Origin of the sequence: Ramlibacter agri, assembly GCF_012927085.1 — a bacterium.
Taxonomy (GTDB): domain Bacteria; phylum Pseudomonadota; class Gammaproteobacteria; order Burkholderiales; family Burkholderiaceae_C; genus Ramlibacter; species Ramlibacter agri.
Window position 1 is genome coordinate 383,493 of record NZ_JABBFX010000003.1, and the last position, 53,331, is coordinate 436,823.

The 53,331-nt window shown below is 68.3% G+C and carries 58 protein-coding genes and 1 riboswitch (2 of these 59 running past the window's edge); of the genes, 36 read left to right on the forward strand and 22 right to left on the reverse strand.

What is annotated here, in order from left to right; translation table 11 throughout:
* Positions 1 to 95: the end of an ABC transporter permease gene (locus tag HHL11_RS26445; protein ID WP_169421603.1), read on the forward strand. The gene continues 724 nt to the left of window position 1, outside the view; the window shows 95 of its 819 coding nt (coding positions 725-819); its start codon lies beyond the left edge, outside the window; it ends in the stop codon at positions 93 to 95.
* The gene (locus HHL11_RS26450; RefSeq protein ID WP_169421604.1) at positions 92 to 1,828 is read left to right on the forward strand and encodes a dipeptide ABC transporter ATP-binding protein; all 1,737 of its coding nucleotides are present in this window, start codon (positions 92 to 94) and stop codon (positions 1,826 to 1,828) included. Before HHL11_RS26445 ends, HHL11_RS26450 begins: the two co-directional genes overlap by 4 nt.
* On the opposite strand, the gene HHL11_RS26455 is transcribed toward HHL11_RS26450, so the two are convergent.
* Entirely contained in the window at positions 1,730 to 3,370 is a 1,641-nt protein-coding gene (locus tag HHL11_RS26455) for a peptide chain release factor 3 (RefSeq protein ID WP_169421605.1), read from the reverse strand. The two genes, HHL11_RS26450 and HHL11_RS26455, sit on opposite strands and share 99 nt — an antisense overlap.
* Before the next feature lie 169 nt (positions 3,371 to 3,539).
* Here HHL11_RS26455 and HHL11_RS26460 point away from each other — a divergent pair, with 169 nt between their 5' ends.
* Entirely contained in the window at positions 3,540 to 4,103 is a 564-nt protein-coding gene (locus HHL11_RS26460) for a DNA-3-methyladenine glycosylase I (RefSeq protein ID WP_169421606.1), read from the forward strand.
* On the opposite strand, the gene HHL11_RS26465 is transcribed toward HHL11_RS26460, so the two are convergent.
* A complete protein-coding gene (locus HHL11_RS26465; RefSeq protein WP_169421607.1) occupies positions 4,087 to 5,172 on the reverse strand; it encodes an ATP-dependent DNA ligase in 1,086 nt (361 codons plus the stop codon). The genes HHL11_RS26460 and HHL11_RS26465 overlap by 17 nt on opposite strands.
* A 273-nt stretch (positions 5,173 to 5,445) precedes the next feature.
* Between HHL11_RS26465 and HHL11_RS26470 the strand changes: the two genes are divergently transcribed.
* The 5 genes from HHL11_RS26470 to HHL11_RS26490 all read left to right on the forward strand — a co-directional run bounded on the left by HHL11_RS26470 (position 5,446) and on the right by HHL11_RS26490 (position 10,824).
* On the forward strand, positions 5,446 to 6,417 hold the full coding sequence (locus tag HHL11_RS26470; protein ID WP_169421608.1) for a bile acid:sodium symporter family protein: 972 nt from the start codon (positions 5,446 to 5,448) through the stop codon (positions 6,415 to 6,417).
* A gap of 53 nt (positions 6,418 to 6,470) precedes the next feature.
* A riboswitch (S-adenosyl-L-homocysteine riboswitch) is annotated at positions 6,471 to 6,542 on the forward strand.
* A 60-nt stretch (positions 6,543 to 6,602) separates the two neighbouring features.
* Positions 6,603 to 8,042: an adenosylhomocysteinase gene (gene ahcY, locus HHL11_RS26475; protein ID WP_169421609.1), complete on the forward strand. Its 1,440-nt coding sequence runs from the start codon at positions 6,603 to 6,605 to the stop codon at positions 8,040 to 8,042.
* 11 nt (positions 8,043 to 8,053) lie between these two features.
* The gene (locus HHL11_RS26480) at positions 8,054 to 8,794 is read left to right on the forward strand and encodes a TlyA family RNA methyltransferase (protein ID WP_169421610.1); all 741 of its coding nucleotides are present in this window, start codon (positions 8,054 to 8,056) and stop codon (positions 8,792 to 8,794) included.
* A complete protein-coding gene (gene metF, locus HHL11_RS26485; protein ID WP_169422291.1) occupies positions 8,791 to 9,615 on the forward strand; it encodes a methylenetetrahydrofolate reductase [NAD(P)H] in 825 nt (274 codons plus the stop codon). Before HHL11_RS26480 ends, metF begins: the two co-directional genes overlap by 4 nt.
* 177 nt (positions 9,616 to 9,792) lie before the next feature.
* Positions 9,793 to 10,824 carry a porin gene (locus tag HHL11_RS26490; RefSeq protein ID WP_169421611.1) on the forward strand — a complete coding sequence of 344 codons (1,032 nt, stop codon included), beginning with the start codon at positions 9,793 to 9,795 and terminating at the stop codon, positions 10,822 to 10,824.
* Between the two features lie 50 nt (positions 10,825 to 10,874).
* Here HHL11_RS26490 and HHL11_RS26495 read toward each other — a convergent pair whose 3' ends face one another.
* Positions 10,875 to 11,780, reverse strand: a complete 906-nt coding sequence (locus tag HHL11_RS26495) for a 23S rRNA (adenine(2030)-N(6))-methyltransferase RlmJ (protein WP_169421612.1) — start codon at positions 11,778 to 11,780, stop codon at positions 10,875 to 10,877.
* Between the two features lie 211 nt (positions 11,781 to 11,991).
* Between HHL11_RS26495 and rplM the strand changes: the two genes are divergently transcribed.
* The 5 genes from rplM (at position 11,992) to erpA (ending at position 14,537) form a co-directional block, all read left to right on the forward strand.
* On the forward strand, positions 11,992 to 12,423 hold the full coding sequence (gene rplM, locus HHL11_RS26500) for a 50S ribosomal protein L13 (RefSeq protein WP_169421613.1): 432 nt from the start codon (positions 11,992 to 11,994) through the stop codon (positions 12,421 to 12,423).
* A 2-nt stretch (positions 12,424 to 12,425) separates the two neighbouring features.
* Entirely contained in the window at positions 12,426 to 12,818 is a 393-nt protein-coding gene (gene rpsI / locus HHL11_RS26505; protein ID WP_169421614.1) for a 30S ribosomal protein S9, read from the forward strand.
* Positions 12,819 to 12,968: 150 nt separating this feature from the next.
* Complete coding sequence (locus HHL11_RS26510; protein WP_169421615.1) at positions 12,969 to 13,673, forward strand: DUF6776 family protein; 705 nt, start codon at positions 12,969 to 12,971, stop codon at positions 13,671 to 13,673.
* A gap of 28 nt (positions 13,674 to 13,701) precedes the next feature.
* Positions 13,702 to 14,109, forward strand: a complete 408-nt coding sequence (locus HHL11_RS26515) for a bactofilin family protein (protein ID WP_169421616.1) — start codon at positions 13,702 to 13,704, stop codon at positions 14,107 to 14,109.
* 62 nt (positions 14,110 to 14,171) lie between these two features.
* Entirely contained in the window at positions 14,172 to 14,537 is a 366-nt protein-coding gene (gene erpA, locus HHL11_RS26520) for an iron-sulfur cluster insertion protein ErpA (protein ID WP_169421617.1), read from the forward strand.
* Between the two features lie 46 nt (positions 14,538 to 14,583).
* On the opposite strand, the gene HHL11_RS26525 is transcribed toward erpA, so the two are convergent.
* A complete protein-coding gene (locus HHL11_RS26525) occupies positions 14,584 to 15,693 on the reverse strand; it encodes an anhydro-N-acetylmuramic acid kinase (protein WP_169421618.1) in 1,110 nt (369 codons plus the stop codon).
* A 48-nt stretch (positions 15,694 to 15,741) separates the two neighbouring features.
* Positions 15,742 to 17,100, reverse strand: coding sequence for a M23 family metallopeptidase (locus HHL11_RS26530; protein ID WP_240980436.1), 1,359 nt, complete (start codon positions 17,098 to 17,100; stop codon positions 15,742 to 15,744).
* Between the two features lie 187 nt (positions 17,101 to 17,287).
* On the opposite strand from HHL11_RS26530, the gene tyrS reads away from it, so the two are divergent.
* Positions 17,288 to 18,523, forward strand: coding sequence for a tyrosine--tRNA ligase (gene tyrS / locus HHL11_RS26535; RefSeq protein ID WP_169421619.1), 1,236 nt, complete (start codon positions 17,288 to 17,290; stop codon positions 18,521 to 18,523).
* 4 nt (positions 18,524 to 18,527) lie between these two features.
* On the opposite strand, the gene HHL11_RS26540 is transcribed toward tyrS, so the two are convergent.
* A complete protein-coding gene (locus HHL11_RS26540; protein ID WP_169421620.1) occupies positions 18,528 to 18,929 on the reverse strand; it encodes a cupin domain-containing protein in 402 nt (133 codons plus the stop codon).
* 88 nt (positions 18,930 to 19,017) lie between these two features.
* Here HHL11_RS26540 and HHL11_RS26545 point away from each other — a divergent pair, with 88 nt between their 5' ends.
* The 4 genes from HHL11_RS26545 to dtd are packed head-to-tail and all read left to right on the forward strand — an operon-like array spanning position 19,018 to position 21,081.
* A complete protein-coding gene (locus tag HHL11_RS26545; RefSeq protein WP_169421621.1) occupies positions 19,018 to 19,296 on the forward strand; it encodes a type II toxin-antitoxin system VapB family antitoxin in 279 nt (92 codons plus the stop codon).
* Positions 19,296 to 19,703, forward strand: a complete 408-nt coding sequence (gene vapC / locus HHL11_RS26550; RefSeq protein ID WP_169421622.1) for a type II toxin-antitoxin system VapC family toxin — start codon at positions 19,296 to 19,298, stop codon at positions 19,701 to 19,703. Before HHL11_RS26545 ends, vapC begins: the two co-directional genes overlap by 1 nt.
* A gap of 17 nt (positions 19,704 to 19,720) precedes the next feature.
* On the forward strand, positions 19,721 to 20,641 hold the full coding sequence (locus HHL11_RS26555; protein ID WP_169421623.1) for a cation diffusion facilitator family transporter: 921 nt from the start codon (positions 19,721 to 19,723) through the stop codon (positions 20,639 to 20,641).
* The gene (gene dtd, locus HHL11_RS26560) at positions 20,641 to 21,081 is read left to right on the forward strand and encodes a D-aminoacyl-tRNA deacylase (RefSeq protein WP_169421624.1); all 441 of its coding nucleotides are present in this window, start codon (positions 20,641 to 20,643) and stop codon (positions 21,079 to 21,081) included. Before HHL11_RS26555 ends, dtd begins: the two co-directional genes overlap by 1 nt.
* Positions 21,082 to 21,091: 10 nt before the next feature.
* On the opposite strand, the gene ybeY is transcribed toward dtd, so the two are convergent.
* Positions 21,092 to 21,538 (reverse strand): rRNA maturation RNase YbeY, encoded by a 447-nt coding sequence (ybeY, locus tag HHL11_RS26565; protein WP_169421625.1) that lies wholly within the window; start codon positions 21,536 to 21,538, stop codon positions 21,092 to 21,094.
* Positions 21,535 to 22,479: a PhoH family protein gene (locus HHL11_RS26570; RefSeq protein ID WP_169421626.1), complete on the reverse strand. Its 945-nt coding sequence runs from the start codon at positions 22,477 to 22,479 to the stop codon at positions 21,535 to 21,537. Before HHL11_RS26570 ends, ybeY begins: the two co-directional genes overlap by 4 nt.
* Positions 22,480 to 22,506: 27 nt before the next feature.
* Here HHL11_RS26570 and ruvA point away from each other — a divergent pair, with 27 nt between their 5' ends.
* The 3 genes from ruvA to HHL11_RS26585 all read left to right on the forward strand — a co-directional run bounded on the left by ruvA (position 22,507) and on the right by HHL11_RS26585 (position 25,000).
* The gene (gene ruvA / locus HHL11_RS26575) at positions 22,507 to 23,082 is read left to right on the forward strand and encodes a Holliday junction branch migration protein RuvA (protein ID WP_169421627.1); all 576 of its coding nucleotides are present in this window, start codon (positions 22,507 to 22,509) and stop codon (positions 23,080 to 23,082) included.
* Positions 23,079 to 24,137 (forward strand): Holliday junction branch migration DNA helicase RuvB, encoded by a 1,059-nt coding sequence (gene ruvB / locus HHL11_RS26580; RefSeq protein WP_169421628.1) that lies wholly within the window; start codon positions 23,079 to 23,081, stop codon positions 24,135 to 24,137. The genes ruvA and ruvB overlap by 4 nt, the downstream gene beginning before the upstream one ends.
* A 140-nt stretch (positions 24,138 to 24,277) precedes the next feature.
* Complete coding sequence (locus HHL11_RS26585) at positions 24,278 to 25,000, forward strand: hypothetical protein (protein ID WP_169421629.1); 723 nt, start codon at positions 24,278 to 24,280, stop codon at positions 24,998 to 25,000.
* Here HHL11_RS26585 and HHL11_RS26590 read toward each other — a convergent pair.
* Genes HHL11_RS26590 through HHL11_RS34750 form a run of 6 tightly spaced genes read right to left on the reverse strand, consistent with a single transcriptional unit; the run spans position 24,997 to position 30,392 of the window.
* A complete protein-coding gene (locus HHL11_RS26590) occupies positions 24,997 to 26,754 on the reverse strand; it encodes a lysoplasmalogenase family protein (protein ID WP_169421630.1) in 1,758 nt (585 codons plus the stop codon). The genes HHL11_RS26585 and HHL11_RS26590 overlap by 4 nt on opposite strands.
* Before the next feature lie 19 nt (positions 26,755 to 26,773).
* Complete coding sequence (locus HHL11_RS26595; protein ID WP_169421631.1) at positions 26,774 to 27,967, reverse strand: DSD1 family PLP-dependent enzyme; 1,194 nt, start codon at positions 27,965 to 27,967, stop codon at positions 26,774 to 26,776.
* Complete coding sequence (locus HHL11_RS26600) at positions 27,936 to 28,580, reverse strand: histidine phosphatase family protein (RefSeq protein WP_169421632.1); 645 nt, start codon at positions 28,578 to 28,580, stop codon at positions 27,936 to 27,938. The genes HHL11_RS26595 and HHL11_RS26600 overlap by 32 nt, the downstream gene beginning before the upstream one ends.
* Positions 28,581 to 28,638: 58 nt before the next feature.
* The gene (locus tag HHL11_RS26605) at positions 28,639 to 29,238 is read right to left on the reverse strand and encodes a DUF4136 domain-containing protein (RefSeq protein WP_169421633.1); all 600 of its coding nucleotides are present in this window, start codon (positions 29,236 to 29,238) and stop codon (positions 28,639 to 28,641) included.
* A 38-nt stretch (positions 29,239 to 29,276) separates the two neighbouring features.
* Complete coding sequence (ttcA, locus tag HHL11_RS26610) at positions 29,277 to 30,197, reverse strand: tRNA 2-thiocytidine(32) synthetase TtcA (protein WP_169421634.1); 921 nt, start codon at positions 30,195 to 30,197, stop codon at positions 29,277 to 29,279.
* A gap of 60 nt (positions 30,198 to 30,257) precedes the next feature.
* Positions 30,258 to 30,392, reverse strand: a complete 135-nt coding sequence (locus tag HHL11_RS34750) for a hypothetical protein (protein ID WP_281068740.1) — start codon at positions 30,390 to 30,392, stop codon at positions 30,258 to 30,260.
* A gap of 184 nt (positions 30,393 to 30,576) precedes the next feature.
* Here HHL11_RS34750 and katG point away from each other — a divergent pair, with 184 nt between their 5' ends.
* A complete protein-coding gene (katG, locus tag HHL11_RS26615; RefSeq protein ID WP_169421635.1) occupies positions 30,577 to 32,778 on the forward strand; it encodes a catalase/peroxidase HPI in 2,202 nt (733 codons plus the stop codon).
* 119 nt (positions 32,779 to 32,897) lie between these two features.
* On the opposite strand, the gene HHL11_RS26620 is transcribed toward katG, so the two are convergent.
* Complete coding sequence (locus HHL11_RS26620; protein ID WP_169421636.1) at positions 32,898 to 33,266, reverse strand: dihydroneopterin aldolase; 369 nt, start codon at positions 33,264 to 33,266, stop codon at positions 32,898 to 32,900.
* An 11-nt stretch (positions 33,267 to 33,277) separates the two neighbouring features.
* Positions 33,278 to 34,027 (reverse strand): SDR family oxidoreductase, encoded by a 750-nt coding sequence (locus HHL11_RS26625; protein WP_169421637.1) that lies wholly within the window; start codon positions 34,025 to 34,027, stop codon positions 33,278 to 33,280.
* A 92-nt stretch (positions 34,028 to 34,119) separates the two neighbouring features.
* On the opposite strand from HHL11_RS26625, the gene HHL11_RS26630 reads away from it, so the two are divergent.
* The 10 genes from HHL11_RS26630 (at position 34,120) to HHL11_RS26675 (ending at position 44,375) form a co-directional block, all read left to right on the forward strand.
* Complete coding sequence (locus HHL11_RS26630) at positions 34,120 to 35,097, forward strand: D-alanyl-D-alanine carboxypeptidase family protein (protein WP_169421638.1); 978 nt, start codon at positions 34,120 to 34,122, stop codon at positions 35,095 to 35,097.
* 24 nt (positions 35,098 to 35,121) lie between these two features.
* Positions 35,122 to 36,210, forward strand: a complete 1,089-nt coding sequence (locus HHL11_RS26635) for a class I SAM-dependent methyltransferase (RefSeq protein ID WP_342593285.1) — start codon at positions 35,122 to 35,124, stop codon at positions 36,208 to 36,210.
* Between the two features lie 183 nt (positions 36,211 to 36,393).
* Complete coding sequence (locus tag HHL11_RS26640) at positions 36,394 to 37,563, forward strand: ROK family protein (protein ID WP_169422294.1); 1,170 nt, start codon at positions 36,394 to 36,396, stop codon at positions 37,561 to 37,563.
* The gene (locus HHL11_RS26645) at positions 37,560 to 39,041 is read left to right on the forward strand and encodes a sugar ABC transporter ATP-binding protein (RefSeq protein WP_169421639.1); all 1,482 of its coding nucleotides are present in this window, start codon (positions 37,560 to 37,562) and stop codon (positions 39,039 to 39,041) included. The genes HHL11_RS26640 and HHL11_RS26645 overlap by 4 nt, the downstream gene beginning before the upstream one ends.
* Positions 39,022 to 40,026, forward strand: a complete 1,005-nt coding sequence (locus HHL11_RS26650) for an ABC transporter permease (RefSeq protein WP_169421640.1) — start codon at positions 39,022 to 39,024, stop codon at positions 40,024 to 40,026. Before HHL11_RS26645 ends, HHL11_RS26650 begins: the two co-directional genes overlap by 20 nt.
* Before the next feature lie 53 nt (positions 40,027 to 40,079).
* Positions 40,080 to 41,048, forward strand: coding sequence for a substrate-binding domain-containing protein (locus HHL11_RS26655; RefSeq protein WP_169421641.1), 969 nt, complete (start codon positions 40,080 to 40,082; stop codon positions 41,046 to 41,048).
* Positions 41,049 to 41,050: 2 nt separating this feature from the next.
* Positions 41,051 to 42,058 carry a sugar phosphate isomerase/epimerase family protein gene (locus tag HHL11_RS26660; RefSeq protein ID WP_169421642.1) on the forward strand — a complete coding sequence of 336 codons (1,008 nt, stop codon included), beginning with the start codon at positions 41,051 to 41,053 and terminating at the stop codon, positions 42,056 to 42,058.
* Positions 42,059 to 42,075: 17 nt separating this feature from the next.
* On the forward strand, positions 42,076 to 43,209 hold the full coding sequence (locus tag HHL11_RS26665; protein ID WP_169422295.1) for a Gfo/Idh/MocA family protein: 1,134 nt from the start codon (positions 42,076 to 42,078) through the stop codon (positions 43,207 to 43,209).
* Between the two features lie 36 nt (positions 43,210 to 43,245).
* On the forward strand, positions 43,246 to 43,440 hold the full coding sequence (locus tag HHL11_RS26670; RefSeq protein WP_169421643.1) for a DUF2905 family protein: 195 nt from the start codon (positions 43,246 to 43,248) through the stop codon (positions 43,438 to 43,440).
* A gap of 5 nt (positions 43,441 to 43,445) precedes the next feature.
* Positions 43,446 to 44,375 carry an ROK family protein gene (locus HHL11_RS26675; protein ID WP_169421644.1) on the forward strand — a complete coding sequence of 310 codons (930 nt, stop codon included), beginning with the start codon at positions 43,446 to 43,448 and terminating at the stop codon, positions 44,373 to 44,375.
* A 33-nt stretch (positions 44,376 to 44,408) separates the two neighbouring features.
* On the opposite strand, the gene HHL11_RS26680 is transcribed toward HHL11_RS26675, so the two are convergent.
* The 4 genes from HHL11_RS26680 to HHL11_RS26695 all read right to left on the reverse strand — a co-directional run bounded on the left by HHL11_RS26680 (position 44,409) and on the right by HHL11_RS26695 (position 48,995).
* Positions 44,409 to 45,650, reverse strand: a complete 1,242-nt coding sequence (locus tag HHL11_RS26680) for a multifunctional CCA addition/repair protein (protein WP_169421645.1) — start codon at positions 45,648 to 45,650, stop codon at positions 44,409 to 44,411.
* A 26-nt stretch (positions 45,651 to 45,676) separates the two neighbouring features.
* Positions 45,677 to 46,360 (reverse strand): glutathione S-transferase family protein, encoded by a 684-nt coding sequence (locus HHL11_RS26685; protein ID WP_169421646.1) that lies wholly within the window; start codon positions 46,358 to 46,360, stop codon positions 45,677 to 45,679.
* Between the two features lie 85 nt (positions 46,361 to 46,445).
* Positions 46,446 to 47,003 (reverse strand): MgtC/SapB family protein, encoded by a 558-nt coding sequence (locus HHL11_RS26690; protein WP_169421647.1) that lies wholly within the window; start codon positions 47,001 to 47,003, stop codon positions 46,446 to 46,448.
* A 3-nt stretch (positions 47,004 to 47,006) separates the two neighbouring features.
* On the reverse strand, positions 47,007 to 48,995 hold the full coding sequence (locus tag HHL11_RS26695) for a lytic transglycosylase domain-containing protein (RefSeq protein ID WP_169421648.1): 1,989 nt from the start codon (positions 48,993 to 48,995) through the stop codon (positions 47,007 to 47,009).
* Positions 48,996 to 49,004: 9 nt separating this feature from the next.
* Between HHL11_RS26695 and HHL11_RS26700 the strand changes: the two genes are divergently transcribed.
* On the forward strand, positions 49,005 to 49,604 hold the full coding sequence (locus HHL11_RS26700) for a 5-formyltetrahydrofolate cyclo-ligase (RefSeq protein ID WP_169421649.1): 600 nt from the start codon (positions 49,005 to 49,007) through the stop codon (positions 49,602 to 49,604).
* Positions 49,605 to 49,727: 123 nt separating this feature from the next.
* Here the strand turns inward: HHL11_RS26700 and HHL11_RS26705 are convergent, their stop codons facing one another.
* The gene (locus HHL11_RS26705; protein ID WP_169421650.1) at positions 49,728 to 50,711 is read right to left on the reverse strand and encodes a LysR substrate-binding domain-containing protein; all 984 of its coding nucleotides are present in this window, start codon (positions 50,709 to 50,711) and stop codon (positions 49,728 to 49,730) included.
* Positions 50,712 to 50,820: 109 nt separating this feature from the next.
* Between HHL11_RS26705 and HHL11_RS26710 the strand changes: the two genes are divergently transcribed.
* Complete coding sequence (locus HHL11_RS26710; protein ID WP_169421651.1) at positions 50,821 to 51,309, forward strand: DUF2917 domain-containing protein; 489 nt, start codon at positions 50,821 to 50,823, stop codon at positions 51,307 to 51,309.
* Positions 51,284 to 51,805: a gluconokinase gene (locus tag HHL11_RS26715; RefSeq protein ID WP_169421652.1), complete on the forward strand. Its 522-nt coding sequence runs from the start codon at positions 51,284 to 51,286 to the stop codon at positions 51,803 to 51,805. Before HHL11_RS26710 ends, HHL11_RS26715 begins: the two co-directional genes overlap by 26 nt.
* Here the strand turns inward: HHL11_RS26715 and HHL11_RS26720 are convergent.
* A complete protein-coding gene (locus HHL11_RS26720; protein WP_169421653.1) occupies positions 51,795 to 53,108 on the reverse strand; it encodes a UDP-N-acetylglucosamine 1-carboxyvinyltransferase in 1,314 nt (437 codons plus the stop codon). The two genes, HHL11_RS26715 and HHL11_RS26720, sit on opposite strands and share 11 nt — an antisense overlap.
* 136 nt (positions 53,109 to 53,244) lie before the next feature.
* On the opposite strand from HHL11_RS26720, the gene HHL11_RS26725 reads away from it, so the two are divergent.
* Positions 53,245 to 53,331 carry the 5' portion of an MBL fold metallo-hydrolase gene (locus HHL11_RS26725; RefSeq protein ID WP_169421654.1) on the forward strand. 903 nt of this gene lie beyond the right edge of the window, so only the first 87 of its 990 coding nucleotides appear in the window; the start codon lies at positions 53,245 to 53,247; its stop codon lies off the right edge, out of view.

Sequence of the window (53,331 nt, forward strand, 5' to 3'; positions counted from 1 at the left end):
CCGGCTTGTGCATCTCGCTCACCTTGCTGGGCATCAACCTGCTGGGCGACGCGCTGCGCGACCGCCTGGACCCGCGCATGCGAGGCGCCCGATGAATCCGCAAGCCCTGGTCCGCGTGGACGGCCTGTCGCTGGAAGTGGCCGCCAGCGGCAAGCGCGTGGTGGAGAGCGTGTCCTTCGAGGTGCAGCCCGGTGAACTGGTCGGCATCGTCGGCGAATCCGGCAGCGGCAAGACCATGGTGGCCCGCGCACTGATGCGGCTGGAGCCCGTGGCGATCCGCCGCGCTGGCGGCAGCATCGCTTTCGAGGGCCGCGACGTGCACGCGCTGTCGCCGAAGGAATTGCGGGCCGTGCGCGGCGGCCGCGTCGGCATGGTGTTCCAGGAGCCCATGACCTCGCTGAATCCGGCCATGCGGATCCGGGCGCAGCTGGAGGAAGGGCTGGTCAAGCATTGCCGCGTGGGCGCCGACGAGCGCCACCGGCTGATGACGGACATGCTGCGGCGCGTGGGCATCGGCGACGTGGAGCAAGCGCTGCGCGCCTATCCGCACGAGTTCTCGGGCGGCATGCGGCAGCGGATCATGCTGGCCTCGGTGATGCTGCTGAAGCCGGCGCTGCTGATCGCCGACGAACCCACCACCGCGCTCGACGCCGTGGTGCAGAAGGAAGTGGTGGAACTGATGGTGGGCCTGGCGCGCACCGAGCAGACCGCGGTGCTGATGATCAGCCACGACCTGTCGATGGTGGCGCGCTACACCGACCGCGTGATCGTCATGTCCCAGGGCGAGGTGGTGGAGCAGGGTCCGACCGCGCAGCTGATGGCCGCGCCGCAGCACCCTTACACCCGCAAGCTCCTGGATGCGATGCCGCGCCGGCTGGCGCCCAAGGTCATCGCTCCGGCGCCGCGTCCCCTCGTGGAGGTGAAGGGCCTGACGGTGGATTACGCCGCCAGGAGCGGCGCCTTTCGCAAGGGCGAGGCCAAGCGCGCGCTGCATGGGATCGACCTGGCCATCCAGCCGGGCGAGGTGCTGGCTGTCGTGGGTGGCAGCGGCTCGGGCAAGACCACTCTGGGTCGCGCCATCGCCGGCCTGTTGTCACCTTCCGGCGGCGGGATCCGGTTCGACGGCATGCCCGTGGGCGAGCGCGGGCAGCCGGCCTGGCGCGACTACCGGCTCAACTGCCAGATGGTGTTCCAGGATCCGTATTCCTCGCTGGACCCGCGCATGACCATCGCCGCGGCGATCGGCGAATCGCTGCGCCACCTCGCGCTGACGGCGGCCCGGCAAACCGCGCGCGTGGACGAAGCGCTGGAGGAAGTGGGCCTGGCGGCTTCGTATCGCGACCGCTATCCGCACGAGCTCTCGGGCGGCCAGCGGCAGCGAGTGGCCATCGCGCGGGCAGTGGCGCGGCGGCCGCGCTTCGTGATCGCCGACGAGCCCGTGTCCGCGCTGGACATGACGGTGCGCGCGCAGGTGCTGGACCTGTTCGCGGACCTGCAGGCGCGGCATGGCTTCGCCTGCATGTTCATCAGCCACGACCTGGCGGTGGTGGAGCAGGTAGCCGACCGCGTCGTCGTGATGGAGCAGGGCCGCATCGTGGAGCAGGGCAGCCGCGACGAGATCTTCGACAGCCCGCGCCACGACTACACCCGGACCCTGCTGTCGGCCATCCCCGCGCTGGAGCCCACCGGCTCCGGCGGGGTGAAGCTGCGCTGGCGCCTGGCCGGCGAATCAGCCGGCGTTCTGCAGCGACAGCCCGGCGTGCTCGCGCAGCAGGTGGAAGTGGATCTTGGGGAAACGCTCCTGGGCCAGCCGCACGTCGTACGGTGAGGTGCACAGGAAGGCCAGCGCGTTGGCCGCGTCCAGCGACAGCCGCTGCGGATAGGCGTCCGTGAACGCCTTGAGCTCGGCCGGCGTGTCCGCCGTGATCCAGCGCGCGCCGGTGTAAGGGCAGCCTTCCAGCCGCACGTCGCAGTCGTATTCGGTCTTCAGGCGGTGCTGGACCACTTCGAACTGCAGCTGGCCGACCGCGCCCAGCAGCATCGGGCCGCCGATCTCGGGGCGGAACACCTGGATCGCGCCTTCCTCGCCGAGCTGGGCCAGGCCCTGCTGCAGCTGCTTGGTGCGCAGCGGGTTCTTCAGCACCACGACCATGAACAGTTCGGGCGCGAAGAAGGGCAGGCCGGTGTACTGCAGGCTCACGCTGCCGTCGGTGATGGTGTCGCCCAGCTGCACGCCGCCGTGCGTGGTGAAGCCGATGATGTCGCCGGCGTAAGCCTCGTCCACCGCCTCGCGCCGCTGCGACATGAAGGTCACCACGGAGGTCGGCCGCAGTTCCTTGGCCGTGCGCTGCACCTTCAGCTTCATGCCGGGCGTGAACTTGCCCGAGGCCATGCGGACGAAGGCGATGCGGTCGCGGTGCGACGGGTCCATGTTGGCCTGCACCTTGAAGACGACGCCGGAGAAGGCTTCGTCGTCGGGCTCCACGATGCGCTCGACCGGCTGGCGGTTGACGACCGCGCTGCTCTTGCGCGCCTGCGGCGGCGGCGCCAGGTCGACCAGGGCGTCCAGCACTTCCATCACGCCGAAGTTGTTGACGGCGGAGCCGAAGAACACCGGCGTCTGCCTGGCGGCCAGGAAGTCCGCGTGGTTCCACTCGGGCGAGGCGCCGACGGCCAGTTCCATGCTCTCGGCGGCGGCGTCGTAGTCGAGGCCGAAGCGCTTCTGCAGTTCCGCGCCGTCGGCCAGCGGAATGGTGTCGAAGTCCTGCGGGCGGCGCTCGCTGCCGGACTCGAACACGGTCATGGCCTGCGAGCGCAGGTTCATGATGCCGCCGAAGCTCTTGCCCTTGCCCACGGGCCAGGTCATGGGCACGCAGGGCATGCCCAGCTCGCGCTCGACTTCGTCGAGGATATCCAGGGGCTCGCGCACCTCGCGGTCCATCTTGTTGACGAAGGTGATGATGGGCGTGTCGCGCTGGCGGCAGACCTCGATCAGGCGCTTGGTCTGCGCTTCCACGCCGTTGGCGGCGTCGATCACCATCAGCGCGGCGTCCACGGCCGTCAGCACGCGATAGGTGTCTTCGGAGAAGTCCTTGTGGCCCGGGGTGTCCAGCAGGTTGACCACGTGGTCGCGGTACAGCATCTGCATGACGGACGAGGCCACCGAGATGCCGCGCTGCTTCTCGATCTCCATCCAGTCGGAGGTGGCGTGGCGTGAAGCCTTGCGGCCCTTCACCGCGCCCGCGATCTGGATCGCGCCGGAGAACAGCAGCAGCTTTTCCGTCAACGTCGTCTTGCCGGCGTCGGGGTGGGAAATGATGGCGAAGGTACGGCGGCGCCGCACTTCGGCGGCAAAGGGCGAAGCGGACAAGGCGAGGGACTCCGGGGGAAGGCAAACGGCCGGGTTTGGGACCGGCCGTGTCTGAGGGCGTATTGTCCCATGCCGTCGCGATGCAGGTGGCGCGGCGGTGGAAAAGGACGGGATCGCGCTGGAGATTGGCGGTTTGCGCCTCGGCGGGAATGACGCATGATGCGCGGTCATGCCGACCGAACAACTCCAACGCTGCTCCTGGGCCAACGGCGACGACGCCCTGATGGCGAAGTACCACGACGAGGAATGGGGCGTCCCCCAGCGCGACCCGCGCATGCTGTGGGAGATGCTGATGCTGGAAGGCTTCCAGGCGGGGCTGTCCTGGCGGACCATCCTGCACAAGCGGGAAGCCTTCCGCAAAGGCTTCGCCGGCTTCGACCCGCGCAAGGTGGCCCGCTTCGGCGAGAAGCAGGTGGCGGCGCTGCTGGACAACCCCGGCATCGTCCGCTCGCGCGCCAAGATCGAGGCGACCATCGCCGGCGCCAAGATCTGGTGCGACATGCAGGACCGCGGCGAGGACTTCGCCGAGTTCTGCTGGTCCTTCACGGACGGCAAGGTGCTGCACGGCGACGGCCAGCACGTGCCGGCCAGCACGCCGCTGTCGACGGAGATCTCCCGCGAGCTGCGCCAGCGCGGCTTCAACTTCGTCGGGCCGGTGATCGTCTACGCGTGGATGCAGGCGGTGGGGATCGTGGAGGACCACGCGCACGGGTGCTTCAAGCGGAAGCCTTAGCCCCGAACACCTTCGCCAGCTCGAACGGCGTCGTCACTTCCAGCTGGTCGTAGCGGCACTCCTGCGGCGGCTTGTCGGGCCGCCAGCGCAGGAACACGGCGGCGTGGCGGAAGCGCTCGCCCTGCAGGTGGTCGTACTTGACCTCGCACACGCGCTCCGGCCGCAGCGGCTCCCAGCCCAGGTCCTTGCCGCCGCTCCAGCGGCTCTGTGCGCCGGGCATGCGCTGCGACTCGCCCGTCGCCGCCCCGGCCCAGTCGCGCCACGGATGCTGCTCCAGCGCGCCCTCGCGCAAGGGCTCCAGCTCCTGCAGCACCGACTTGCGCATCTCCATGGCAAAGGAGGACGTGACGCCCACGTGCTGCAGCACGCCGTCGTCGTCGTAGAGCCCCAGCAGCAGCGAGCCGATGGCGTCGTTGCTGTCCTTGTACCAGCGGAAGCCGGCCACCACGCAATCGGCGCTGCGCACGTGCTTGATCTTGAGCATGGCGCGCTTGCCGGGCTGGTAGGTGGCGTTCTCCAGCTTGGCCATCACGCCGTCCAGCCCCGCGCCTTCGAACTTCTGCAGCCACTCCTCGGCCTGCGCGCGGTCGCGCGTCACCGGCGTCAGATGCAGCGGCGGCCTGGCCTTGGCCAGCAGGCGCTCCAGCCGCGTGCGGCGCTCGGCTTGCGGCAGCTCCATCGTCGATCTGCCGCCGGCGGCCAGCAGGTCGAAGGCGACGAAGCTGGCCGGCGTCTCCTTGGCCAGCCGCGCGATGCGCGAGGGTGCGGGGTGGATGCGCTGCTGCAGCGCGTCGAAGTCCAGCCCGTGCGGCGTGGCCAGGACGATCTCGCCGTCGACCACGCAACCCTTGGGCAGGGCTTCGTGCAGCGCCTTCTCCAGCTCGGGGAAGTAGCGGTTCAGCGGCCGCAGGTCACGGCTTTGCAGGTAGGTCTGCTCGGCGCCGCGGAACACGAGCGCGCGGAAACCGTCCCACTTGGGCTCGAACAGGAAGCCGGGCGCCTCGGGCAGGGCCTCGGCGATCTTGGCCAGCATCGGTTCGATGGGCGGGGCGGGCGTGGCGGAAGGCATCCTGCTTTTTAGCTGCAAGAACGCGGGCCGTGGGGCCGCCGCGCCCCGCCGCGCAAAGAAATAACCTGCCGCGCCGCTGCGAAACGCTGTACTCCGTAAAATCAGGGTATTCCCTAGGTCTGCGGCGCACCCTGCCGTGTGTCCGGACGGCCGCGCGCCGCCCGGCGGGACGCCCGCCCACCCGGCGGACGCGCATGCGGAGCACACCTTCCGCGCATCTCTCCCGGCGCCCCGCCGGTCAGCCGTTCTCGTTCGATCGCAAGGAAGTCCCCCATGCAGGCCCTCGTCCGCCTGAGCAATTTCGTCGGCAAGACCTTTGCCTTCTGGGTGCTGCTGTTCGCAGCGCTCGCCTATTTCGCCCCCGGCCAGTTCAAGTTCCTGGCGGCCTTCATCGTCCCGCTGCTGGGCGTCATCATGTTCGGCATGGGCCTGACCCTGTCGAAGGAAGACTTCCGCGAAGTCTTCCGCCGCCCGTGGCACGTGTTCATCGCCTGCCTGGGCCACTTCGTCATCATGCCGGGCCTCGCCTGGCTGCTGTGCAAGCTGCTGCAACTGCCGCCGGAGATCGCCGTCGGCGTGATCCTGGTGGGTTGCTGCCCCAGCGGCACGGCTTCCAACGTCATGACCTTCCTGGCCAAGGGCGACGTGGCGCTGTCGGTCGCCGTGAGCGCCGTCACCACGCTGCTGGCGCCCCTGATCACGCCGGCGCTGATCTACCTGCTGGCCAGCCAGTGGCTGCACGTCGATGCCGCGGCCATGTTCTGGTCGATCGTGCAGGTGGTGATGCTGCCGATCGCGCTGGGCGTCATCGCGCAGTCGCTGCTGCGTGACAAGGTGAAGCTGGCCGTGGGCGTGCTGCCGCTCGTGTCGGTGGTCGCCATCGTGGCGATCGTGGCCGCGGTGGTGGCAGCCAGCCAGCAGAAGCTGGCCACCAGCGGCCTGCTGATCTTCGGCGTGGTGGTGCTGCACAACGGCCTGGGCCTGCTGCTCGGCTACCTGCTGGGCAAGTTGACGGGCATGCCGATGGCCAAGCGCAAGGCGCTGTCCATCGAAGTGGGCATGCAGAACTCCGGCCTCGGCGCCGCGCTCGCCGCCGCCCACTTCTCGCCGCTGGCCGCCGTGCCCAGCGCGATCTTCAGCGTGTGGCACAACATCTCGGGCGGGCTGGTGGCCACCTGGTACCAGCGCTTCGAGGACCAGCCCAAGGACGAAGCGCCGGCTGGCGCCGAGGCCGAGCCGGCGTGATTCCTCGATGGCCCGCCCGTGGCAAGGGCGGGCCATTCCGGTAGAATCCGCCCCCAACCGAGGAGCGTTGCAGCGTCCGCCATGGACGCGAGGCTCGGACATCCATGCAACGACGCTCACCCACGCTTCCGTGCGGTGAGAACCTCCGGAAGTGCGGGTCGACCCACCACCTTCTGGAGCCTTCCATGAACGCCGCACTCAAGCCTGCCGCCCCCGCCGACAGCGCCATCACCGACATTTCCCTGGCCGACTGGGGCCGCAAGGAAATCCGCATCGCCGAGACCGAGATGCCCGGCCTGATGGCGATCCGCGCCGAATACGCCAAGAGCCAGCCGCTGAAGGGCGCGCGCATCACCGGCTCGCTGCACATGACGATCCAGACCGCGGTGCTGATCGAGACGCTGCAAGCCCTGGGCGCCACCGTGCGCTGGGCCTCGTGCAACATCTTCTCCACGCAGGACCACGCCGCCGCCGCCATCGCCGCCGGCGGCACGCCGGTGTTCGCCGTCAAGGGCGAATCGCTGGAAGACTACTGGGACTACACCCACCGCATCTTCGACTTCGGCGCCAAGGGCAGCGCGGGCGAAGGCCCCAACATGATCCTGGACGACGGCGGCGATGCCACGCTGCTGATGCACCTGGGCCAGCGCGCCGAGAAGGACGCCTCCCTGGTCGCCGGCAACGGCGGCAGCGAGGAAGAGCGCATCCTGTTCGCCTCCATCCGCAAGAAGCTGGCCGAGGATTCGACCTGGTATTCGCGCAAGGCCAGGGAAATCATCGGCGTCACCGAAGAGACCACCACCGGCGTGCACCGCCTGGTCGAGATGTCCAACAAGGGCACGCTGCTGTTCCGCGCGATCAACGTCAACGACTCCGTCACCAAGAGCAAGTTCGACAACCTGTACGGCTGCCGCGAGTCGCTGGTGGACGGCATCAAGCGCGCCACCGACGTCATGATCGCCGGCAAGGTCGCCGTGGTTGCCGGTTACGGCGACGTGGGCAAGGGTTCGGCCCAGGCCTTGCGCGCGCTGTCGGCGCAGGTCTGGGTCACCGAGATCGACCCCATCAACGCCCTGCAGGCCGCGATGGAAGGCTACCGCGTCGTCACGATGGACTACGCCGCCGACAAGGCCGACATCTTCGTCACGACCACCGGCAACAAGGACGTGATCACCTACAAGCACATGGCCGCGATGAAGGATCAGTCCATCGTCTGCAACATCGGCCACTTCGACAATGAGATCGACGTCGCGTCGCTCGAGAAGCAGTGCAAGTGGGAAGAGATCAAGCCGCAGGTCGACCACGTGATCTTCGCGGACGGCAAGCGCATCATCCTGCTGGCCAAGGGCCGCCTGGTGAACCTGGGCTGCGGCACCGGCCACCCCAGCTACGTGATGTCGTCCTCGTTCGCCAACCAGACCATCGCGCAGATCGAGCTGTTCACCAAGCCCGACGCCTACCAGGCCGGCAAGGTCTACGTGCTGCCGAAGCACCTGGACGAGAAGGTCGCGCGCCTGCAGCTGTCGAAGCTGGGCGCGCAGCTGACCGTGCTGACCGATGCCCAGGCCGCGTACATCGGCGTGGACAAGAACGGTCCGTACAAGCCCGATACGTACCGCTACTAAGCGGTAGGCACATGCGTGCCGACCAGCTTCTCGTCGAACGCGGCCTGGCCGCTTCGCGCTCGCAGGCGCAGCGGCTGATCGCCGCTGGCGTCCAGTGGTTCGATGGCGCCAACTGGAAGGCCGTCGCCAAGAACGGCGACGAGATTCCGGACCGGGCGCAGTTGCAGCTGCTGGATGCCGCGGAGTCGCGCTACGTCTCGCGCGGTGGCCTCAAGCTGGAAGGCGCCTTGCGCGCCGCCAAGCTCGATGCCAGCGGCTGGACCTGCCTCGATGTCGGCCAGTCCACCGGCGGCTTCACCGATTGCCTGCTGCAGCAAGGTGCTGCGCGGGTGGTCGGCGTCGACGTCGGGCACGGGCAGTTGAACGACAAGCTGCGCCAGGATCCGCGGGTCGTGGCCCACGAAAAGCTCAATGCGCGCGAGTTGCGGGCGGAGCAGGTGGGCAGCGGCTTCGACCTGGTGACCGGCGACCTGTCGTTCATCTCGCTGACGCTGGTGCTGCCGGCCCTGGTGCCGCTGTTGAAGGCCGGCGGCCAGCTGCTGATGCTGGTGAAGCCGCAGTTCGAACTGCAGCCGGGCGACATCGGCAAGGGCGGCATCGTGCGCGACTCCGCGCTCTACGCGCAGGTCGAACGCAAGCTGCGCGATGCCTGCCTGCCGCTGGGCCTCGCAGTGATCGGCTGGTATGACAGCCCCATCGCGGGTGGCGACGGCAACCGCGAGTTCTTTTTGCATGCAACGAGGAGCGACTGATGCTTCCCCTCAGCCTCGAATTCTTCCCGCCCAAGACGGCGGAAGGCAGCGACAAGCTGCGCGCCGCGCGCAAGCAGCTGTACGCGCTGAAGCCCGACTTCTGCTCGGTCACCTACGGCGCCGGCGGTTCCACCCAGGCCGGCACGTTCACCGCGGTCACCGAGATCCTGGCCGAAGGCGTGGACGCGGCCAGCCATTTCTCCTGCGTAGGCGCCACGCGCGCCAAGGTGCGTGACCAGCTCGAAGTGCTGCGCTCCATGGGCGTCAAGCGCCTGGTGGCGCTGCGCGGCGACCTGCCCAGCGGCTACGGCATCGGCGGCGAGTTCCTGTACGCCAGCGAGCTGGTGGAGTTCATCCGCGCCGAGACCGGCGATGCCTTCCGCATCGAGGTGGCCTGCTACCCGGAGATCCACCCGCAGGCGAAGTCGCCGGACGCCGACATGAAGGCCTTCGTCACCAAGGTGAAGGCCGGCGCCGATTCGGCGATCACGCAGTACTTCTACAGCGCCGATGCCTACTTCCGCTTCGTCGACGAAGCGCGCAAGCTGGGCGTGGCCGTGCCCATCGTGCCGGGCATCATGCCCATCACCAACTCCAGCCAGCTGCTGCGCTTCTCGGACGCCTGCGGCGCCGAGGTGCCGCGCTGGATCCGCCTGCGGCTGCAAAGCTTCGGCGACGACGTGAAGGCTATCCGCGCTTTCGGCCTCGACGTGGTGGCGGCGCTGTGCGAGCAGCTGCAGCGCGGTGGCGCGCCCGGCTTGCACTTCTACACGATGAACCAGGCGGGGCCGACGCTGGCCTTGTGCGAGCGGCTCGCGTAAGGAGCCGGGCTTCGCACGGCGCGCCAGCGGCGCGGCACGCGAGCCTGACGCCTGCTTGACGAACGCCCGCCTGCCGGCATGCAGGCATCGGGCGACGGGCATCCATCTTGCTGAGCAGTACGGCCGCCGCGCGCCGCGGCGGCCGCATCTGCAAGCAATCGATCTGGAGTCCACAACATGAAGAAACTTCGTCTGGCCGCATGCCTTGCGGCCTTTGCCGCGCTCGCCTCGGGCGCACAGGCCCAAAGCTCGGTCACCTTGACGGGCACCGTCGACGTCTTCGCCGGCAGCCTCGAAAACCCCGGCGACGGCGGCCACCGCACCGTGGTGAACAGCGGCGGCATGACCACCTCGTGGTTCGGCTTCAAGGGCACCGAGGACCTCGGTGGCGGCCTCAAGGCCAACTTCGCGCTGACGTCCTTCTTCCAGGCCGACAGCGGCAACCCGGGCCGCTTCAGCGGCGACCCCTTCTTCTCGCGCGACGCCAACGTCTCGCTCGCCAGCGACAGCTGGGGCTCGCTGACCTTGGGCCGCGCGCTGGCACCGAACTTCCTGCCCACGGTGATCTTCAATCCCTTCGGCGATTCCTTCACCTTCTCGCCGCTGGTCCTGCACAACAACATCAGCCTGTTCAACGCCACCGGCTGGACGGCGACCACGCCCTCGGACACGGGCTGGTCCAACGAGATCCTGTACACGACGCCTAGCTTCGGCGGGCTCACCGGCAACCTGCACTACCAGCTGGGCGAGCAGGCCAACGCCGCCGGCATCCACAACCTCGGCGCCAACCTGCTGTACTTCCACGGCAACTTCGCGGCCACCGCTTTCATCGAGCGCGACCAGGTCAGCAACCCGTCGCCGGCGCCGTTTGCCACGGGCGACCGCAAGACCGACTGGATGGGAGCCGCCTCTTACGACTTCAGCGTGGTGAAGGTCTGCGGCAGCTACGGCCGCGCCTGGTCGGACACGCTGGCACCGGCGTGGAAGACCTGGTCGGCGGGAGCCTCGGCGCCGATCGGCGCGGGCCGGCTGCTGGCCGCGTACGCGCACACGGAAGTGAACACCGGCGCCGAGCGCAAGACCTTCTCGCTGGGCTACGACTACTTCCTGTCCAAGAGCACCGACCTGTACCTCGTGGGCATGCGCGACGACGTCAGCGGCTTCGGCAGCGGCGACAGCTTCGGCGCCGGCATCCGCAAGCGCTTCTGAGGGTGGGAGAGCTGGGGCGCGCGTTCGCGCAACCCAGCCTCCAAAGGCAATCAGCCGCCCGATTCGACGACGTGACCCTGCCCGCGGCCGCGTCCGAGCACTTCCACCAGCTGCGGCAGCAGCTCCTGCAGCTGCGCCTTCAGCGTGTGCGGCGGGTTGACCAGGAACACGCCGCTGGCGGTGAGGCCGGGGCGTTGCACCTTCTCGCCGGGCGTGTGGGTGGGTGCGCGTTCGGGATCCTGGCCGATGTTCAGGGTGGCGTGCAGCCAGGGCTTGCCGGCCTGGGTGGCCAGCGTCTTCAGGCGCCGCGGCAGTTCGTGGGCCTCGGGCCGCGGGATCACCGGGTACCAGATCATGTAGGTCCCGGTGGCGAACTTCTTCAGCGACTCCTGCAGGCAGGCGGTGACCCGCCCGTAGTCGTTCTTGATCTCGTAGCTCGGGTCGATCAGCACCAGCCCGCGGCGCGAAGGCGGCGGCAGCAGCGCGCGCAGGCCTTCGAAGCCGTCCTCGCGGCGCAGGCCGACCTGGCGCTTGTCTTCGAGCTGGTCGATGTGGGTGGCCAGCGCCTTGCTGTCGGTCGGGTGCAGTTCGAACACCCAGAGCCTGTCGCGCGGCTCCTGCCGCAGCACGGATTCGGTGACGAAGGGCGAGCCGGGGTAGATCTTCGTCTTGCCCTTGGGGTTGAAGCTGGCGACCACCTCCAGGTAATCGGCCAGCAGCGGCGGCGGTTCGGCCGCCAGCGGGCTCGCCAGCAGCTTCAGGATGCCGTCCTGGGCCTCGCCGGAGGTGCCGGCAAAATCGCTGTCCAGGCGGTACAGGCCGGCACCCGCGTGGGTGTCGACCACCGTGATGGCGGTGGGTTTGGAGGTGAGGTGCCGCAGGACGGCGATCAGCACCAGGTGCTTGAGGACGTCGGCGTGGTTGCCGGCATGAAAGCCGTGGCGGTAGCTGAACATAAGGGGCTCGGAGTTTAGCCTGTATAATGCCCGGTTCGCAGCGCTTCCAGGATCCCGCGGCGAACATCACAGGAACGGCACTCCACCGGAGCTCCGTGCCTGTAAACAGCCTCCTAAGAGGTCCCCGCAAGAGGGACACCGACCGAGGAAAAGGATCCGTTCGGGTGAACCCTCACGGGGGATCCACCCCAAACCTTACTCGAGAGTCTTTATGACCACCACTGTCAGCGCCAAGCCCGCTGACGTGAAGCACGAGTGGTTTGTGATTGACGCCACCGACAAGGTGCTCGGCCGGGTAGCCAGCGAAGCTGCCCTCCGACTGCGCGGCAAGCACAAGGCCATTTATACGCCTCACGTCGATACCGGCGACTTCATCGTCGTCATCAACGCCTCCAAGCTCCGTGTGACCGGCGCCAAGGAGACGGACAAGGTCTACTACCGCCACACCGGCTATCCGGGCGGCATCCGCCAGCAGACCTTCAAGGAAATGCAGGCCAAGCACCCCGGCCGCGCCCTGGAAAAGGCCGTCAAGGGCATGCTGCCCAAGGGTCCCCTGGGCTACGCCATGATCAAGAAGCTGAAGGTCTACGGCGGCGCTGAGCACCCGCACACCGCGCAGCAACCGAAGCCCCTGGAGATCTGAGCATGATCGGTGAATGGAACAACGGCACCGGCCGCCGCAAGAGCAGCGTGGCCCGTGTTTTCCTGAAGAAGGGCTCCGGCAAGATCACGGTCAACGGCAAGGACATCACTGAGTTCTTCGGCCGCCAGACCTCGATCATGATCGCCAAGCAGCCGCTGGTGCTGACCAACAATGTCGAAGCCTTCGACATCCAGGTCAACGTCCACGGTGGCGGTGAATCCGGCCAGGCCGGCGCCGTGCGCCACGGCATCACCCGTGCCCTGATCGACTACGACGCGACGCTCAAGCCCCAGCTGTCCGCTGCCGGCTTCGTGACCCGCGATGCTCGTGAAGTCGAACGCAAGAAGGTCGGCCTGCACTCCGCTCGCCGCCGCAAGCAGTTCAGCAAGCGTTAATTCGCCTGCCCTGCACGAAGAAAGCCCGGCCCCGCCGGGCTTTTTTCTTTGCACGAGGCTTGCGACTACGCGTCCAGGCGTCTCATCCGACACAAAGCACCACAAGTTAAGACTTGCTGGCCTCATGCGCTTTGGGCAGCATCCTCATCCATGCGTTTCAAGCTCCTCAGGCGAAGGCTGACGATCAGCGCGCCCCGAATGAAGGTGCGCAGCGCCATGCCCTGGCCCCTGAAGTGGGCCGCCGCGGCGATGGTGCTCGGCTTCTGCGGCGCCATCGCGCTCTGGACTTTCGAACTGGGCAAGAGCCTGGCCGGCGTGGACACCGGCGACCGCGAAGAACTCGCGCAACTGCGCGATGAGGTCAGCCACCTGCGGTCCGAGCGCGACCGCATCCAGTCCCTCCTCAACACCTCCGGCAGCGCCATGGTGGTGGAGCGCAGTGCCCAGCAGGGCCTGGCGACCCAGATCCGCGCCCTGGAGACCGAAAACCGCTCGTTGCGCGAGAACCTCGGCTTCTACGAGAAGCTGATGCCCGCCAGCGGGGAATCCGTCGCGATCCGCGGCCTGCAGGCCGAGGTGCTGGCCGGCACCCAGCTCAAGTGGCAGGTGCTGGTGATCCAGCCGGTCAAGAATGCCCCCGAATTCCAGGGCAAGCTGGAGCTCAACGTCTCGGGCACGCTCGATGGCAAGCCCTGGATGATGCCGCTGCCCGGCGGCCCCCAGGCGTTGCAATTCCGCCAGTTCCGCCGGCTCGAAGGCATGGTCGACCTGCCGCCGGACGTGGTCGTGAAGAATGTTTCGGCCCGGGTGGTCGAAGGCACCGTGAGCCGCGCGGTGCAGAATGTGTCCCTGTAACCAGTCGTTGTCGTTGAGGAGAAAAGCCATGTTCGGGAAGAAATCCCAGCCGCCCATCAAGAGCCTGATTGCGCAAGGCACGCGCATCGAGGGCAACATGAAATTCAACGAAGGCCTGCGCGTCGATGGCGAGGTCTATGGCGACATCCTCGCCACGTCGGAGGAGAACGGCAGCCTGCTCGTGATCTCCGAAGCCGCCGTCGTGCAGGGCGCCATCCAGGCCGACCACGTGATCATCAACGGCACCGTGCGCGGCCCCGTGATGGCGCGCGAGCTGCTGGAGCTGCAGCCCAAGGCCCGCATCGAGGGCGACATCTCCTACGTGGCCCTTGAGATGCACCAGGGTGCCACCATTTCGGGTCAGTTGAAGCCCCTGGCCGGCGGCGCCGAGGGCGAGGAAAAGCCCTTACTGAAGCTGGCAGCAAAAAGCGCCTGAAGCGGCGCTGCTTGCCGGGGTGTCGTACCATAGTGCCATAGCCGTCCCTCCAGGAAAAACACATGAGCGCAGTTGCCGAAAACGTCTCCACCGAAATGCCTCAACCGCTGCTGTTCACCGACAGCGCCGCGGCCAAGGTGGCTGAACTGATCGCCGAGGAAGGCAACCCCGACCTCAAGCTGCGCGTGTTCGTGCAGGGCGGCGGCTGCTCCGGCTTCCAGTACGGCTTCACGTTCGACGAGATCCAGAACGATGACGACACCGTGATGCAGAAGAACGGTGTTTCGCTGCTGATCGACGCGATGAGCTTCCAGTACCTGGTGGGCGCCGAGATCGACTACAAGGAAGACCTGCAGGGCGCGCAGTTCGTGATCAAGAATCCGAATGCGACGACGACCTGCGGTTGTGGGTCGAGCTTCACGGTCTGATGGATCGTGCGGTGCGCAGCGGAGCTGCGGCACCCTACGTTAGCGATCAGGCGGGGTAGATTCCCCCCAGCACACGGGCGCCTCGGGCGCCCGTTGTCGTTGTGAGCTCCAGCTTTTCGCCCCGCAGGCACTTGCGCGCCAGCCAGGCGAAGGCCGCTGCTTCGACTTGCAGCGGCGGCAGGCCGTGCGCCGCGCTGGATTCCACCTGTGCGTTCGGCAGCAGCGCCTGCAGGCGCCGCATCAGGTGCCCGTTGAGCGCGCCGCCCCCGCACACGATCAGCCGCTTCAGGGCCGGCGCATGGCGCTGGATGTCGTCGGCGCAGGCGCGAGCCGTCAGTTCCGCCAGCGTGGCCTGCACGTCGGCCGGTGCGGCATCGCGAAAGCCCTGCAGGTGCGCCTGCAGCCAGGGGCGGTTGAACAGGTCGCGGCCGGTGCTCTTGGGCGGCGGCAGCGCGAAATAGGGCTCGGCCAGCAAGCTGGCCAGCAGCTTCGTGATGACTTGGCCGCTGGCGGCCCAGCGGCCGTCGTCATCGTAGGCGGCGCCGCTGTGGTCGGCGCACCAGCCGTCCATCAAGGCGTTGCCGGGGCCGCAATCGAAGCCGCGCATGCTGCCGTCGGCGCGCAGCAGCGTGACGTTGGAGATGCCGCCGATGTTGAGGACGCCCACGTCCTCGCCGGGGCGGCCGAAGATCTCCTGGTGGAAGAAGGGCGCCAGCGGCGCGCCCTGGCCGCCGGCCGCGACGTCACGGCTGCGGAAATCAGCCACCACGGTGATGCCGGCCAGCTCCGCCAGCAGCGCGGGCTGCGCCAGCTGGATCGTGTAGCCCGTGCCGTCGAATGCCTGCGGCCGGTGCCGCACCGTCTGGCCATGGGCGCCGATCGCCTGGACCGCGGATGCCGGCAACTGCGCATGCGAGAGCAGGGCGTGGACCACTTCCGCATACACGCGCATCAGCGCGTTGCCAGCCAGCCAGGCCCGATGCAGTTCGTCCGGGCCGGAGGCGTTGAGCGCCATCAGTTCCTGGCGCAGGGCGGTGGGGAAGGGGGCGCTGGCGTGCTGCAGCACGCGCGGGGCACCGGCGGAGAAGCCGGCCAGCACGCCGTCGACACCGTCCATGGAGGTGCCGGACATGAGGCCGATGAAGAGGTCACGCATGGGGCAAGTGTAGGGTGCGCAGCTTGCTGCGCACCCTCCGTGCCCTGCTTAGCGCGAAGCGACGTTGGAAGCCGCAGCCGACACGGCGGCCAGCTGCGTGCGCAGCGCCGCGGCGGCGCGGTCGAAGTCCGGGCGGGCGGCCGCCGAGAGTTCCACCGGGTGGCTGTTGCGCGCGATCTCGATCGGGTCCTTCAGCGCGCCGTTCTCGTGGAATTCGAAGTGCAGGTGCGGGCCGGTGGCCCAGCCGGTCATGCCGACGGCGCCGATGGCGTCGCCGCGGTGCACGCCCTGGCCCACGCGCACGTCGATGCGGCTCAGGTGCGCGTAGACAGTCTCGTCGCCCTTGCCGTGGTCGATCTTGATGACGTTGCCGTAGCCGTTCTGCTGGCCGGCGAACTCCACGCGGCCATCCCCCACGGTGCGCACGGACGTGCCCATGGGCGCGCCGTAGTCGATGCCGTTGTGCGCCATCCACTTGTGCAGGATGGGGTGGAAGCGCATCTTGAAGGTGCTGGTCACCCGCGAGAAGGCCAGCGGCGCGGCCAGGAAGGCGCGCTCCAGGCTTTCACCGGCGAAGTTGTAGTAGCCGCCACGCTGCCCCGTCTCCTGGAACCACATGGCATCGAGCTTGCGGCCCGCGTTGACGAAGTCCGCGGAAATGACGCGGCCCGTGCGCAGCGGCTCGCCGTCGGCTTCCAGCGTTTCGTACACGACGCCGAACTGGTCGCCGGAGCGCAGTCCGCGGTGGAAGTCGATGGTGCCGGAGAAGATTTCGGCGATCTGCGTGGTGACGGCGTCCGGGATGCCGGCATCGTCCACCGCCGCATACAGCGAGGTGCGGATCACGCCGCTGCCCACGCGCAGCGAAGCGGTGAGCGGCGCCGTTTCGACGCGCGAGGTGAACTTGCCATCCGGCTGGCGCTCGACGACCAGGCGCTTGAACTTGGTCGGGTCATCAAAGGCCCAGCGCACCTTCAGGCGCAGCAGGTCATGGCCACCGGTGGCCTCGGCCGACACGTTGCGGCCGGCGGAAGCCAGCAGCTGCTGGCGCGCCACCGGGTCCTGGCGCAGGAAGACGGACGCGGCCGGGTCGTTGATGCCCAGGCGGGCCAGCAGCGAATCGACCGTGTCGGTACGGCGCACCTCTTCGTTCGTGAAGAGGCTGAACTGGTGCGTGTCGAGCGCCTCGACCTGTTCGGCCAGCGGCAGCGTCGCCACGTCTTCGATGATTTCCCGCACGGGCAGCGCCGCCGGGTCCGGACCGAGCGAAGCCACGGCGTAGGCACCGCCACCCGTGACGAGCAGCACGGCGGCGACCAGCGCGGTGATTTGCCGGGGGTGGTGTTCCAGCACGTGCGCGGCGCGCGTCACGAGCCGCTCCCCGGCGGTCCACAATGATTCTTTCAACAGATTCCCCTCGAGAGCGGTGTTGTCGTTGTTCGTCCTACACCGCTGTAGCCTGAGGGCCCACATCACCCTGCGACTTGGTCCGACAGGAGGACGGGGAGAAAACCGGCCGAAATTACAATCGGCCGTCCCTCAACGAGCCGCAATTGTACCCAGGCTCAACCGCCGGGCATCTGTAAAACTCCTTATGAATCAAGAGCTTGTTACAAAAAAGTGGCCTGTGACCCCCCGCGTCGAGGAGGCCCTGGCGGTCACTTTGCGTGGAGCGGAAGAATTAATCCCGCAAGAAGACTGGGTGCAGAAGCTGGCCCGGTCGGAAGCAACCGGCGTGCCGCTGCGCATCAAGCTGGGGCTGGACCCGACCGCGCCGGACATCCACATCGGCCACACCGTGGTCCTGAACAAGATGCGCCAGTTGCAGGACCTGGGCCACCAGGTGATCTTCCTGATCGGCGACTTCACGTCCATGATCGGCGACCCCTCGGGCCGCAACAGCACCCGCCCGCCGCTGACGGCCGAACAGATCAAGCTGAACGCCGAGACCTACCGGGCGCAGGCCGACAAGATCCTGGACCCGGCCCGCACCGAGCTGCGCTACAACTCCGAGTGGAGCGACCCGCTGGGCGCGCGCGGCATGATCCAGCTGGCCGCCAAATACACGGTGGCGCGGATGATGGAGCGCAACGACTTCCACCAGCGCTTCACGGCCAACACGCCGATCTCGATCCACGAGTTCCTGTATCCGCTGATGCAGGGCTACGACTCGGTGGCGCTGAAGTCCGACCTGGAGCTCGGTGGCACCGACCAGAAGTTCAACCTGCTGATGGGCCGCCACCTGCAGGCCGAATACGGCCAGGAGCCGCAGTGCATCCTGACGATGCCGCTGCTGGAGGGCCTGGACGGCATCGACAAGATGTCCAAGAGCAAGAACAACTACATCGGCGTGACCGAGGAGCCGAACTCCATGTTCGCCAAGGTGATGTCGATCTCGGACGTCCTGATGTGGCGCTGGTATACGCTGCTGTCCTTCCGCAGCACGGCGGACATCGACAAGCTGAAGGCGGAGATCGAAGGCGGCCGCAACCCGCGCGACGCCAAGGTGGCGCTCGCCAAGGAAATCACGGCGCGCTTCCATTCGCCCGCGGCGGCCGACGCGGCGGAGCAGGACTTCGTGAACCGCAGCAAGGGCGGGGTGCCGGACGACATCCCCGAACTCGCGATCGCGGGCGCGCCGCTGGGCATCGCCCAGCTCCTGAAGCAGGCCAGCCTGGCGCCTTCGGCGAGCGAAGCCAACCGCCTCATCGAAGGCGGCGGCGTGCGCGTGGATTCCAGCGTGGTCAGCGACAAGGGCCTGAAACTGGGGGCCGGCACCTATGTCGTGCAGGTCGGCAAGCGCAAGTTCGCGCGCGTGACCTTGTCCTGAGCGTTCAGGGAGCGGGGCTGGCCAGTGGCTTGCCCTTCTCCACCACGTAGACGCCGACCAGCTTCGCCGGCGCACCGGTGTGGTTGTAGGCGTCGTGTACCACGCCGGCCGGGATCACGAAGGACTCACCGGCCTTCACGATGCGCGGCGGCTGGCCGTCCACTTCCAGCGTGGTCTCGCCTTCCAGCAGGTAGCTGATCTCGTCGCCCGGGTGCGTGTGGCGGCCGGCGCGCGCGCCCGGCGCGACTTCGACACGGGCGACCACCGCCTCGCGGCCCGGCACCGAGACGTCGGCCTTGCCGACCAGGGTGCGGGTGAGGCCCGAGCCCTGGGCGTAGATCGCGCCGGCGGCCAGCGTGAGCGTGCCGGCGACGGCGAGCAGGGCGAAGCGGGAGCAGATGCGCATGGGTCTTCCTCCTGGAGTGGTGCGCCATGCTAGCTTGCGGGGTCTGTACAGGCGATATATATTTCGTGGGTACACGGGGCCACATTCCATGCTGACGAACATCGATATCGACGAAGACCTCGTGGCCGAGGCGATGAAGATCTCCGGAGCCCGCACCAAGCGGGAGGTGGTCGATCGCGCGTTGCGGGAAATGGTCGCCCGGGCCAGGCGCCCGCGGTTCAAGGATTTCCACGGCGTCGGCGACATCGACCCGAACTACGACCCGAAGGCGTCTTCGCCGGAGGAGTTCGGCAAATACCGCGTCGAGCAGCCGAGGGCGGTCTACAAGAGCAAGCCGGCGGCGAAGAAGGCGCCGCGCAAGTCCTGATGCTGCTCGTCGATTCGTCCGTCTGGATCGATCGGTCGCTCGGCATCGAGACCGATGCCACGCGCTTTGTCGACTTTCATGACAACCAGCAGGAAATCGCCGTCACCGGGATCATCTACCAGGAGGTGCTGCAGGGCGCGCGCAGCGACCGGGGCTTCGACGCGCTGCGCGACATGCTGTCGGCGATGTTGCTGCTGGAACCCCGCGAGCTCTCCACGTACGAGATCGCGGCGACGCTCTATCGCCGTGCCCGCAAGGCCGGCTTCACGATCCGGAAACCGAACGATTGCCTGATCGCGGCTGTTGCGTTGGAGCATGGGGCGCTGCTGGTGCACAACGACCGGGACTTCGTCGCCCTCGCCGAAGTCGAACCCGCCCTCCTCATCTTCCCCGGCCGCCCCCATTGAGCCGCGACAATAGCGGCATGACGTTCGCCGCCGCGAAAGACAAGATCTTCGAACCCCAGCAGCTGCTGCGCTGGTCCATCTGGGTGGCCGTGCTGACCCTCGTCCTCAAGTTCGCGGCCTGGTGGCTGACCGGCTCGGTCGGCCTGCTGTCGGATGCGATGGAGTCCATCGTCAACGTGGTCGGCGCTGCCTTCGCGCTGATGATGGTGAAGATCGCCGAGCGTCCGGCCGACGAGGACCACCCTTACGGCCACCACAAGGCGGAGTATTTCTCCGCCGGCTTCGAGGGCATGCTGATCATCATTGCGGCCGCCGGCATCTTCGGCGCCGCGGTGTTTCGCCTGCGCGATCCGCAGCCGCTGGAGCAACTGGGCATCGGCCTGTCGCTGTCGGTCGTGGGTTCGGCCCTCAATGGCGGGCTGGCCTGGCTGATGTTCCGCTCGGCGCGCGAGCACCGCTCGATGGCGCTGGAAGGCGATGCACGCCACCTGATGACGGACGTGTGGACTTCCGTCGGCGTGATCGTGGGCGTGAGCCTGGCCGCCTTCACCGGCTGGCTGTGGCTGGACCCGGTGGTGGCCATGGGGGTGGCGGTGAACATCGTGCGCGAAGGCGTGATGCTGATGTGGCGCTCGGCCGAGGGCCTGATGGACAGCGCGCTGGAGCCCGAGGTGCTGGCGGACGTCGAGAAGACGCTGGCGCAGTTCAAGCACCATGCGATCCGCTTCGACCACGTGTCGACGCGCCGCTCGGGCAAGCGCCGCTTCGTCGACCTGCACATGCACATGCCCGCGAGCTGGACGCTGCGGCGGGCCGCGGCGCTGCGGGCCTCGGTGGAACAGGCGCTCATGAGCGCGGTGCCGGGCCTGCGGGCGACGATCCAGCTGCTGCCCAGCGACGTGGAACCCCATTCGGCCGATGAAGAGGATCTGATCTGATGCTGACGGTGGTGCAGCGGGTGCGCGAAGCGCGCGTGGAAGTCCAGGGGCGCGTGACGGGCGCCATAGCCCAGGGCCTGCTGGTGCTGGTCTGCGCCGAGCGCGGCGACAGCGAGGCGCAGGCGGACAAGCTGCTGGCGAAGCTCTTGAAACTGCGCATCTTCAGCGACGAGGCGGGCAAGATGAACCGCAGCGTGCAGGACGTGGGCGGCGGGCTGCTGCTGGTGAGCCAGTTCACGCTGGCGGCGGACGTGAGCGGCGGAAACCGGCCCAGCTTCACGAATGCGGCGGCGCCGGATGAAGGCCGCCGTCTGTACGACTACTTCGTGGAGAAGGCCCGGGCGGCGCATCCGGTGGTCGGCACCGGCGAGTTCGCGGCGGACATGCAGGTGCACCTGGTGAACGACGGGCCGGTGACGATTCCGATTGCGATCAAATAGCTGGGGGGAGTCAGTAGGGGTTGGGATAGCCCAGAACGCCCATCAAGAGGACCTCCAGCGCCTCCATCTCCAGCGCCTGCCGCTCCCCCAGCTCGTGGTCATATCCTTGCGCGTGCAAGGTGCCGTGCACCAGCAGGTGCGCGTAGTGCCCCTCCAGCGACTTCCCCTGCTCGCGGGCTTCGCGCTCCACCACCGGCCCACATAGCACCAGGTCCGCACTCACCACCGGCTGCTGCGCATAGTCGAACGTCAGCACGTTGGTCGCGTAGTCCTTGCCGCGGTACTGGCGGTTCAGCGACTGGCCTTCCTCGGTACCGACGATGCGCACCGAAATCTCGCCCGGGTTCTTCAGTGCGACCTCCATCCAGCGCTTCACCCGCGCGCGCGTGAGCAGCTTGCGGTGCGCCGCCGCCTGCGGGAAGTCGCCGAACTGCAGTGCCAGGTCCAGGGAGCTCATGCCTTCGGCCCCGAGCGGAACGCGTCGTAGGCGTCGACGATGCGCGCCACCAGCGGGTGCCGCACCACGTCCGCCGAGGTGAAGCGGGTATGCGCGATGCCCTTCACGCGCTTCAGCACGCGTTCGGCCTCTACCAGCCCCGACAACTGGCCCTTGGGCAGGTCGATCTGGCTGATGTCGCCCGTCACCACCGCCTTGCTGCCGAAGCCGATGCGCGTGAGGAACATCTTCATCTGTTCCGGCGTGGTGTTCTGCGCCTCGTCCAGGATCACGAAGGCGTTGGTCAGCGTGCGCCCGCGCATGAAGGCCAGCGGCGCGATTTCCAGCGCGTTGCGCTCGAAGGCCTTGGTGACGCGGTCGAATCCCATCAGGTCGTACAGGGCGTCGTACAGCGGACGCAGATACGGGTCCACCTTCTGCGTCAGGTCGCCAGGCAGGAAGCCGAGCTTCTCGCCGGCTTCCACCGCGGGACGCGTCAGCACGATGCGCTGCACGGCGCTGCGCTCCAGCGCATCGACGGCGCAGGCCACGGCCAGATAGGTCTTGCCGGTCCCGGCCGGGCCGATGCCGAAGGTGATGTCGTGGTTGCTGATGTTGTCCAGGTACACGCTCTGGTTGGGCGTGCGCGCCTTCAGGTCCGTGCGGCGGGTGTGCAACACCAGTGAGCCATCTTCGGCCTGCTCCAGCGGCGCGTCGCCCGCCACCATCAGCTGCACCCGCTCCTTGGGGATGGTGCGGCCGGCCATCTCGTAGAGTGCCTCCAGCACGGCCAGCGCGCGCTCCGCCTTGGCCTTGGCGCCTTCGACGCGGAAGTGTTCGCCGCGGTGGCCGATCTTGACCTGCAGCGCCTGCTCGATGGTCCGCAGGTGTTCGTCCATCGGGCCGCACAGGTGCGAGAGCCGCGTGTTGTTCAGGGGGCTGAAGGTGTACCGGAGAATCAAGCTGATAATCCCGAGAGAGGGACCGCAATGATAGGCAAATTGACGGGGACATTGAGCGACAAGAACCCGCCCCAGGTATTGGTGGACTGCCATGGCGTCGGCTACGAGGTCGACGTGCCCATGAGCACTTTCTACAACCTGCCGGGGCTGGGCGAGAAGGTTTCGCTGCTGACGCACTTCGTCGTGCGCGAGGACGCGCAGATCCTGTTCGGCTTCGGCACGCCCGGCGAGCGCGAAGCCTTCCGGCAACTGATCAAGATTTCGGGCGTGGGCCCGCGCACCGCGCTGTCCGTCCTGAGCGGCATGAGCGTGGCTGACATCGGCCAGGCGGTGACGGCGCAGGACGCCAGCCGGCTGGTGAAGGTGCCGGGCATCGGCAAGAAGACGGCGGAGCGCCTGCTGCTGGAACTCAAAGGCAAGATCGGCGCCGACCTCGGCCTGCCGGCCGGCCACGCCGTCAGCGATTCGCAGGGCGACATCCTGCAGGCGCTGGTGGGCCTGGGCTACAGCGACAAGGAAGCGCAGGCCGCGCTGAAGTCGCTGCCCAAGGACATCGGCGTCAGTGAAGGCATCAAGCAGGCGCTGAAGGCCCTCGTTCGATGACCATCAACACCGACGATTTCGCCCCGCCGCCGGCCAAGCGCGTGGTCGCAGCCACGCCGGCCTCGCCCGCCGAGGAGGCGATGGAGCGGGCGCTGCGCCCCAAGGGCCTGCAGGAATACGTCGGCCAGGCCAAGACGCGCGAGCAGCTGGAGATCTTCATCGGCGCGGCGCGCAAGCGCGGCGAGGCGCTGGACCACGTGCTGCTGTTCGGCCCGCCGGGCCTGGGCAAGACCACGCTGTCGCACATCATCGCCCACGAACTGGGCGTGAACCTGCGCCAGACCAGCGGCCCGGTGCTGGAAAAGCCCAAGGACCTGGCGGCGCTGCTGACCAACCTGGAACGCAACGACGTCCTCTTCATCGACGAGATCCATCGGCTGTCGCCGGTGGTCGAGGAAATCCTCTATCCGGCGCTGGAGGACTACCAGATCGACATCATGATCGGCGAGGGCCCGGCGGCGCGCTCGATCAAGCTAGATCTGCAGCCTTTCACGCTGGTGGGCGCCACCACGCGCGCGGGCATGCTGACCAACCCGCTGCGAGACCGCTTCGGCATCGTCGCGCGGCTGGAGTTCTACACGGCGCAGGAGCTGACGCGCATCGTGCATCGCAGTTCCGGCCTGTTGAAGGCGCCGATCGACGACGAGGGCGCGTCCGAGATCGCCCGCCGCTCGCGCGGCACGCCTCGCATCGCCAACCGCCTGCTGCGCCGCGTGCGCGACTACGCGGACGTCAAGGGCAATGGCCACATCACCGAGGACATCGCGCAGAAGGCGCTGGCGATGCTGGACGTCGACCCGCAAGGCTTCGACGTCATGGACCGCAAGCTGCTGGAAGCGGTCATCCACCGCTTCGACGGCGGTCCGGTGGGCCTGGACAACGTCGCGGCCTCCATCGGCGAGGAGCGCGACACGATCGAGGACGTGATCGAGCCTTACCTGATCCAGCAAGGCTACCTGCAGCGCACGCCGCGCGGACGGGTGGCGACCCTGGCGGCCTACCGGCACCTCGGCGTCGCCGCGCCGGCCAGTCGCGAGGGCGGCGACCTGTTCTGAGTCCGGATCGCCGCCAGGCCGGAGACCCGCAGTTGTGCCAAAAAATGCCGCAATTCCGGCTTGACCTCCGCGCAAGCCGCGTTGACGGCTGAGCTTACAGCTGGCAACACTTGGCGCTCCTAATCACGTTTGGGGGCACCATGAGCTTCTCGAGCAAGGCCAAGCAGCGCATCGCGGTGGTCATCGCCGCCGTCACAGTAAGCCTGGGGTTGTCTTCCTGCGGCGGCGGCGGGGCCGACGCCGGTATCTGGGAGGGCACGCTGGACGGCAACCGCCCGGTCCTCTCCATCGTGCTGGGCGACGGCACCTACTACATGAAGTACGCCGGCGCGGGCGGCACGCTCGGGGGCCTCGTCGTCGGCACCGGGGATCTCAATGGCAACCGCTACACGTCCAGCGATGGCGTCGACTACCACTTCGCGTATCCGCCGCAGGCCCCGAGCCCGGCCACGATCACCGGCAAGCTGAAGGGCTTCACCGTCCTGGACGGCGCCATGAACACCACGCCGCTGAGCCTCAAGCACCAGCGGCAGTTCGATCCGGACGGGAAACTGCGTGACCTCGCGGGCTCCTATCCCGGCACGGTGACCTTCTCGCTCGGCCTGCGCACGACGACCTTCGTCGTCACGGCGGACGGCAACCTGAGCACGACGCTGAATGGCTGCACGATCACGGGGCACGTGGTGCCGCGCTGGGACGACGCCTTCGACCTGAGCGTCACTTTCGGCGGCGCGCCCTGCGTGTTCCCGGGCGCGGTGTTCTCGGGCGCCCTCGTCTACAGCCACGACCTGCAGCAGCTGGACGCGGCCCTCGTGAACCCCACCTACGGGCAGGCGATCACCTTCGTCGCGAGGAAGTCCTAAGCGGCTGGATTCGCGTGGGCCGGGGTCGACTCCCGGCTCGCGCGTGCCGCCACGCCGCTTGCGGGCGTGGCATTCACCGCGATCAGCACCTGCGCCACGTAGTACGTGACCAGCACCGCGAACTGCGCCATCGGCAAGGCCAGGGCGAACTTGTTCACCGCCAGGGTCGAGTCACTGAGCATGAAGAACAGCGCCCCGATGGCGACGGCGACCGCGCCCGGATCGCGCAGCACGGTGGCTCGCCCGATCGCCTGCGCCGCCATCAGCGCGATCACGCACGTGTAGGCGGCCACGGCCACCTTCAGCACGGGCCCGAGATGCGGGAACAGGAAGGCGTACATGCAGGCGCCGAGCGCCAGCGTGCCGGCCAGCGCGCGTCCGCTGGGGAACCAGGGCACGCCCTGGCGGAACAGCGCCAGGTAGCACAGGTGCGCCAGCAGGAAGCCGACCAGGCCCGGGATGAACAGGTTCGGCAACATCAGTGCGACGTCGCCGGCGAGCGAGAAGGCCAGCGCCGCCACCAGCAGCGCCTGGAAACGCGGCGCCAGGCCGCGCTGCAGCACGCAGGCGATGGCCAGCACCATGGCCAGCGGCTTGAACACCTGGTGCCAGCCGACCAGGCCCGCCGCCGCCGTGGCGGTCGCAAGCGCGCCCGCTTCCACCAGCAGCACCTGCGGCACGGTCAGGCGCCCTTGCAGCACGGCGCCCACGGCCCAGAGGCCGGCGCCCAGCGCGGCGAGCCACACCACGAGTTCGGGCAAAGCCAGGTCGTCGGCGTTCCACAGGAAGGCGACGACGCCTCCCAGCAGCAGCACGAACTGCGCTGCGGCGAAGGCCGCCACGGCCGGCGCGACCGGCGGATGGAAGCGCTGAACCTGGGCGACGTCGAAGGGAGCCTTGGGGAAGCGCTGCACCACGTCGGCGGGACGCCAGCCGGGCGGCTCGATCCACACGCGCAACTTGTCGCCCCAGGAGCGCGCATGCCAGCTGTCCTGCGCCAGCGCCCAATAGACCTCGAGGTTGGACCACAGCGGGTCCCAGCTATCGAGCGGCGCGCGCGTGCCGTAGACGGCGCGCCCTTCCTCCTCGTGGAAGCTGCCGAACAGCCGGTCCCACACGATCAGGATGCCGCCGTAGTTGCGATCGAGGTATTCGTCGTTCACCGCGTGGTGCACGCGGTGGTTGGACGGCGAACAGAACCAGCGGTCGAACCAGCCCAGCTTGCCTACGTGCTCGGTGTGCACCCAGAACTGGTAAAGCAGGTCGATCAATGCCACGGTGCCGAAGACCAAAGGCGGCACGCCGGCCAGCGCCATCGGCACGTAGAACACCCAGTTGAACCAGGAACCGGTGCTGGGCTGGCGCAAGGCCGTCGACAGGTTGTAGTCCTGGCTCTGGTGGTGCACCACGTGCGTGGCCCACAGCACGGCCACGCGGTGGGCGCAGCGGTGCTGCCAGTAGTAGCAGAAGTCGTAGAACAGCAGCGCCAGCAGCCAGCCGGGCAAGGAGAGCCAGAAGGCGTCGTTGCGCCACAGCGCGATCGAGCCCGCCAGCGCGGTGTAGACGCCGATCCTGAACAGCTTCAACAGCACGCCGCTGGCCTCGCTGAGCATGCCCAGGCTGATGCTGTTGATGGCGTCGTTCAGCCGGTAAGTATTGCGGCCACGCAGCGCCCCCCAGGCGCACTCGAGGCCGATCAGCAGCAGGAACACCGGAGTGGCCAGGACGATCACCTGGCTCGGGGAGAGACTCATGCGCCCATTTTGGCGCGGGTCAGCTCAGGGCCCCTCTGGCATCTACCCGGATGATCTTCTCGACGCGGCCCTTCTCCAGGCCGCCGCCCACGCCGACCAGGAAGTCGTGCAGGTTGACCGTGGGGTCGACGTGGCCAGGGATCAGCCACACCACCTCGTCCAGCTTGGGCACGCGCTGGTTGCTGCCTGTGGGGCGCAGGATGCCGTGCTCGTCGCCGCCGTTTTCGTAGACCAGTTCGCCGGTGGGCGGCAGATCCAGCACCTTGGGCAGGCCGGAATCGATGGCATGGCTCTTGTGGCCGGCATCGCACACCGCGTGGCGCACGCCGGAACTCATGACCTGCGTCTTGACGAACAGCGCGTGCTCGAACTGAGGCTGCGCGGGATCGCGTTCGTTGGCGGCGTAGTCGGCGTCCATGAAAAGGAAGCTGCCCGCCTGCAGTTCCCCGAACACGCCGCTGGCCGTTTCCCACAGCATGCTGCCGGTGCCCGCGCCCGTCACCAGGCCCGGCGGCAGGTGTTCGGCCTCCAGCAGCTTGCGCGTGAACACCACGTCCTGCACCACGCGGGCGATGGCCTCGCGCCGCTCCTGCGGGCTGCGCAGGTGTTGCGCCTTGCCGTGGTAGGCCTGCAGGCCGGCGAAGCGCAGTGCGGGGTAGCGCCGGATCTCCAGCGCCAGGTTGACCGCGGCGCGCCCGGGCTGCACGCCGCAGCGGCCCTGGCCGACGTCGATCTCGACGAACACGTCGATGACGGCAGGCACGCCGCCGTGGCGGCGGTCGTCCATGGCCTGCGCGAGCCGGCGCACGCCTTCCACGCTGTCCACGGCGATCGCCAGTTGCCCGCGGTCGGCGGCAAGCTGGTGCGCCAGTTCGGCCACGCGGGTGAGCTTCGAAGGCGTCACCACCTCGTTGGAGATGTAGACGTTGTTGACGCCGCCGGCCACCATGGCTTCGGCCTCGCCGGTCTTCTGCACGCAGACGCCGACTGCCCCGGCCTGCATCTGCAGCCGCGCCAGCGCCGAGCTCTTGTGCATCTTGGCGTGCGGGCGCCAGCGGACGTCGTGCTTGCGCGCGAATTCGGCCATGCGCCCCAGGTTGCGCTGCATGGCGTCGAGGTCCACCACGAGGGCGGGGGTGTCGATGGCGCTTGCGGGCTGGCCGACGAGGCGGCGCAGGGAATCAGAAAGAGGTGTTTTCGTCGCTGGCTGCATGTTCCAGGTGCTGCGTGTCGGACCACCCCACGAGCGTAAACCCCTGCGGGGTCCACAGGAGCCGGTTGATGGCGCCATTCGGCAGCTGCCAGGTGCGCGGCGAGTTCACTTCCTGACCGGTTGCGATGCGGTACAACGTGTCCAGCACGCCGCCATGCGCGACCACGGCGATCAGCTCGCCGGCATGGCGCGCGGCGAGGTCGCGGACGGTGCGGGTCACCCGTTCGCGCAGCTGCAGCAGCGACTCGCCGCCGTCGGGCGGCTCCCAGTCGGGGATGCGCTTGCGCCACTGCTGCGCGTGCTCGGGCCACTTCTCGTGGATTTCGTCGAAGGTCTTGCCCTCGAACATGCCGAAGCGCCGCTCGCGCAGCCCGGTGTGGGCTTCCACGGGCATGCCGGCGGCGTCGCCGATGGCGCGCGCCGTCTCGTGCGCGCGGCCGAGGTCGCTGGAGTAAATGGCGCTGAGCTGCTCGGCGGACAGCGCCTGGCCGACGCGTCGCGCCTGCCAGCGTCCGGTTTCGTTCAGCTGGATATCCAGCTGTCCCTGGATCCGCGCATCGACGTTCCAGGCGGTTTCGCCATGCCGTACAGCAATGATGCGAGTGGCTTCCATAACCACATATTTTATGGAGTGGTCAGCTCCTGGAAAGCCGAATTTGCGTTGCGGGTTGTCAACCACCCACACGCACGTCGATGCGGCGCCAGCCCGGCGGTGGATTGGGGAAGCCCTGCATGGCTGCGTCGAACAGCACCGGGAACAGCGCCCGGTTGTCCAGCCACGGGCCTTCGTTGACCGCGCGCGTCTCGAAGACGACCTGGCTGGTCGCGAGTTCGCGCACGACGATGTTCGCCTCGCGATGGAACCAGACGGTGTCGTAGCGCGGGAACAGCGGGCCGCCGAAGCCGACGCCCATGCCGCTGTTGGAAATGCCGACACCCCAGCCGAAGCTGCCCCAGGTCCACGGGTCGGCGTAGGGCGACAGCACTTGCTGCGCCCGCGCCGTCACCTGCACGCTGAAGCGCGCGTCGGTGTCGTCGCGACGCCAGCCGGCCCGGCTCAGAGCGGGGGAGGCCATGGCCTCCAGCTCGCCCTGGTCGGGGGCGAAGGCCTGCTGCGAAGGCAGGCGCTCGAAGCGGAAAGTGGGTGGCTCGGGGACGGCGGCCAGCTGCGAGAAGCTCTGGACCGAGGCGTCGACGGTGTAGCCGGCCGCGCAGCCGCCGAGCGCGAACAGCACCGCCAGGGCGGCGAGAACGAGAGGGATGCGGCGCATCGCGGACACCTCCTGGAGCGAGGCGCCGCGCCGGCGCCTCAGAGCTGGATCACCTGCAGGCCGGGCAGGGCGGGCGCGGCGGGGAATTCCTCGTGGTCGAAGGCCTTGTCGCCGTTCTCGCTGGCCACGCCGTCGGCGGTGAGACCCTGGAAATCGTAGAGGGTTTTGTCCGCCAGGTGGGAAGGCACCACGTTCTGCAGGGCGTGCAGCATGTTGTCCAGCCGGCCGGGGAATTTCCTGTCCCACTCGCGCAGCATGTTGCCGACCTGCTTGCGCTGCAGGTTCTCCTGGCTGCCGCACAGGGTGCAGGGGATGATGGGGAATTCGCGCACCTCGGCCCAGCGCGAGAGGTCCTTCTCGGGCACGTAGGCCAGAGGCCGGATCACCATGTGCCGGCCGTCGTCGCTGACCAGCTTGGGCGGCATGCCCTTGAGCTTGCCGCCGAAGAACATGTTGAGGAACAGCGTCTGCAGCATGTCGTCGCGGTGGTGGCCCAGCGCGATCCTGGTGGCGCCCAGTTCGTCGGCCACGCGGTACAGGATGCCGCGGCGCAGCCGGCTGCACAGGCTGCACATCGTCTTGCCCTCGGGGATCTTGTCCTTGACGATGGAGTAAGTGTCCTGCTCCTCGATGTGGAAGGGCACGCCGAGGGACTTCAAATACTCGGGCAGCACGTGCTCCGGGAAGCCGGGTTGTTTCTGGTCCAGGTTGACCGCGACGAGGTCGAAGTGGACCGGCGCGCGTGCCTGCAGCTTCAGCAGGACGTCCAGCATGGCGTAGCTGTCCTTGCCGCCGGACAGGCAGACCATGACCTTGTCGCCCTCGCCGATCATGTTGTAGTCGCCGATGGCCTGGCCCACCAGCCGGCACAAGCGCTTTTCCAGCTTGTGGTTCTCCCGCTCGATCTTGCGATCGGGGGCGGCGGGGGTGGTTTCCTGTTCGATCCAGACGGCGCTCATGGCGCGTATTTTCTCATCCGCCGCAACCGGGCGCTGCTCGAGGGCCAAGCCTGGAATTCTTCACGGCGTTTCCCCCTGCGGCCCGATGCCCGCCGGGCTGGAGCCCCAGCGCACCGGGTTCTCCAGCGGCGGGTCGCGCGTGAACGCGCAGCCGCTCAAGGCAGCGAGGGCCAGCAGGACGCAAAGGAGGCGCATGGCGCAGTGTGGGCAGCGCCGGGCCGCGGACGAATTGGACGATGGTCCCATGCCCCGGATCGCGGCGGGGCGGCACCCTTGTCCCTGACCCAGACCGGGCAAATCGACTCGCAGCAGCCGGCTTGGGCTAACTTACGCATCCCATCCGATATCGCTTTCGGCAATCCCTGAACAGGAGAGGACCATGGACGAGAAGAGCACGGGCACTTGCCCGGTGATGCATGGCGGCGGCGTGGCGACGCTGCGCGACTGGTGGCCCAGGCAACTGGACCTGACGGTCCTGCACGCGCACTCCGATTTGTCCGACCCGATGGGCAAGGCCTTCGACTACGCGGCGGAGTTCAAGAGCCTGGACTACGCCGCCGTCAAGAAGGACCTCGCCGCGCTGATGACCGATTCGCAGGACTGGTGGCCGGCGGACTTCGGCCACTACGGGCCGCTGTTCATCCGCATGGCCTGGCACAGCGCCGGCACCTATCGCATCAACGACGGCCGCGGCGGCGGCGGCCGCGGGCAGCAGCGCTTCGCGCCCGTCAACAGCTGGCCGGACAACGTCAACCTGGACAAGGCGCGGCGCCTGTTGTGGCCGATCAAGCAGAAGTACGGCCGCAAGATCTCCTGGGCCGACCTGATGATCCTGACCGGCAACGTGGCCCTGGAGACCATGGGCTTCAAGACCTTCGGCTTCGGCGGCGGCCGCGAGGACGTATGGGAACCGGACCTGGACGTGTTCTGGGGCCCGGAAGGCAAGTGGCTCGCCGACGAACGCTATAGCGGCGACCGCGACCTGTCGAACCCGCTGGCGGCCGTGCAGATGGGCCTGATCTACGTGAACCCGGAAGGCCCGAACGGCAACCCCGACCCGCTGGCCGCGGCCAAGGACATCCGCGAGACCTTCGCCCGCATGGCGATGGACGACGAGGAAACCGTGGCGCTGATCGCCGGCGGCCACACCTTCGGCAAGACCCACGGCGCCGGGCCTGCGGACAACGTCGGTCCCGAGCCCGAGGCCGCGCCGCTGGAGCAGCAAGGCCTGGGCTGGCGCAACAGCTTCGGCACCGGCAAGGGCGGCGACGCGATCGGCAGCGGCCTGGAAGTGACCTGGACCACCACGCCGACGCGCTGGGGCAGCAACTTCCTGTGGAACCTGTTCGGCTACGAATGGGAGCTGAGCAAGAGTCCGGCCGGCGCGCACCAGTGGATCCCGAAGAACGGCGCCGGCGCCGGCACGATCCCCGCGGCGCACGACCCGTCCAAGCGCATCTCGCCGACGATGCTGACGACCGACCTTTCGCTGCGCGTCGACCCGGCCTACGAGAAGATCTCGCGCCGCTTCCTGGAGAACCCGGACCAGTTCGCGGACGCTTTCGCCCGCGCCTGGTTCAAGCTGACGCACCGCGACATGGGGCCGCGCGCCCGTTACCTCGGCCCGGAAGTGCCGGTCGAACCGCTGATCTGGCAGGACCCGATCCCCGGTGTCGACCACGACCTGGTGAATGCCGACGACGTTGCGGCCTTGAAGCGCAGCATCCTCGGTTCGGGGCTGACCGTGCCGCAACTGGTGGCGGCGGCCTGGGCTTCGGCCTCCACGTTCCGCGGCTCCGACAAGCGCGGTGGCGCCAACGGTGCCCGCGTGCGCCTCGCGCCGCAGAAGGACTGGGAAGTGAACCAGCCGGCGCAGCTGGCGCAGGTGCTGCGCAAGCTGGAGGGCATCCAGAAGGAATTCAACGCGGCCAACAAGGGCGGCAAGAAGGTCTCACTGGCCGACCTGATCGTTCTGAGCGGCGGCGCGGCGATCGAGGACGCCGCCAAGGCCGGCGGCTTCGACGTCCAGGTGCCTTTCACGCCGGGGCGCATGGATGCCTCGCAGGAGCAGACTGACGTCGAATCGTTCTCGCCGCTGGAGCCGGTGTCCGACGGCTTCCGCAACTACCAGCGCGGCCAGCAGCGCCTGAGCCCCGAAGAGTCGCTGGTGGACCGCGCCCAGCTGCTGCGGCTGACGGCACCGGAAATGACGGCGCTCGTCGGCGGCCTGCGGGTGCTGGGCGCCAACGCGGGGCAGGAAGGGCACGGTGTGTTCACGGCCAAGCCCGGCACGCTGACCAACGACTTCTTCGTCAACCTCCTGGACATGGGCACGCAGTGGAAGCCCACCACGGGCGGCGTCTACGAGGGCAGCGACCGCAAGACCGGCAAGGCGCGTTGGACCGCGTCGCGCGTGGACTTGCTGTTCGGGTCGCACTCGCAGCTGCGCGCGCTGGCGGAGGTCTACGGCTCTTCGGACGGCAAGGAGAAGTTTGTGCGCGACTTCGTGGCCGCCTGGGCCAAGGTCATGGACGCGGACCGCTTCGACGTGCCGCGGGCCACGCAGCCAACGACCCGCTAGCGAGGATGATCCCGCGTCGCCGCGCTATCGCTGGCAGCGCGTCGCGCGAAGCGGGAGACCGCAAACCCTAGCTCGGCCGTCGCTGACGGCCGGAGCTTTTCTTCAATGTTGGCGGGGACTTACCACTGCCCGGTCTCGACCCGGATCGCGACTTCGCAGTCGTCGAAGATCTCGAGCTTGGCGATGCGCACGCGCACTCCCAGCACGCCAGGCAACTGCATCAGCCGGCTGGCCAGCTTGCCGATCAGGCTCTCCAGCAGGTTCACGTGCTCCGACGTGCACTCCTCGATGATGATCCGCCGTACCTTGCGGTAGTCCAGCACGTGGGTGATGTCGTCGTCGCGAGGCAGCAGCGCCTGGGTGCCGAGGTTCAGTTCGGCATCCACCCGGATCGGCTGCGGCGCAGTCTTCTCGTGCTCGAGGATGCCCAGGCTGGCGTCGAAGCGCAGCCCTTCGAGGGTGAGGATCTGGGTGCCGGCCTTGGTCATTTTTTGATCGCTTACATCAGTGAGAAGTCACGGTCGAACTTCATCAGGTGCTGGCCGCCATCCACCAGCAAGGTGGTGCCGGTGATGGACTGGTTCTCCAACGCGAAACGCACGGTGGCAGCCACGTCTTCCGGCGTCGAGGAGCGGCCCAACGGCGACAGTTGGTGCAGCGCCTCGAACTTCTCCTGCGACAACAGGTGGCTCGTCAGCGTGAGGCCGGGCGCCACGCCCACCACGCGCAATTGCGGAGCCAGCGCCTGCGCGAGCAGCGTGTTGGCCGCTTCCAGCGCTGCCTTCGACAGCGTGTAGCTGAAGAAATCCGGGTTCGGGTTCCAGAGCTTCTGGTCCAGGAGATTCACCACCACACCGCGCGCATTGCGGGCGCTCACGTGGGCGTGCAAGGCCTGGGCCAGCAATACCGGCGCGGCCGTATTGCTGGCGATGTGTGCCGCGAGCGAACCAGCGCTGAAGCTCTGCGCGCTGTCGTGTTCGAAGCGGGACGCGTTGTTCACCACCGCATCGAGCTTGCCGAAACGCTGGACGACCTGGCCGAACAAGGCGCGCACCTGGGTTTCCTCGCCCAGTTCGGCCTGGAAGGCGGCCGCCCGCGGGCCGCAGTCCTGCGTGGTCTGCAGGGCTTCGTCCGCGGATCCGCGGTAATGCACAGCTACCTGCCAGCCGGCGCGCGCCAGGTCCAGGGCGATGGCGCGGCCCAGCCGGCGGGCGGCGCCGGTCACGAGCACGGTGCGGAAATCTGGCATCGGCCGAGTGTAAGGCGGGGAACTATCGCGCCGTGGTCCTCCTCCTACACCGCTTGTGCCGGCCCAGCCGAAGGCCGCACCACCAGCCCCGCATGAAGTCCGCCCGCCTCCTTCCCCTCGCACTCGCAATTTTTTCTACCGCCTGGTTCGTGCCTGCCGAAGCGCAAGCCGCGACGGCGCATCACGCCCACAAGCCGGTCCATGCGCGCCCGGCCGCAGCCAAGCCCAAGGCCCACTCGGCGACGCGCCACGTCGCCGCGCGCGCCAAGCCGGCGCCGCAACCCGTCGCGCGCAGCACCGTGCCGCAAGAGCTGGCCGTACGCGCCACGTCCGCTCTCGTCATCGACCCGGAAAGCGACCAGGTGCTTTACGGCAAGAACGCGACCTCCGTCCAGCCGATCGCCTCGCTCACCAAGCTGATGACCGGCCTGGTCATCGACGAGGCGAAGCTGCCGATGGACGAAGAGATCACGATCGCCGATGAAGACGTCGACCGCTTGAAGTTCAGCAGTTCGCACCTGCCGGTGGGCACGCGCCTGACGCGCAACGAGGCGCTGCACCTGGCGTTGATGTCCAGCGAGAACCGCGCCGCGCACGCGCTGGGCCGCACCTACCCGGGCGGCCTGGCGGCTTTCGTCGATGCGATGAACAACAAGGCCCAGCAGTTGGGCATGAAGAACACGAAGTACGTGGAGCCCACCGGCCTGTCCAGCGCCAACCAGTCCACGGCGCGCGACCTGGCGACGCTGGTGGAGGAAGCGGCCGACCACCCGGTGCTGCGCGAGTTCTCCACCTCCACCGGCTACCAGCTGGATGCCGGCAAGCGCAGCCGGCATTTCGGCAGCACCAACCCGCTGGTGCGCGACCCACTTTGGAAGATCACGCTGCAGAAGACCGGCTACATCCGCGAAGCCGGCCAGTGCCTGATCCTGGAAGCCCGCATGGCCGGCCGCAAGCTGATCATGGTATTCCTGGATTCGGCGGGCAACCTGGGCCGCATCAAGGACGCGCAGGCCGTGCGCAAGTGGCTGGACTCGCGGCCCGAGCTGCTGAACGCCAGCAGCCGGTAAGGGCACATCGGGGACAATCGCCCGGTGAAAGAAGCAACGGTAACGAGTGCGCTGGCCCGCCTGGCCGCGCAGCAGATCGAGCGCAACGGCGGCTGGCTGCCGTTCGACCGCTACATGGCGCTGGCCCTCTATGCGCCCGGCCTGGGCTATTACGCGAACGCCTCGCGCAAGTTCGGCGCGCTGCCCGAATCGGGCAGCGATTTCGTGACGGCGCCGGAGCTGACGCCGCTGTTCGGGCGCGCGCTGGCGCAGCAGGTGGGCGAGGCACTGCGCGTCACGGGGACCCACGAGGTCTACGAGTTCGGCGCCGGGTCCGGCGCGCTGGCGGAGCAGTTGCTGGACGCGTTGGGCGAGAGCGTGAAGCGCTACACCATCGTCGATCTCTCGGCGACCTTGCGGCAGCGGCAGCAGCAGAAGCTGGCGCGCTTCGGCGACCGCGTGCAGTGGGTGAGCGAATTGCCCGAACAGATGGCGGGCGTGGTGGTGGGCAACGAAGTGCTCGATGCCATGCCGGTGAAATTGCTGGTGCGCAAGCAGGGAGTGTGGTGTGAGCGCGGCGTCACCGTGGCCGAAGGCAAGTTCGCCTGGGCTGAGCGCGAGACGGACCTGCGGCCGCCGGTGAAAATCCCGGGCGACCACGACTACCTCACCGAAATCCATCCCCAGGCCGAAGCCTTCATGCGCACCCTGGCCGACCGCCTGCAGCAAGGCGCGGCCTTCTTCCTGGACTACGGCTTTCCCGAGTCCGAGTACTACCACTCGCAACGCAACACCGGCACCGTGATGTGCCACCGCGGCCACATGGCCGACCCCGACCCGCTGGAAGCGCCGGGCGAGAAGGACATCACTGCCCACGTCAACTTCACCGGCATCGCGCTGGCCGCGCAGGACGCCGGCCTGCCCGTGCTGGGCTACACCAGCCAGGCGCGCTTCCTGTTCAACTGCGGCATCCTGCCCATGCTGGACGAGGCTTCGCTGGTGGATCGGACTGCCGGCCAGCGCCTGGTGAACGAGCACGAGATGGGCGAGCTGTTCAAGGTGATCGCCTTCCACAAGGGCGAGTTCTGGGACGCCCAGGGCTTCCGCGCAGGCGACCGCACCGGCCGGCTCTGAAAACCAAAGGCCTCGTATCGAGGTCGTATCGGCCTGCTTTCGTAAAACTTCGGCCAGCAATTGGCGGAAGATCAGTCTTGCCTGGCTGAAGTCGCGCTCCTAGTATCCGAACCGGACCCGGCCTCAAGCCCGGGCGAGGAGACAAGCCGCGTGACCCGCTGGGACCAGCTTTCGGCCGCCGAGATGGACGTGCTCCAGACCGTGTTCTGGTCGGCGGGCAGCTCGCGCAATGCGCTCGCGGGCCGGCTGGATTGCTCCAAGAGCCGCGCGAATGCGCTCGCCGCCGGCCTCATCGAACAAGGCCTGCTGGAAGAGACGGGCCTGCAGGTGTCCTCCGGTGGCCGCCGCCCCGAGACCTTGCACCTGGCCCGCGGCCTGGGCGTGCTGGTCGGCGTGGACCTCGGCGCCACCAGCCTCGACGTTGCCGTGATGCGGCCCGACATGGGCGTGCTGGCCCGCCATTCCGAAGACGCCGACGTGCGCGCCGGTCCGGGCGTGGTGCTGGCGCGCGTGCGCGAGGTGATGCGCGAACTGCTGGCGCGCTGTGGTGCGTCCGGCAAGGACGTCATCGGCATCGGCATGGGCGTGCCGGGCCCGGTGGACTTCGCCAGCGCGCAGCTGGTGAACCCGCCGCTGATGCCGGAGTGGGACAGCTTCTCCATTCGCGACTACTTGGGCGAGGCATTCAGCGCCCCGGTGTTCGTGGACAACGACGTCAACCTGATGGCGCTGGGCGAGCTGTGGCGGCTGCAGCGCAGCCTGCCGAACTTCCTGGTCATCAAGGTCGGCACCGGCATCGGCTGCGGCATCGTCTGCCACGGCGAGGTCTATCGCGGCGCCAACGGCTCCGCCGGCGACGTCGGCCACATCTGCGTCGACCAGGCCGGCCCGCGCTGCCATTGCGGCAACCTGGGCTGCGTAGAGGCGATGGCCGCCGCACCGGCGATCACGCGTATGGCCGTCGAAGCGGCGGAGCAGGGCGAGAGCGCCGCACTGGCCGACTGCCTGCGCGCCAACGGCAGGCTGACCGCCGTCGACGTCGGCCAGGCCAGCCGCGGCGGCGATGCGGCGGCCAACGCCATCATCCAGCGCGCCGGCAACCTGATCGGGCAGATGCTGGCCTCGGTGGTGAACTTCTTCAATCCGTCGCACGTGTTCATCGGCGGCGGCGTCACGCAGATCGGCCCGCTGCTGCTGGCCTCGGTGCGGCAAAGCGTGTACCACCGCTCGCTGGCGCTGTCGACGCGCCATCTCGACATCCAGTACACGCCGCTCGGCGGCCAGGCCGGCCTGGTGGGCGCGGGCGCGCTGGCCATGCAGGAATCCTTGAAGCTGCACGGGGCGAAGGCATGAGCCTGACCGTCGAATTCCGGAAGGTCACGAAGAGCTTCGGCCCGGTGCAGGTGCTGCACGGCGTGAGCTTCGCCTTCGAGCCGGGTCGCACCTACGGCCTGCTCGGTGAGAACGGCGCCGGCAAGTCGACCTTGATGAAGATCCTGGCCGGCTACCTCGAGCCCTCGGGCGGCGAGGTGCTGGTGGACGGTGCGCCGCGCCACTTCCGTAATTCACGCGAGGCCGAGGCGGCCGGCATCGTCCTCATCCACCAGGAATTCAACCTGGCGGAAGACCTGACGATCGCGCAGAACATCTTCCTCGGGCACGAGAAGAAGCGTGGGCTGCTGCTGGACGACGACACGATGCGGCGCGAAGCGGCCCAGGTGCTGCGGCAAGTAGGCCTGCAGGCCAGCCCCGACACGCGCGTGCGGCAATTGATCGTCGCCGAGAAGCAGCTGGTGGAAATCGCCAAGGCGCTGGCGCGCCAGGCCCGCCTGCTGGTGATGGACGAACCTACCGCGACCCTCACGCCTGGCGAGACCCAGCGCCTGTTCGCGGTGATGGCGCAGCTGAAGGCCGAGGGCGTGACCTTGGTCTACATCTCGCACAAGCTCGACGAAGTGGAGAAGGTGACCGATGAAGTGGTCGTCATGCGCGACGGCCGCTTCGTCACCCGCCAGCCCACCGCCAGCCTCACGCGCCACGAGATGGCCAACCTGATGGTGGGCCGCGAACTCTCGGACCTGTTCCCGCCCAAGGATCCGCCACCGGAAACTCCGCCGCTGCTGCAGGTGCGCGGTTTCCGCGTGCCGGGCTGGGCCGAGGACGTGAGCTTCGAGGTGCGCGCGGGCGAGATCCTGGGCTTCGCCGGCCTGGTCGGCGCGGGCCGCACCGAACTGTTCGAGGGCCTGCTGGGGCTGCGCCCCGGCGAAGGCGAACTGCAGGTCGATGGCAAGCGGCTGCAGCTGCGCAACCCGGGCGAAGCGGCCAACGAGGGCATCACCTACCTGAGCGAAGACCGCAAGGGCAAGGGCCTGCACGTCGACTTCGGCCTGCGCCAGAACCTCACGCTCATGAACCTGCACGCGTATGCGCAGCCCTGGCTGAACCCCGCGCGCGAGCAGCAGGCCTTGAAGGAAGCCGTGCAGTCCTTCGGCATCCGCACCGGAGACCTGGAGCAGCGCGCATCCGCGCTGTCCGGCGGCAACCAGCAGAAGCTGGCGCTGGCCAAGGTGCTGCAGCCGAAGCCGCGCGTCGTCGTATTGGATGAGCCCACGCGCGGCGTGGACGTCGGCGCCAAGCGCGACATCTATTTCCTGGTCCAGCGGCTGGCGCGCGAAGGCCAGGCCGTGATCGTCATCTCGTCGGAACTCGTGGAACTGATCGGCCTGTGCCACCGCGTCGCCGTGATGCGCGCCGGCCGCCTCGCCGCGACCCTGGACCAAGCCGGCCTGACCGAGGAAGACCTCATCGCCCATGCCACCGGAACTCGTTGAACGACAGGCGCGCCCGGCGCGCGCCGCCGCCCTCTGGGGCAAGCTGCACGGCTTCGGCCCGATCGCCGGGCTGGTGCTGCTTTGCATCGCCGGCACCTTGCTCAATGGCGACTTCGCCACCGTCGGCAACGCCATGAACGTGCTGCAACGCACGGCCTTCATCGGCATCATCGCCGTGGGCATGTGCTTCGTCATCATCAGCGGCGGCATCGACCTGTCGGTAGGCTCGATGGCGGCGCTGATCGCGGGCTGCATGATCCTGGTGATGAACAAGGTGGCCGGCAGCATCGGCTCGCCGGTGGCCGTGATCGCCATCGGCATGCTGCTGGCGCTGCTGCTGGGCGCGCTGTTCGGCCTGGCGCACGGCCTGCTGATCACCAAGGGCCGCATCGAACCCTTCATCGTGACCCTGGGCACGCTGGGCATCTTCCGCGCCTACCTCACCTACTTCGCCGACGGTGGCGCGATCACGCTGGACAACGCGCTGGCCGACGTCTACAGCCCGGTCTACTACGGCAGCCTGCTGGGCATCCCTTTCCCGGTCTGGGTGCTGGTGCTCGTGGCGCTGCTGGGCGCGCTGGTGTTGAACCGCACGGCCTACGGCCGCTACGTGCAGGCGATCGGCTCCAACGAACAAGTGGCGCGCTACGCCGCGGTGGCCGTCGATCGCGTGAAGATCATGACCTACATGCTGCTCGGGCTGTGCGTGGGCGTCGCCACCGTGCTGTACGTGCCGCGCCTCGGCTCCGCCTCGCCTACGACCGGCATCCTGTGGGAGCTCGAAGCGATTGCCGCCGTCATCGTCGGCGGCACGGCCCTCAAGGGCGGCGCCGGCAGCATCACCGGCACCGTGGTGGGCGCCGTGCTGCTCTCGGTGATCAGCAACATCCTCAACCTCACCAGCATCATCAGCGTGTACCTCAACGCGGCGGTGCAGGGCTTCGTGATCATCATCGTCGCCTTCCTGCAGCGGGGGCGCCGGTGAAGCCGCTTTTCCAACCTGGCCGCGAGGGCGGCTTTCATCCCAAGGAGACAACCATGACGCAATCCACCCGCCGGCTGGTCCTGGGCGCCACCGCCGCAGCCGTCGTCCTGCTCGCCGCACCCGCCTGGGCGCAGGCCAAGAAAGAGGTGCTGGGCGTGTCCATGCCCGCGGCCACGCACAGCTTCATGGCCGGCGCCGTGTACTGGGCCAACGAGGCCAAGAAGGACCTGGAGAAGGCGCACCCCGGCATGCAGGTGATCGTGAAGACGGCCGCCAACGCCTCCGAGCAGGCCAGCCAGCTGCAGGACCTGGTGACGGTCAACAAGATCACCTCGCTGGTCGTCTTCCCCTTCGAGTCGGCCGCGCTGACCAAGCCGGTGGCGCAGGTGAAGTCCAAGGGCGTGTACGTCACCGTCGTCGACCGCGGCCTCACCGACCCGAGCATCCAGGACGCCTACGTCGCCGGCGACAACACCGCCTTCGGCAAGATCCCCGCGGAATACATCGCCAAGTCCCTGAACGGCAAGGGCAACATCGTGGCGCTGCGCGGCATCCCGACCACGCTCGACAACGAGCGCATGGACGCCTTCAACGCCGTGATGAAGGGCTATCCCGACATCAAGCTGCTGGACGCCAAGCACGGCAACTGGAACCGCGACGACGCCTTCAAGGTGATGCAGGACTACCTGACGCGCTTCAAGGACATCGACGCGGTCTGGGCGGCCGACGACGACATGGCCGTGGGCGTGCTCAAGGCCATCGAGCAGTCCAAGCGCAAGGACATCAAGCTGGTGTTCGGCGGCGCCGGCGCCAAGGGCGCGATCAAGACGCTGATGGACGGGTCCGATCCGCTGATCCAGGCCAACGTGTCCTACTCGCCCAAGTTCATGTACGACGCGATCAAGATGACCGGCGAGGCGCGCCTGAAGGGCGAGAAGCTGCCCGCGAACAACATCATCCCGTCGGTGCTGATCACCAAGCAGAACGCGAAGGACTTCTACTTCCCGAACTCCCCGTTCTGACCATGGCCCGCCCCATCACCCTCTTCACCGGCCAATGGGCCGACCTGCCGCTGCGCGAGCTGGCACCTCTCGCCAGAAGCATGGGCTACGACGGCCTCGAGCTGGCCTGCTGGGGCGACCACTTCAACGTGCAGGAGGCGCTGGCCAGCGACAGCTACTGCCGCGACAAGTGGGCGCTGCTGAAGGAACACGGGATTACCTCGCTGGCCATCGGCAACCATCTCGTCGGCCAGGCGGTGTGCGACCTGATCGACGCGCGCCACCAGTCCATCCTGCCCGCGCACGTGTGGGGCGACGGTGACCCGGAAGGCGTGCGGCAGCGCGCCGCGAAGGAACTCGCGGACACGGCGCGGGCCGCCGCGAAGTTCGGCGTGAGGACGGTCACCGGCTTCACCGGCTCCTCGATCTGGCACGCCACCTACGCCTTCCCGCCGACGACGCAGGAGTTCTGGGACGCGGGCTTCGCCGATTTCGGCAGGCGCTTCACGCCCATCCTCGACGCCTTCGAGCAGGCCAACGTGAACTTCGCGCTGGAGGTGCACCCGACCGAGATCGCCTTCGACATCGCATCGACGCAGCGCGCGATCGAAGCCGTGAAGGGCCACAAGCGCTTCGGCTTCAACTTCGACCCCAGCCACCTGGCCTACCAGGGCGTGGACTACGTGAAGTTCCTGCGCACCTTCCCGGACCGCGTCTACAACGCCCACATGAAGGACGTGTGGTGGGGCAAGGGCGACGGCACGGTGGGCGTCTTCGGCGGCCACACCAGCTTCGGCGACGCCCGCCGCTTCTGGGATTTCCGCAGCGTCGGCCGCGGCATGGTGGATTTCGAAAGCATCATCGTCGCGCTGAACGACATCGGCTATGGCGGCCCGCTGTCGGTGGAATGGGAGGACAGCCGCATGGACCGCGTGCATGGCGCGACCGAGAGCGCCGCGTTCTGCCGGCGGCTGGATTTCAAACCGGCGGTGGGCGCTTTCGACGCCGCCTTCGCCCGGGAGAGCCAGTGACGAAGCTGCGTTATGCGATGGTCGGCGGCGGGCAGGGCGCCTTCATCGGCGCCGTGCACCGCAAGGCCATGGCGCTCGATGGCCAGTACGAGCTGGTGGCGGGCGCGCTGTCGTCGACGCCGGAGAAGGCGCGCGTTTCGGGCCGCGAACTGGGCCTGTCGGAAGACCGCAACCACGGCGACTGGCAGGCCTTGCTGGCGGACGAACTGCGGCGGCCGCGCAGTGAGCGCATCGACGTGGTCTCCATCGTCGCGCCGAACCACATCCACTTTCCCGTGGCCCAGGCCTTCGTGGAAGCCGGCTTCCACGTCGTCTGCGACAAGCCGCTGGTCCACACCGGCGCGCAGGCGGCCGAACTGGTGGCGGCGGTCGGGAGGCAGGGCACGGTGTTCGGCGTCACCTACAACTACACCGGCTACCCGCTGGTGCGGCAGGCCCGCGAGATGATCCGGCGCGGCGAGCTGGGCACCATCCGCAAGATCGTCGTCGAATACAACCAGGGCTGGCTGGCGACGAAGCTGGAAGCCGAGGGCAACAAGCAGGCGCTGTGGCGCAGCGACCCGGCGCAAAGCGGCGGTGCCGGCGCGCTGGGCGACATCGGCTCGCACGCCGAGAACCTGGTCAGCACGGTGACGGGGCTGAAACTGGAAAGCCTGTGCGCCGACCTGACGTCCTTCGTGCCGGGCCGTGCGCTGGACGACGACGCCAGCATGCTGCTGCGCTTCGAAGGCGGCGCGCGCGGCGTACTGGTCGCCTCGCAAGTGAACACCGGGCTGGAGAACGCCCTGCGGCTGCGCGTGTCCGGCACCCTGGGCTCGCTGGAGTGGCGGCAGGAGGAACCGAACCGGCTGCTGCACTCGCCGCTGGACGGACCGCCGCGCGTGCTGAGCCGCGGCGCGCCCTGGCTGCACGAAGCCGCGCAGCGCGCCACGCGCATCCCGCCGGGGCATCCGGAAGGCTTCATCGAGGCTTTCGCGAATGTCTACCTCGGCGTGGCGGCGGCGATCCGGGCCAGGGCGAAAGGCGTGGCGCCGGATCCGCTCGAGGCCGACTATCCGGACGTGGAAGCAGGCGCGCGCGGAGTGCGCTTCATCGAGACGGTCCTGGAGTCCGCGCGCAGCAGCGCGAAATGGACGCGCTTGGCCGGCTGAAACACGGCGCCCGCCCGAACCCCTAAACTGGCGGACATGATTCGCTGGGTGATCGTCGTCTTCCTCGCGCTGATGTTGATCAGCTGGCTCACGCCGCTCCTGCACAAGCTGGGCTTCGGGCGCCTGCCGGGCGACCTGAACTTCAAGCTGTTCGGGCGGCAGATGAACGTTCCCCTCACCACCACCATCCTGCTGAGCCTGCTGTGCGCGGGCCTGGCGCGCCTGCTGTAGCACCCATGAAAGCCTGCATCGACATCGGCGGCACCAAGGTCGCCGTGAGCCTCAATACCGGCGCCGGACTCGACCTGATCGGCCGGCGCAGCGAACCCACCATCAAGGTCGGCAGCAGCGATGCCGTGGCACGCCAGGTGATCCGCATGGTGGACGAAGCGTGCGCCGAAGTGGGCATCGATCCGAGCACGGTGCAGCGGGCCGGCATCTCCTCCACCGGTCCCTTCATTCGCAATGCGGGGCTGATGGAACTGAACACCCCCAACATCTGCGGCGGCATGGCCGGGGCGGCAGCCCGGGCGCTGCCCAACGACTGGGTCACGGCGCCGATCGAGGCGCCGCTGCGGCACCGCTTCACGCAGGAAGTGCGCATGGAAAACGACTGCGTGGCCGCGCTGGAGGCCGAGCGCAAGTGGGGCGCGCTGCAGGGCTACGAGCACTGCGCCTACGTCACCTGGAGCACCGGCATCGGCATGGCCTTCTGCGTGGACGGCCGCATCCTGCATGGCAAGAACGGCAACGCGGGCCACGGCGGCCACATGTTCGTCAGCGACAACAGCGATGCCCTTTGCGGCTGCGGCAACATCGGCGACCTGGAGTCGCTGGTAAGCGGCACCGGCATCGAGCGACGCTTCGGCGCCAATGCGGCGCAGCGTCTGCGCGGCGCGCGCTCGGGCGAGCAGGAGGCGATCGAGCTGGTCGACGACCTGTGCCGCATCATGGGCCGGGCGTTGTACAACATCACGGCCATCCTCGACCTGCAGCGCATCAGCCTGGGCGGCAGCGTGTTCACCAACAACATCGACTACCTGTTGCCGCGGCTGCAGGGGCAGGTGCGGGGGAAGTTGCCGGCGCTCACCGACGGCCTGGAACTTGTGCCCGCGGGGTTGGGCGACAAGGTCGGGGATTACGCGGCGCTGGCCTTGTTGATGTGAGGTGTCGTGCGGTCCGCAGCGGAGCTGCGCGCCCTAAGGGGTGGCGGGATCGGTTTTCAACAGATCCGAAACGACCTGCACCCGCGCCTGGTGGATCCGATTGCCGATCGCATCGCCTTCCAGGCCCTGCTCGCGTGACTGCGCCGCGATGGCAGCGGTGTCCACGGCGCGGGCCGCGTTCAAGATCGCCAGCAAGCGATCCTTCTGCGGATAAGGCCGCTCCTGCAGGCCGCCGCGGCCGCGCGCGTCGCACTCGCAGGCCTGCAGCACCTGCTCGAAGCGCTGCGGCTTGCGGAAGGCGTCGCAGCGTTCCAGCAGCCGCACCAGCGCCGCCGGCCCCGCCTCGCTGCTGCGATGGATGGCGCCGTGCTCGTAGGCGACCACGCGGGCCAGTTCGCGGCAATCGGTGGGCACGCGCAGGCGCTCGCACACGTCCTTCAGCAAGTCGGCGCTGCGCTTCTCGTGGCCGATGTGCCGCGGCAGGATGTCCGCAGGCGTGGTGCCCTTGCCCAGGTCGTGCGTCAGGCAGGCGAAGCGCACCGGCAGCGGCGCCTGCAGCCGCGCGCTCATGTCCAGCACCATCATCAGGTGCACGCCGGTGTCCACCTCGGGGTGGTAGTCGGCGCGTTGCGGCACGCCCCACAGCCGGTCGACCTCGGGCAGGATGCGTTCCAGCGCGCCGCATTCGCGCAGCACGTCGAACATGCGCGAGGGCTGCGCTTCCATCAGGCCGCGCGCCAGTTCCTGCCACACGCGTTCGGGCACCAGCGCGTCCACTTCGCCGGCGGCCACCATGCCGCGCATCAGCTCCAGGGTCTCGGGCGCGAGCGTGAAGTTGTGGAAGCGCGCGGCGAAGCGCGCCACCCGCAGGATGCGCACGGGGTCTTCGCGGAAGGCCAGGGTCACGTGGCGCAGCACGCGCGCTTTCAGGTCCGCCTGGCCATGGAAGGGATCGACGATGCTCCCATCGTCGTCCTGCGCCATCGCGTTGATGGTGAGGTCGCGTCGGGCCAGGTCCTGCTCCAGCGTCACTTCGGGCGCGGTATGGAAGGCGAAGCCGTGGTAGCCCTTGGCGGTCTTGCGCTCGGTACGGGCCAGCGCGTATTCCTCGCGGGTCTCGGGATGCAGGAAGACCGGGAAGTCCTTGCCGACCGGCAGGTAGCCGGCATCCATCATCTGTTCGGGCGTGGCGCCGACCACCACCCAGTCGTGGTCGTTCACCGGCAGGCCCAGCAGCGCGTCGCGCACCGCCCCGCCGACGCGGAATGTTTGCATGGGGGCAGTTTAAGGCCCCCGCGCCCTCACCGGCCCGTGCGGTAAGGCTCCTCGAAGTCGAGGAACTCCTTCTCGGCCAGCGCGCCTTCCACCCAGGCCTGCACGCCCGGCAGGGCGCAGACGCGGCGGATGTAGTCGGTGATGTTGCCCGGCACCGGCAGCGCGTAGTTGCGCAGGCGCAAGCAGATCGGCGCGTAGTAGGCGTCGGCGATGCTGAACTCGCCGAACAGCAGCGGCCCGCCGTGTTCCTCCAGCAGCGCCGTCCACATGCCCACGATGCGCTGCACGTCGCTGCGCACCTGCGGCTGGTCGCGCCAGGCCAGCGCGCCGGCCTGCGGCAGCATGGCTTCGATGTTCATCGGGCAGTGCGTGCGCAGCGCGCCGAAGCCGGAGTGCATCTCGGCGCAGGCGCTGCGCGCCCGTGCACGGGCCACCGGGTCGCGCGGCCACAGGGCCTTGTCCGGGAACTTCTCGGCGACGTATTCGCTGATGGCCAGCGAATCCCAGATCGCGAGGCCTTCGTCTTCCAGCACCGGCACGCGTCCGGCGGGACTGAGCTTCAGCATCTCCTGCTTGAACTTCGTGTCCTCGCCGAAGCCGTCGAAGCGCACGAGCCGCTCCTGGAAAGGGATGCCCGCCTGCTTCAGGAGCACCCAGGGGCGCATGGACCAGGACGAATAGTTCTTGTTGCCGATGGTGAGCGTGAGCATGGCGCCTCCGGGTGGTTCCAGTGCGCCGGATGCTAGCCCTTCGGGCACCGGGATTGATGCAAAAACCCGCCCGGATTGATGCCCGCTAGAAGTTCGCGCGGTCGGTCGGGTCGGCGGAACCGGGCTGCTTCGGGCGCTCCGGGCGACGGCTGATCCGGCGATGGCCGCGCGGGCCCAGCACCCGTTTCAGCGGCTTTTCCAGGGCCAGCACGAACAGCAGCAAGAGCGCGCTGACGACCGCCGTTCCTTCCCGGCCCAGGCCGGCCGCGGTGCCGATGGCGGCCGTCATCCAGATCCCGGCCGACGTGGTGAGCCCGCGCACGTGCTCTTCCTGCGGCCGCTTCAGGATGGCGCCCGCGCACAGGAAGCCGATGCCGGCCAGCAGGCCCTGCAGCACGCGGCTGACGGCGTCGTCGCTCATTTGCAGCTGCTGCGGCAGCAGCACGAACAAGGCCGAGCCGGCGCAGACCAGCATGTGCGTTCGCGTGCCGGCCTCGTGGCCGTGGCGTTCGCGCTGGAAGCCGATGCAGCCGCCCAGCACCACCGCGACCGCCAGGCGCAGCAAGGTGCGCGTGAGCTGCTCGGCGTCCCCGAGGTCGGAGAACTCCGCGGCGATGGTGCCGGTGACGGTCTCCCAGCCCATGCCTCAGGGCAGGTCGGTGTTGGAAGGCGGCTGCGCGGTGTCGCGCGGGCCGACGGTGCCCAGGCGCGCCTTCAGCGACTGCGGTTGCCCGCTCAGGATGGCGGCGTAGAAGGTCGTGTTCGACACCACCTTCTTCACGTAGTCGCGGGTTTCCTGGAAGGGCACGGTCTCGGCCCAGGCCGCGCCCTCCAGCACCGGGCCGTTGCGCCAGTTGCGCGGCCGGCCGGGGCCGGCGTTGTAGGCGGCCGCGGCCATGGGCATGGAGCCGCCGAAGTCGTCCAGCACCAGCTTGAGGTAGCCGGTGCCGATGGCGATGTTGGTCTCGCGCTCGTGCAACTGGTCGACGGTGAAGCCGGTCATGCCCAGCTTCTTCGCCGTCCAGCGCGCGGTGGCGGGCATGACCTGCATCAGGCCGGCGGCGCCGACGTTGGAGCGCGCGTCCATGACGAAGCGGCTTTCCTGGCGCATGAGGCCGTAGACGTAGGCCGGGTCCAGCCCGATCTCGCGGGTGCGGCGCAGCACCGCGTCCTTGAAGGGCATGGGATAGCGCTGGTCGACGTCGAATTCGGCCTTGGTCCGCTCGCTGGTGTTGATGCAGCGGTCCCAGACTTCGCGGTCGCAGGCGTACTGGGCGGCGGCCAGCAGGTCGCGCTCGCCCATGCCGCCCGCCTGGTGCAGGTTGGTGGTGTAGTTCCACTCGCGCACGCCTTCCGGCCGCAGGCCGATGGCGATGGCATACAGCGCGCGGTTCAGGCCGGGGTCCTGGCGCACCGCGGCTTTCTCGGCCTCGGTCAGCGGCGCCGGCTTGGGCGGCACGGCCACCAGCTGGCCCAGTTCCTCCATGGCCAGCTGCTCGTAGAAGCCCTTGGGCGAGGCGATCTTCTCCAGCATCTGCTGGGCCTCGGCCCGGTTGGCCTCGGTCTTGCCGGTGGCGAGCAGCGCGCGCGCCTTCCAGTAGGTCCAGGCCGGGTCGGCGCGGGCCTCGTCGGACATGGCGTTGACCGCCTGCTGCACCATCTTCCAGTCGATGCCGTTGGGCGCGCGCAGCGCCGCGCGCACCTTCCAGGCGAGCAGGTCATCGCTGAGGTAGCTGTCGCGGGCGACGTGCTGGTAGTAGCTGGTGGCCTCCGGCAGCATGCGCTGGGCGGCCTGCTTGCCCAGGACGCCCCAGATCCAGTCGCGCTCCTCGGGGCTCAGTTGCGGGCCCCACTTGCTATCCAGGAGGGCGGCAGCGTTGTCGATGTCGCTGGTGGCCAGCTTGATCAGGGCCAGGCCGATGATTTCGCGCCGCACGCGCGAAGCCGCGACGATCTTGCTGCGCAGGAACTTGGTCGGGCTGGCGTTCAGGTCGGCCAGCGCGGGCAGCGCCTCCGGGGCGACGATTTCGACGGCGGCGCTGACCGCGCGCGGCCGGTTGGCCTCCATCGCCAGGCGCGCCTTGCGCCAGCCGTCGGCGGTGGTCAGCCCCTGCTTTTCGCCGATCAGGCGGCTGGCGGCCAGGGTGCAGCCGTCGTCGGCGTCGCGCTGGGCAAACCAGTACTTGCGGACCTCGTCGGGCAGCGTGGCCGGCATCTTGGCCGCGCCGTCCTGCAGGTACTGCACCAGCAGGGAGTAGCAGCGCAGCTCGCGCTCGTCGCGCATGCGGTAGGCCGGCCAGGCCGCGGCGAAGGTGTCCCAGTCGCGCCGCTGGCCCAGCTGCATCAGCCAGTCGGCCCGCAGGCGGTCTTCCTGGTAGGTGTTGGCGTACTTGGTGAAAAAGGCCTGCACCTCCGAGGTGGAGGCGGTGTCCAGGCGGGCGCGCAGCTCCCAGTAGGCGGCCCAGGCTTCCAGCACGTGGCCCTGGGCGGCCGGCAGCAGCGCCGTGAGCTTGGCCTTGTTGTTCTGGCGGAAGGCCTGCTGCATGTCGAGCAGCACGTCGTCCTTCGGTTGCGCCTGCGCGGCTCCCGCGACCAGCAGGACCGCGAACGATGCCAGAATCGATCTCAACTTCATCGGGAAATTATGGACAGGTCAGAGGAAAAAAGGGCTTTGCGCCAGGGGCTGATCGAGCAACGCCTGAAGATGCCCGACCGCCTACAGCGCGCCGATCTTTTGCAGCGGGTGATGCGCATCTGGCTGGTGGGGCGTCCCGATACCGTGATCGGAGCATACTGGCCGATCAAGGGCGAGTTTGACCCATTACCCGCGCTGCACCGCTGGAAAGAAGACGGAGAGCTGCTGGACGATCCCCAGATGCGGCGCATCGGCCTGCCGGTGGTCGACAAGGTCCATCAGACCTTGAAGTTCCACGCATGGTTCCCCGGCTGCCCGATGGAAGAAGACGCTTTCGGCATCCCGAAGCCGAAGGACACCGAGATCGTCACGCCCACGCTGCTGTTCGTGCCCTGCGTCGGCTACACGCCGGGCGGCTACCGGCTGGGCTACGGCGGCGGTTTCTACGACCGCACGCTGGCCGCCCTGCAACCCAAGCCCTTCACCGTCGGCCTTGGCTTCGCCCAGGGCTTGCTGCCGAACCTGGAACCGGAGGCGCACGACGTCGGGCTGGATGCGATCCTCAACGAGCTGGGCGTGGTCTGGCCGATCTCCTTGGGGGACGATTGAGGAGCGGACTTCCGAACGCAAAAGACGCGAAAGCACGCAAAGGACGCAAAAGGAAACCATTTCTTGTTTTGCGTCCTTTGCGGAACCTTTTCGTCTTTTGCGTCCGGAAGTCCGCCTCCGCCTTCAATCCAGGTTATCCACGGTATCCGGATCCGGCACCTCCCCGATCGTCTGCCGGGTGACCTTGCTCTGTTGCAGCAGCCATTCGCAGAAAGCCCGGATCTCCGGCCGCTGCGCGCTGCGCGGGCCGACGATGAGCCAGTAGGCCATCGGGGAATCCATGCGCAGCTTGGGCAAGGGTTCGATCAGGTCGCCGTTGGCCAGGCTTTCGGCCACCAGCGGCAGGCGGGCGAGCACCACGCCCTGGCCGGTGAGCGCGGCCTGCACCATCTGGTAGGCGTAGTTGAAGTAGAGCCAGCGCTTGGGCTGCAGCTTGGACAGCCCGTGCTCGTCGAACCAGCGCCGCCACGACAGCCACTGCAGGTGCGTGTGGTGGGCGTCGCCGGCCTCGATCAGCGCGCACTGGGCCACGTCCGCCGGCTTGACGATGGCCGGGCCGCTTTTCAGCAGCCACGGGCTCACCACCGGCGTCAACTGCTCGCCGAACATGCGCACGGAGTTGGCCGGCATGCTCGCCATCGGCCCGTAGCGCAAGGCCAGGTCGACATCGGCCACGTCCAGGTCCACGGCGGAATCCGAGGCGTCGATGCGGATGTCGATTTCCGGGTTGTCGCGCTGGAACTGCTCCAGCCGCGGAATGAGCCACATGGAGGCGAAGGACGCGAAAGTGGTCAGCGCCACGCTGCGCCGCCCGGCGCTCTGGCGGATCTGGCGCACCGCGCCGTCGATGCGCGGCAGTGACTGCGACACCGCCATCAGCAGCAGCCCGCCGGCGCTCGTCAGCTCCACCGCCCGGGTGTGGCGCAGGAACAGGCTCACGCCCACCTCCTCCTCCAGCGCCTGGATCTGGCGGCTGACGGCCGACTGCGTCAGGGCCATCTCCTCGGCCGCGGCGCGGAAATTCAGGTGGCGCGCCACCGCCTCGAAGGCGCGCAGGTGGCCGGCCGAAATGGGCCGGGTGCGCAGGTGGGTTTGTGAATGCTGCATGACGGATTGATGCGATCCCGGAATCAAAAGCTTAGCCCGATTTCATTGGACCGCCAAGCGTGCGTGCAACATCATTCAATGCCGAAACGCCATCAACCCGGAGAACGCAATGAACGCGACGACCGCCCAGAACCTGCAAGCTGCTCCCGCCACGGCCCTGCCGGGCACCTGGAAGCTGGCCCGGGGCCGCGCCGTCACGCTGCGCCCGGCCAACGATGGCATCCTGCGCGTGGCCCACGGCCGCGTGTGGGCCACTTTCGAGGGCCGCCATGGCCTGACGCCGGAAGAGTCAGGCGACCATTTCCTGGAACACGGCCGCTCGCTGTTCGTGCGGGCCGGCCAGCAGGTGGTCATCGAGTCCTGGAACGCCGGCGGCTGCGCCTCCTATTTCGCCTGGGACCCGGTCTTCGTGCCCGAGTCCGTGGGCACGGCGCAGCGCCGCGTGCGGCTGGCTGGCGTCGCGCAACCGCTGTCCGACCTCCGCCTCGCCTTCGGCCTGGCGGGCAGCGCGTTCGTCCGGCTGCTCGTGGGGATCGCCCGCTTGGCCGCACCTGCCGCCCATAATGGCCGGCATGGCAACGCCCTCCCGGTCCGCTGATCCACCGCACATCGTCGTCATGGGGGTGGCCGGCTGCGGCAAGTCCGTGGTCGGCGCCCAACTGGCCGCGCGGCTGAAACTGCCGCTGGTGGAAGGCGACGACTTCCATCCGGCCAGCAACATCGAGAAGATGCGCCACGGCATCCCGCTGACGGACGTCGACCGGGCTGGCTGGCTGCAGCACCTGGCTGACGAACTGCGGGCCCGGCCGGACGGCGTGGTGCTGACCTGCTCGGCGCTGAAACGCTCGTACCGCGAGACGCTGCGCGGCGCGATGCAGCCTTTGCATTTCCTGCACCTGTCGCTGACGCCGCACCAGGCGCTGGAGCGCGTCTCGTCGCGCACCGACCACTTCTATCCGCCCAGCCTGGTGGCCAGCCAGTTCGAAGCGCTGGAGGACCCGAAGGGCGAGGCGCTGGTGCTGCAGGTGGACGCCACCGAGCACGTGGACCGCATCGTCGAGCGGGCCGTGCGCTGGCTGGCCGTTACGGCTTAGCGCAGGTCTCCACCCATTCCACCTGCGCGCCGAGGCGCGTGATGTTCTCGGCAAAGCGCGGATGGGCGCGCCGCACCGGCGCGGCATTGCGAATGACGGACTTGCCGGGGATGCTGGCGGCCACCATCAGCAGCGCGATGGCGACGCGGATGATGTAAGGGCTCTCCACCTCGGCCGGCGCCAGGGGCTTGCCGCCGAAGGTCACGGTGCGGTGCGGGTCCGACTGGAAGGCGTGCGCGCCGAACTTGGCCAGCTCCGTCGTCCAGCACATGCCGCCGTCGTAGACCTTGTTCCAGAACATCACGCTGCCCTCGGCCTTCACGCCCAGCGCCACGAAGATCGGCAGCAGGTCGACCGGCAGGTAAGGCCAGGGCGCGGCTTCCACCTTGGGCAGGATGTTGGGGGTGAAGGGCTCCTTGACCTTGAGCTTGCCGTCGACGACGGCGCGCGACCAGCCGTCGTCGTGCAGCACGCGGACGCCGAACTTGGCGAAGGTGCGGTCGATCAGCGGGAACTGGTCGGGGCGCGAATTCTTGACGCGCACATCGCCGCCGGTGATGGCGCCCAGCGCGAGGAAGGTGACGACCTCGTGGAAATCCTCGGTGAAGCTGAATTCACCGCCGCCCAGTTCGCGCACGCCGTGGATGGCCAGCCGCGAGGTGCCCGCGCCTTCGATGCGCGCGCCCAGCATGGCCATGAACTGGCAGAACTCCTGGACGTGCGGCTCGCTGGCCGCGTTCATCAAGGTCGAAGTGCCATCGGCCAGTGCCGCGCAGAGCACGAAGTTCTCGGTGGTGGTGACTGAGGCGTAGTCGGTCCAGTGATGGTTGGGGCGCAGCGCGGCGCCGGCGCGCAGCAGCAGGCCGTGGCCGCCGCGTTCCACCTGCGCGCCGAAGCGCTCGAACACTTCCACGTGCGGGTCGATCTCGCGCGCGCCCAGCGTGCAGCCTTTCACGTCGTCCTCGATGCGGGCGGCGCCGAAGCGGGCCAGCAGGCCGGGCACCAGCATGATCGAGCTGCGCATCTCCTCGGGCAGGCGGTCCTGGACGGGGTCGAAGCGGGTGTCGCGGTGATGCAGGTCGAGGATGCCGGACTCGAAATCGACGCTCACGCTGCTGCCCAGGCTGCGGAAGACGTCGAGGATCTTGCGGACATCGGTGATGTCGGGGACGCCGCGCAGCCGCACCGGCTCGCGGGTGAGCAGGGTGGCGCACAGGACGGGCAGCACGGCGTTCTTGTTGGCGGAGGGTGTGACGCGGCCCTTCAGGGGCGCGCCGCCGTGGACGATGAGATGCGAAGACATGGCGGCCATCTTGCGAGCCGGCCCGCGCGAACGCCAGGGAGAGTGTCTTCCGGGCCCGGAAGAAAAACTCCGCGCATTCAACAATGCGTAACGCGTTTCGAATAGGTAAAATCGCAAGCTTCCTGCAGGAGACATGATGAGCAAAGCCTTCGCGAGCCAGGCCGACCTGGCCGACAAGAAGATCACCTTCGAACAGCTTTCCGCCCACTGCTGGGCCTATACC

Bases quoted from the DNA above. Each gene is read 5' to 3' on its own strand.
- HHL11_RS26450 (WP_169421604.1), top strand. From the start codon at position 92: ATGAATCCGCAAGCCCTGGTCCGCGTGGACGGCCTGTCGCTGGAAGTG.
- HHL11_RS26460 (WP_169421606.1), top strand. From the start codon at position 3,540: ATGCCGACCGAACAACTCCAACGCTGCTCCTGGGCCAACGGCGACGAC.
- HHL11_RS26465 (WP_169421607.1), bottom strand. From the start codon at position 5,172: ATGCCTTCCGCCACGCCCGCCCCGCCCATCGAACCGATGCTGGCCAAG.
- HHL11_RS26470 (WP_169421608.1), top strand. From the start codon at position 5,446: ATGCAGGCCCTCGTCCGCCTGAGCAATTTCGTCGGCAAGACCTTTGCC.
- ahcY (WP_169421609.1), top strand. From the start codon at position 6,603: ATGAACGCCGCACTCAAGCCTGCCGCCCCCGCCGACAGCGCCATCACC.
- HHL11_RS26480 (WP_169421610.1), top strand. From the start codon at position 8,054: ATGCGTGCCGACCAGCTTCTCGTCGAACGCGGCCTGGCCGCTTCGCGC.
- HHL11_RS26490 (WP_169421611.1), top strand. From the start codon at position 9,793: ATGAAGAAACTTCGTCTGGCCGCATGCCTTGCGGCCTTTGCCGCGCTC.
- HHL11_RS26495 (WP_169421612.1), bottom strand. From the start codon at position 11,780: ATGTTCAGCTACCGCCACGGCTTTCATGCCGGCAACCACGCCGACGTC.
- rplM (WP_169421613.1), top strand. From the start codon at position 11,992: ATGACCACCACTGTCAGCGCCAAGCCCGCTGACGTGAAGCACGAGTGG.
- rpsI (WP_169421614.1), top strand. From the start codon at position 12,426: ATGATCGGTGAATGGAACAACGGCACCGGCCGCCGCAAGAGCAGCGTG.
- HHL11_RS26510 (WP_169421615.1), top strand. From the start codon at position 12,969: ATGCGTTTCAAGCTCCTCAGGCGAAGGCTGACGATCAGCGCGCCCCGA.
- HHL11_RS26515 (WP_169421616.1), top strand. From the start codon at position 13,702: ATGTTCGGGAAGAAATCCCAGCCGCCCATCAAGAGCCTGATTGCGCAA.
- erpA (WP_169421617.1), top strand. From the start codon at position 14,172: ATGAGCGCAGTTGCCGAAAACGTCTCCACCGAAATGCCTCAACCGCTG.
- HHL11_RS26525 (WP_169421618.1), bottom strand. From the start codon at position 15,693: ATGCGTGACCTCTTCATCGGCCTCATGTCCGGCACCTCCATGGACGGT.
- tyrS (WP_169421619.1), top strand. From the start codon at position 17,288: ATGAATCAAGAGCTTGTTACAAAAAAGTGGCCTGTGACCCCCCGCGTC.
- HHL11_RS26540 (WP_169421620.1), bottom strand. From the start codon at position 18,929: ATGCGCATCTGCTCCCGCTTCGCCCTGCTCGCCGTCGCCGGCACGCTC.
- HHL11_RS26545 (WP_169421621.1), top strand. From the start codon at position 19,018: ATGCTGACGAACATCGATATCGACGAAGACCTCGTGGCCGAGGCGATG.
- vapC (WP_169421622.1), top strand. From the start codon at position 19,296: ATGCTGCTCGTCGATTCGTCCGTCTGGATCGATCGGTCGCTCGGCATC.
- HHL11_RS26555 (WP_169421623.1), top strand. From the start codon at position 19,721: ATGACGTTCGCCGCCGCGAAAGACAAGATCTTCGAACCCCAGCAGCTG.
- dtd (WP_169421624.1), top strand. From the start codon at position 20,641: ATGCTGACGGTGGTGCAGCGGGTGCGCGAAGCGCGCGTGGAAGTCCAG.
- ybeY (WP_169421625.1), bottom strand. From the start codon at position 21,538: ATGAGCTCCCTGGACCTGGCACTGCAGTTCGGCGACTTCCCGCAGGCG.
- ruvA (WP_169421627.1), top strand. From the start codon at position 22,507: ATGATAGGCAAATTGACGGGGACATTGAGCGACAAGAACCCGCCCCAG.
- ruvB (WP_169421628.1), top strand. From the start codon at position 23,079: ATGACCATCAACACCGACGATTTCGCCCCGCCGCCGGCCAAGCGCGTG.
- HHL11_RS26585 (WP_169421629.1), top strand. From the start codon at position 24,278: ATGAGCTTCTCGAGCAAGGCCAAGCAGCGCATCGCGGTGGTCATCGCC.
- HHL11_RS26590 (WP_169421630.1), bottom strand. From the start codon at position 26,754: ATGAGTCTCTCCCCGAGCCAGGTGATCGTCCTGGCCACTCCGGTGTTC.
- HHL11_RS26595 (WP_169421631.1), bottom strand. From the start codon at position 27,967: ATGCAGCCAGCGACGAAAACACCTCTTTCTGATTCCCTGCGCCGCCTC.
- HHL11_RS26600 (WP_169421632.1), bottom strand. From the start codon at position 28,580: ATGGAAGCCACTCGCATCATTGCTGTACGGCATGGCGAAACCGCCTGG.
- HHL11_RS26605 (WP_169421633.1), bottom strand. From the start codon at position 29,238: ATGCGCCGCATCCCTCTCGTTCTCGCCGCCCTGGCGGTGCTGTTCGCG.
- ttcA (WP_169421634.1), bottom strand. From the start codon at position 30,197: ATGAGCGCCGTCTGGATCGAACAGGAAACCACCCCCGCCGCCCCCGAT.
- HHL11_RS34750 (WP_281068740.1), bottom strand. From the start codon at position 30,392: ATGCGCCTCCTTTGCGTCCTGCTGGCCCTCGCTGCCTTGAGCGGCTGC.
- katG (WP_169421635.1), top strand. From the start codon at position 30,577: ATGGACGAGAAGAGCACGGGCACTTGCCCGGTGATGCATGGCGGCGGC.
- HHL11_RS26620 (WP_169421636.1), bottom strand. From the start codon at position 33,266: ATGACCAAGGCCGGCACCCAGATCCTCACCCTCGAAGGGCTGCGCTTC.
- HHL11_RS26625 (WP_169421637.1), bottom strand. From the start codon at position 34,027: ATGCCAGATTTCCGCACCGTGCTCGTGACCGGCGCCGCCCGCCGGCTG.
- HHL11_RS26630 (WP_169421638.1), top strand. From the start codon at position 34,120: ATGAAGTCCGCCCGCCTCCTTCCCCTCGCACTCGCAATTTTTTCTACC.
- HHL11_RS26640 (WP_169422294.1), top strand. From the start codon at position 36,394: ATGGACGTGCTCCAGACCGTGTTCTGGTCGGCGGGCAGCTCGCGCAAT.
- HHL11_RS26645 (WP_169421639.1), top strand. From the start codon at position 37,560: ATGAGCCTGACCGTCGAATTCCGGAAGGTCACGAAGAGCTTCGGCCCG.
- HHL11_RS26650 (WP_169421640.1), top strand. From the start codon at position 39,022: ATGCCACCGGAACTCGTTGAACGACAGGCGCGCCCGGCGCGCGCCGCC.
- HHL11_RS26655 (WP_169421641.1), top strand. From the start codon at position 40,080: ATGACGCAATCCACCCGCCGGCTGGTCCTGGGCGCCACCGCCGCAGCC.
- HHL11_RS26660 (WP_169421642.1), top strand. From the start codon at position 41,051: ATGGCCCGCCCCATCACCCTCTTCACCGGCCAATGGGCCGACCTGCCG.
- HHL11_RS26665 (WP_169422295.1), top strand. From the start codon at position 42,076: ATGGTCGGCGGCGGGCAGGGCGCCTTCATCGGCGCCGTGCACCGCAAG.
- HHL11_RS26670 (WP_169421643.1), top strand. From the start codon at position 43,246: ATGATTCGCTGGGTGATCGTCGTCTTCCTCGCGCTGATGTTGATCAGC.
- HHL11_RS26675 (WP_169421644.1), top strand. From the start codon at position 43,446: ATGAAAGCCTGCATCGACATCGGCGGCACCAAGGTCGCCGTGAGCCTC.
- HHL11_RS26680 (WP_169421645.1), bottom strand. From the start codon at position 45,650: ATGCAAACATTCCGCGTCGGCGGGGCGGTGCGCGACGCGCTGCTGGGC.
- HHL11_RS26685 (WP_169421646.1), bottom strand. From the start codon at position 46,360: ATGCTCACGCTCACCATCGGCAACAAGAACTATTCGTCCTGGTCCATG.
- HHL11_RS26690 (WP_169421647.1), bottom strand. From the start codon at position 47,003: ATGGGCTGGGAGACCGTCACCGGCACCATCGCCGCGGAGTTCTCCGAC.
- HHL11_RS26695 (WP_169421648.1), bottom strand. From the start codon at position 48,995: ATGAAGTTGAGATCGATTCTGGCATCGTTCGCGGTCCTGCTGGTCGCG.
- HHL11_RS26700 (WP_169421649.1), top strand. From the start codon at position 49,005: ATGGACAGGTCAGAGGAAAAAAGGGCTTTGCGCCAGGGGCTGATCGAG.
- HHL11_RS26705 (WP_169421650.1), bottom strand. From the start codon at position 50,711: ATGCAGCATTCACAAACCCACCTGCGCACCCGGCCCATTTCGGCCGGC.
- HHL11_RS26710 (WP_169421651.1), top strand. From the start codon at position 50,821: ATGAACGCGACGACCGCCCAGAACCTGCAAGCTGCTCCCGCCACGGCC.
- HHL11_RS26715 (WP_169421652.1), top strand. From the start codon at position 51,284: ATGGCAACGCCCTCCCGGTCCGCTGATCCACCGCACATCGTCGTCATG.
- HHL11_RS26720 (WP_169421653.1), bottom strand. From the start codon at position 53,108: ATGTCTTCGCATCTCATCGTCCACGGCGGCGCGCCCCTGAAGGGCCGC.